The sequence below is a fragment of the Bacillus sp. JAS24-2 genome (assembly GCF_008274905.1).
Lineage (GTDB): Bacteria > Bacillota > Bacilli > Bacillales > Bacillaceae_G > Bacillus_A > Bacillus_A cereus.
Genome location: NZ_CP031069.1, coordinates 173,014 through 230,684, shown reverse-complemented (window position 1 = coordinate 230,684; position 57,671 = coordinate 173,014). Strand labels below are relative to the sequence as shown.

Genomic DNA, 57,671 nt, shown 5'->3' with positions numbered 1-57,671 from the left:
GCTTACAGTAGGATTTGGATAACCTTGAGCATAATCCCATATTTCAATGAGGTGAATACCCGCACCATTTGCAGTATCTGTTGTATTCCATCCCGGCACTTCATCTTGGTAGAACATAAAAGGCCCATTGACTGGATCAAATGATCCTTTTGCAGGTCCTTCTTCAAAACTACCATTGATAAGTGCTACACGTCCCAGTTGCCCACATGAGTTTGCTGGTGGAGTTGGTGTTTCTGGTTCTGGTTCAACTTCATTCACAACTTCATTTGTATCAACGGATTGATCTTTGTTTACCAACAAATTCTTATAAGCAACGTTTGCTTTGTTCTTGATTTGTTGCTTCACGTCACTAGATAGTGCTTTTACTTTAAACTGCACAGTAACTCCATCAGGTAGAATATCCGTATTCGGTAAATCCCCTAAATCAACTGTTACTTTTCCATCTTGGTAATACCCTGAATCTGTATCTTTTCCATCAGTGATAGAATCTGTCTTTGCATTTTTTGTTACTTGTATAGATCCAGGTACGTATTCAGTTCCCACAGGAATTGCATCTGTGAAAATAGACTTAGCAGCAATGTCACCGCCATCATTTTTCACTTTTACTTTGTACGTTAACTCATCTCCTGCTTTCACTTGACCTTCTTTATCTACAGATTTTGTTGCTGATACACAAGGCTCTGTACCAAGGAAAATGTCGTCTAGTAAATTCCCATAACGTTGATTTCCACCTGCAGCGTTTACAGAGTTAAAAGCAAATCTTGTTGTTGTTTGATCTGCTGGTACCGTATAGGTTCCGGAATAATATTTCCATTCAGTATTTCCAGTACTTACTTCTTGGATTACTGGTAAATCTTTTATTGGAATATTCGTTGAGCCTATTTGTACAGACATTGTATCTACACCCAAAAGCCCCTTATGAGCCAATCGCCAATAGATTGTTTGTCCAGGAATCGTTTTAACATCCTGATATAACGCAGATACTTGTTCAGCATTCAATTCAGCATATTGATTTCCATTCGGAGGATTAATCTGCATCCCATTATAGATAAATTCATTTTTCATAATTTGAATAAATTTATCTGATGCTGATGTTTTCCAACCAGGAACCTCACTTTCAAGAAAATACTGCCAAGCATGCTCAGATCCAGGTGAACCTTTATCACCTGGCATTCTTGCAGTCGGCTCTTCAAAGCTACCATTAATTAAAGCCACACGCCCTAATGGTCCACATGAGTTGGTAGGTAGAGTTGATTTAACATGTATAACGATTGTCGCTTCTGTCGTTCCACCATGCCCGTCATCTACCATAACAGTAAAGGAATCATCACCAACATAGTCTTTACCAGGCGTATAGGTCCATGTTCCGTCTTCATTTACTACAACTGTTCCATTACTTGGCTGTTTACCTGCATGATAAGTTAAACTGTCACCATCTGGATCTGTTCCTTTTACCTGCCCTGAGACTTTTGTATTTACCGCAATAGTCTTTTCATCATCCGGCGCGGTTGGTGGTTGGTTGGCAGCTGATATCATTTTAGAATCCGTGGCGCAACCAACAGTTGCTGATACAGTATTATCTTTAGAATGATCGAAATTTTTCAATACTGCATGGATTTTTCCGTCTGCATCTGATACTAAATCTGTTACAGACTCTCCATTCGGTCCAGTTACCTGCCCATCGGTTGAGGTAAGATTATCTAGTGATGCACCAGCAACAGGATTTCCTAATGGATCTTGTAGGATTGCCGTAACATCATATACTCCTGGTTTATCCGACGGCCCTGTCGTTACTTTCACACTGCTCGGTGCTTGCTTATAATCATTATTCGGATTAAGTGTTTCAATAGGTACATAGTCATTGACAAAATACCAACTATTGATATCATGCGTTTCAGCATTTGGACTTCCTGTTGATGCGGTAAAACCAGCATGATAGGGTTGTCCATTAAATATCGTACCAAGATCGATGTTACCTACATCTAACACTTTTTTCGCGCTTGCTCGATCTGGAGAAGTACCTAGCAGAACTTGTATATTTTGACTTAAACCATCGTAGTCAATCCATGTATAATACTGGGTTCCATTTGATAAAGCATAGTTGGTACCATTATTTGTATTATATTGATTTAAATCGGTATACCAACCAGGTTGATTTACCGGATTCCCATTTTTCGCAAGTCCAATATAGTTTGCAGAAGGATCTCTATAATCCGTATTTAAAAACGTATCATATTTAACCGTAAAACTAGGTTTAATACCATAAAAGTTTAGGCTACCTCCATTTGTATGCGAACTAGATGTCCCCCCTTGAATCGTGAAGGTTAAACCGTCACTTGCGCCTGAGGGACTTGGATTACTCATTTTAAATGAGAAGGCTGTGCTGAATGAATAATTGTTTTTAGAACAAATTTCATTTTTGGTAAAAGCTGCCCCACATTTCAATGTAGATGCCGGTGTCAATCGTAAAAAGTTTGCCCCTCCAGGAACTTCAGCGGCATCATTCAAAGTAAACAATTGACTTACAGCATCATTAGAGAAATTGTCGAACTTATACGTTAGCATTTTATTTTTCGCTTGTGCTTGTGTTACAGCAGTATTTGTAGATGATGCTGTCTCAGCATGAACTGTCTGTAAAACTGTACTAGGTGCTACCCCACTAAAAACTAATAAAAAAGCTAACAATGATACGATGATCTGTCTGAAGCGCTTACCATACTTTTTAAAACCAAAATACTTTTGCAATATCTTCTCCCCTCCTTGATGTATATGCAAATAAGTTCACTTCCCTTTTGATCGAAACTCTACTGTTTCTATATTGGGAGAATTCAGCAATTAATATCTAAAAACATTCAAATTTATGGAATGAATTAGTATAATGAAGCTATATTTTGATAAAAATTGTAATTTTCAAACGTTTTCACGTATTATTTGAAAATTAACATGTATGTATCAGAACAAATAGCTACTTCCCATTCATCAAAAAGCCTGAATCCCCTTTCCTAGATATTCAGATAGACATTAATTACTAAAAACATAATATAAGATTGTCGAAAAAAAGTATGGTAAAATCTTTCCTTTGGTAGCACTATTTTGCACTTTTTTTGATATTTATAGTATTTTATTCAGAAAAATGGTATTTTACTTGGTATATTTTTTATTTTTATTACTATATTCATTTAAAAGGAGAATACAATGAAAGGTTTAGTTGATACACAATATATATGTAATCTCATTCATAAAACATTTTTTGTACCCGTTTATTTTTTATCTGAGGAAGGAGAAATTTTAGAGTATGCTACTTGCTATGATATAAGTAGCCCTTTTTATGCATCTAAAGAAGAGCATTTTCAGAAACTATGCCAAGAAATTGATCTATTTAATTTTCCGCTTTTTAGAGGGAATAATTATCTTGAAAACTTTATCTTCATACGGATTAAAAATCAGGAAGGGATTAGGGGAACAATTGTTATTGGGCCAACTACCTATCCAAAAGTAACAGATGAAATAGCAACCAAATTAATGAAAACGTTTCAAATGGGTAACAAAATACAGGAGGGATTATCCTACTATCAATCCCTACCAGAAGTAAAGAAAATCAAGTTACTTCAGATAGGGATTTTCTTACATTATATGATTTTTCAAGAAAAATTAGATCTCGATACTGTTTGGAAAAAAAATAAATTGTTAGAAGAGACACCTTATAAAATGGTGAATCCAGATTTATATATTTCCAAACGTCGAAAAGATAATCCTGATAATTATAATATTGCTTTAGAACAGAAGTTTTTTTCACAAATAAAAGAAGGGAATAAAGAAAGCGTAATCAAATATGCGTATTCTTTTCCTCAAGAAGAGGCAGGAATTACATCTCAAGGAAACCAATTAAGAAATCAAAAGAATAACGGAATTATGGCCATTACCTTAGCTACAAGATATGCGATTGAGGGGCATTTACCAACAGATATTGCATTTGCACTGAATGATTTATATATACAAACTATTGAACAACTAGATAATATGTATTCTGTTAATCGTTTAATAGAAGATGCCTTATGTACGTTTGCTGACCGTGTAAAGGAATACAAAACAAAAAAGTATTCAAATACGATTACGACATGTTTGAATCATATTAATAGAAATATCTATCAAAAGATTTCTCTTAGTGAACTTGCTGAACTGTTACAGGTCAACCCGACTTATTTATCTGGTTTATTTAAAAAAGAAGTAGGAATCACTTTGGGTCAATACATTCAAAGGGAGAAAATAGAAGAAGCAAAAAAATTACTAACCTTAACTTCCTATTCCTTAACAGATATTTATCTGTGGCTCAAATTTAGCGATCAAAGTTATTTCATCCGGATTTTCAAAAAAATAACGGCGATGACACCAAAACAGTATCGTGAAAAATACAAATTAATTTGATAGTTGTATCTAAATATTTATCTTTTTTATTATATTTTTCTGATAAGTTGATTATTGTAAGAGTGCTTATAAAAGTGCTTATAAAAGTGCTCTTTTGATTCCATAGGTTCCCCTTTTAAAAAGTTACTTGCTTAATCCTAAATGAAATTATTTAATTTATTTATTAATATATAACAACAAATAATTGGCACTTTAATTTCCAGAGTATAAATAAAGTGTGAGCCTCTGATTATTCATAATATTAACTAATCTAGTTCAACAGTTTCTAAAAAACTTTTAGTTCGAAAAACCATACCTCGAAGCATATATATCGTTTGTCTTTCGATTTCTAAAATCTCTTTTTGCATAGTTAATTCATTATTACTGATAAAATGTATTAATTCACAAATAAACACTAACCACTCTTCTCTCAAAATGCAATCTATACAGGTTTGTAAACTAGCTATTTGCATTTCGGAAAGTGAATATTCTGTTTTTTCATACCCTATTTCTCTTTGGTCTCTCCATTTATCTTGAATTGGCCAACTAGCTGTGATTTGTTGCATCATAAACTGAATATCTTCCTTACAAGGTGTTCCTATACCTTGATAAAGTTTTAAAAAACTGATTAATATTTCTCTGTCCATTTTTAATTCCCCATTCTAGAATTTTTCTGTATATTACTTATGTTTACTATTAAATTTATTTACCAATTTATCGTGATTATATATAATATATCATCTTTTTTTCAATCACTTAAAGAAAATATCACTAATTTTTCTTCATAAAATAATAAAAAATATTCATAACTTTCATATCCCTAATTGCTTTTCTAAACTACTTAGTAAAAAATCCACAAGAATTTTTCACCTCTTCGTCCTAAATACCTTAAAGTATTTAAAAAGAGTATACGAAAAACAAAACTTTTTCATATACTCCTAGAATTAGTAAACCTAGATTATTTAACGTTAATATTTCCATTTAATTATGTAGAAATTACATAATTAAATGGAAATATTAAATTTATAAATCCACTCCGAATCCAATATATAATTTACAAATATAACACCATATTTTTTTTCATTTCATAAGTTTTTCTGAATTTTTTTATTTGAATGTTTTCGTGACCAAGAGCTTCTATAAAATGATATAGATCCGAATTTCCTTGTTCATGTAGCTTATATATTAAAAATATCACAAACACCCTCCAATCATTATCTGCCACGTTCTTACCAGAGTGAAGTGCGAGCGACACTCCTTTCATATATAGGTCTTCGATTACTATAACATCAAAATTCCTAACTAATTCTTTAGATTTATAATGAAGAAAATTCCTACGTTAATTTGCAACCTTTTCATACAACTTAGCGATTAAATGCTTTATTTATTCCAATACACTGAGCCTTTCACACGCTAGGAATAAGAGACTTCTTTTGGATAACATGTTAACTATCTACTAACCTAATGACTATTCTATTCTTTCCTATTAAATATGCAAAATGTTAATAATTTTCACGATATTAAACGACATTCAGGTCCTAAATTTCGACTGTTTAATAATTCTAAACGCAATTACTTATTTTAAAATTCACCTAAAAATTAAATTAAAATTATTATCAAAAAAGTACAAGACTTATAAAGATGTTACTATAAACAAATAAATTACTATAGTAGACTAAATATGTAATCAAATTACAACTATCAAATATTTTTTAAGCTTCTCCACCAAAGTTACACTTGATAGTGCTAAGTTTACAATAATATTTGTAAGAACAACTACTTTAACTACAAAGTCCCTTAACAACTTGTTGCCTTATAAAAATCAAATTACATATGACATCTTTTGTATAAAGGAAGTTACTCTTTACTGGATAGCAACATAAGAAAATCTAGCAAATAAAGATTTTAAAAGGATAAAAATTAGTTAATTGTTAAGAATGCTATACACTAAATGTGTTATCTAGAAATATGCTATTTTTCAATTTAATTTAATGAAGTTGATTTAATCTCTTTAGGATTGTGTATAGAAAAAGAGAAAATTGATTTTCTAAACGCCTAGATTAATATCCTTAAAACTATTAAAAATATAACTATTTAACGCATTCTGTATTATTTATATTTATAATTTTTTGTGATTAAATGTCATTATTTCTCCTTATTAAGCTATACTTTGTATGTTCTAACAAAGATGCTCCTTTTACCCATAAAAATATTTCAAGTTTAGAAGGTGATATTATGCATACCGATACTGATATAAAATATCTTTCTTATTTAATACATCAATTATTTTCAGTTCCCGTTCGTTTTATATCCGAGGATTTTAAAATTTCATTTGAATATTGTTCTATTGAAATACATAATCCATTTTATCCGTCTAAAGAAGCCTACTTAAGTGAACTTTATCAGCAAAATGATCCAGATAAATTCCCTATTATTCGTACTAGTCCTTTTCGAGAGCAATTTATCTTAATTCATATAATAGATCATATATATGGAAAAGGAACTCTCATTATTGGTCCTACTACACATACAAGTTTATCTAGGGATGTAATAATTAAATTAACAAAAGAATTTCATCCAAGCATTACAATAGAAGATAGGATAGCGTTTTTTCAGTCTATACCAATAATAAATAAACTCACTTTGGTTGATATAGGAATTTTATTTTATTACTTAATGTTTAAACAAAAATTAGACATAGGACATGTATGGGAACATAATAAATTATTAAATGAAACGGATAATCCGTCTCCTAATCTTGATTTGTATATTTCATCAAGAAGACAAAATAATTTACACCTGTACGATATAACATTAGAAAAACAATTTTTCACAGCAATTAAAGAAGGAAGTAAAGAAAAAGTACTAGAACATATATATGCTTCTTCTTTTGATAAGACTATTACTCTTTCAAAAGTAAGTAAGCTAAGAGACCAAAAAAATCATGGCATTGTTCTGATGACTTTAGCTGCCCAATATGCAATTGAAGGAAATCTTCCATCAGAGATTGCTTTTTCACTAAGTACTTTATATATACAAATTCTTGATCAATTAGATAGTATAGAATCCGTAAATCGATTAATAGAAGAGGCTTTATGTAAATTTGCCGATCGAGTAAAAGAATATAATAATCATAAGTATTCCAAAACTATAGTTACCTGCTTAGATTATATTTCTAAAAATATTTACAATAAAATCAACTTAAGTATTGTTGCAAAAAGTATACAATTAAATGCCAGTTACCTATCTAATTTATTCAAAAAAGAGGTGGGTGTTTCCTTAAGTGAATATATACAAAAAGAACGTGTAGAAGAAGCAAAGAAATTATTGACTTTAACCACATACTCTTTAGTAGATATTTGTACATGGTTAAATTTTAATGATCAGAGCTACTTTACAAAAGTATTTAAAAAGTTTACAAGTATGACACCGAAACAATATCGTGAAGAATATACAGTATTATAGTGAAAACTGTAGGGGCTCTTTTCTTAGTTAATTATAGCGTCATAACTAAGAAAAGAGTTTTTTGTTATAAATGATGCTTCTCTACTTTCTGCTAATTTACTAAAAAGAGACAAATAAATTAGCTGATATTTAAATAAAAAAGTGCTCCATTATTGGAGCACTCAAAATGATATAAATAATGAATTAAAACAAATAACAGACAGTTAAAAGTATACAAATAAAATTTTTAAAAATCTAGATTTGCATAATATTGCACTTTAACAATATGAGAACCTTTTATCTAGTCTACTTTCATTCATTTAAATAATAGTTTCGAATTTTATTTAAATGCGTTTATTTTCCCTTGTAGTTCAACTATAGAAAAAATTATCCTCCAAACTCCTTTGTACTTCCTGAAAATAAATTCTCATAAATTTATATGTATATTCACTTGACAATACGGATATTAGAGGTAATTATTTACTTATAATAAAAATTATTACAGGGGGATTGTTATGGTCACATCCATTGATTTAAAATACGTCTGCCATCTTATACATCAATCATTTTCGATACCAATTCATTTTTTAAATACAAATAATCATATTTTATTTGAATATAATGATTATAAAGAATGCAACCCGCTTTACTCTTGCAAAGAGGATTATCTAGATATATCCTATGAGAAAAATACACTAGATAATTTTCCTATTCTCAAGACCAATCGTTGTCTAGAAAATTTTATTTTCTTTCGTATAAATAATCAAGAATTTATAAAAGGAACTTTAATTATAGGCCCTTCTATAGAAAAAAAAATATCTCAAGATATGGTTATGCAGCTTGTTCACATATTTAATTCCAATATTACAATAAGAGATATCACTACTTACTTTGATTCTGTACCTGTATATAATAAACTTCTTTTCATTCATATAGGTCTTTTGCTTCATTACATAATTTTTAATGAAAAATTAGATATGCATACCTTTTGGGAAAAAAATAAAATACTAAATGAATCATCTTATCCACTTTTAGACCCTGACATATATATTTCAACAAAAAGGCAAAATCATTCTAATGACTACAATATAGCATTAGAAGAACAGTTTTTCTCAGCTATTACAGAAGGAAATAAAGAAAAGCTTATAAAATACGCCTACTCCTTTCCACAAGAAAATGCGGGTATATCATCCAAAACAAGTCAACTTAGAAACCAGAAAAATAATGGAATTATTGCTATTACGCTGGCTACTCGATATGCAATAAAGGGGAATCTCCCTTCTGAAATTGCCTTTTCACTTAGTGATCTTTATATACAAAAGATTGAACAAATAGATAACGTATATGCTGTAAACCGACTAATTGAGGAGGCTTTATGTACATTTGCAGATTCTGTGAAAGAATATAATGAAAAACAGTATTCTAAGAAGATAAATATGTGTTTAGATTATATTGCTAAAAATATTTATAATGATATCACTGTTAATGCTCTTGCAAATTATATACAAACAAATCCGAGTTACCTATCAGATATCTTTAAAAAAGAAGTTGGAATTCCATTAAAACAGTATATCCAAAGAGAGCGGATAGAAGAGGCAAAAAGAATATTAACCCTGACCCAATATCCTGTCTCTACAATTTGTCATATGTTAAATTTCCATGATCAAAGTTATTTTATAAAAGTTTTCAAAAGATTTACAAGTACGACACCGAAACAATACCGTGAAAAACATACTGTACTTTGATGAGCTTCCCTCACTTCACAGCCTTGTGTTCTGTTTGAAGGGGGAGTTTCCTGTGAAAATGGATATAATACGTTTATATTACAATTTCCCTCCCAGGAAACTGAGAGGGTTAATTTTACATTAATAAATTTATTAAAATCCGTTTACTCTCTCCTATCACTCCATATTAAAGTTAAAAATCCTCTTCAACTAGCTGTTTTCATTTTTTTTTGCCTAACCTTATGTTACTGTTATGGAGCTTCTTTTATTGTTTTCTCCTTCTTTCTTTTCATTAAGATTAAGATGAGACCAATAAGCAGGATACCGATTGCCGTAATAATCTCCCAATTTTCTACAATAGGAGATTCTGAATGATTTTCACTTGGTTTCCCTTTTCCTGTTACTTCATATGGGACACGATGCCCTCTTACTAATAATCGATGCGTGTTTACCCCATACGGTGTACAAGTCAGCAATGTAGCATAATCCTGATTGTTTACAACCAGTAAATCCTCTGTTTCACTTGGTAATACCACTTTAATTTGATCTACTTGATACGCGAGAATCTTATCTAAAGAATGAATATAAAATATATCAAACTCCTTCATTTTATCTAAATCTGTAAATAATACTGCCGAAGGTAGGCCTCGATGTCCTGTTAATACTGTATGTGTTCCTTTTCCCCCTACAGGTAATGAGGATTTATCTAAATGCCCTACCCCACGACTTAATACTTCCTCAGAAGTTCCTTGATAGATAGGTAGTTTTACCTTAATTTTAGGAATTTCCACATATCCCATCACATCTCCTATGTTAAGTGCATCCGCATAGGATTTCCCGCCAGTCTTTTCTTTTTCTGCAAATGGATCTGCAAAGGTTTGAGCAGAATTTTGTACGTTCTTATTATACTCCTTTGCCTCCTTTTCTCTGCGTTCCAGCTCCCCCTTTTGAAGAGCTTTTACTTTGGCATCATAAGAACTAACCTGTGAGTAATGTGTTTGAGTTGCGAACCAGTTGCTTATTGTTGGATATAAGAAAATTCCTAGTCCTAATACAAAAATACATCCAAAGATAATATTTCGCTTCATAGTAACTCCTTCATCTATTAAAATATGAAAAAGAGGAAAGCATTTGCTTCTCCCCTTTTTACATCAGACATTATAATTTGTTAAAGACTTATTGATTTACAGTCTTTCTTCTCATAAAGATAAACACTGCTGCAGCCATTAATACAAGACCTACCACAGTAAAGAGAATTGTTCCCATACCACCTGTAGATGGTAAATTCCAACCACTCTTATTATTCTCTACAGTTAATTTGATTGTTTGATGATCTGCATCAATTTTGACATCAATCGGATCCTTTAATAATTGGTAAGACCCTGTTGTACCATCTTCTTTTGTATAAATAGGTGCTTTTGTCTCAACAACTTGATACTCTCCATAAGGAATGTTATTCCAGTGAATCACACCATTTGCATCTGATACACCTTTCACTTCTTTACCTTCTACTACAACTACTTTACCGCTTTTGTCACGTAATTCAAATTCCGCGCCTTGTAATGTCTTTGTATGATCTTCACCATCAACTTTTGTTAAAGCAATGTTACCTATTGTTGGAACTACAATAACTGGTTTTGTTTCTTTTTCTTTCGTTACATCATGGTTATTTGTAAAATCAATTTTTGCTGTATTTGGGATTTCTGTTCCAGCTGGGACCCCTTCTTTAATTTGTGATGTAATTTGTAAATGTAATTGTTTTTTACCATCTAATTTTGAGAAATCTTTTACTGTAGCTGTTACTTTTTGCCCATCTACAATTACTTCTACTATACTTGCATCTACTTCTACACCATCAATTTTCACAACTGGTTTACCTTGAATCACCAATCGGTTATCTAATGTGTCTGTTACAACATATTTTTTATACTCTTTAATATCCTCTGGAATTAATGTTTTAATATCATATGTGTAATCTTTTTTTGGATTAATCGGTAACGTTTCTAAATCGCCATTGATTTTTTTATCAATTTCTGGTTCTTCATAGTTCTTCACTTTAACCTCTACAACAACCCCAGATTTAATTGCTCCATCAGGGCTAATCGTACCTGATTCTTTAATGAAAAATTCATATTTTGTTGGATCTAAAACATATCCAGTTGGTGCTTTTGTTTCTTGAAAGTAGTACTTACCATATGCTAATCCTTGTACACGAATTTTACCATCCGCACCCGTTACTAGATTTTTTTGAATTTCTGTACCATCTTCTTTAAATAATGAGAATTCCGCCCCTGCTAGTGTTTTATCCTTTGCACCTGTTTTTGTTAATTCTACAGCACCGCGCTTAATTTCATTTTTTGGATAAATATGAACATCATAGTTTAATACATCACCATTTGCACTTGTCATTGGAATATCCACTGTATACGTATTTGGATTTAAGTTGACATGTGGTGGCCCTGCAATTTCCTTTACTTCATAACGACCTAACGGTAAATCTTTGAATACTGCTTCACCCTTTTCGTTTGTTGTTAACTGAATTGGTTTTGCATTATTTACAGGTTTTACATTTTCTTTTACAATCTTTCCGTCACTTGTAATTTTCTCAAAGGCAGCAATTTGTTTAATCTCAAATGTTACGCCCGCTAATGGCTTTGCATCCGCAGGTACTTCCTGATCTGTCGAACCATTACTATTTAAACCTACATCTGGGGCTTTTTCTTGTTCATACTTATGAATTGTTAAAGAACCCTTATCTTTTGATGCTGCATGTACTAAAAAATTTGGTAATGTAGAAAACATTAATACAAATGCTAATAATATACTTAATAGTTTTTTCATAGCTTTTTCTCCTTTGTAAATTTATTAATAACTCTTTCTTTTACGGAAAAATACAATAGTTGCAATTATCATTAGTGTTACGCCAATTACATAAAAGATTGTTGTCCCAATTCCGCCAGTCTCAGGTATATTCCAATCACTTTTTTCATTTGCTACTTGTATCTTTTGGATTGGAGTTTTGGATGTTATTTCTACTTCAATTGGATCTCTTAGTAACATATATCCATTCGGCGCTTTTATCTCTTTAATTTTGTAGGTTCCAAATAATAATGGTCCAGAAACTGCTTTTCCATTTTTGTCAGTTGTTAAAATCCCAACTTCTTTACCATCTTTATCTAAAATTTGAAACACTGCATTTTCCAATTTTACATCTGAATTTTTCGCATCAACTTTTTCAAGCTCAATCTTCCCAATTGGTGGTACAACTTTTGCTTCATTAGAAGTTGTTGGAGTATTATCAAACAATAACTTTGCTTTGTTTGGAATTCCACCTTTTGCTACATACTTTGTAATTTCTTCAATAGATGCTGTATCTGTAATTTTCGATTTGATATACATTGTATATGTTTGTCCCGCTAAATACGCATAACTGTCATCTTTCTTTGGAAGCTCAATCACTATCTGCTTAGTTTTTTCATCAATTTTAGGTGTAACTTCAATCGCCTTTCCTTGTGCATCGACCAGTTTCACTTCTAAAATATCAAGAATGTCTTCTAAATCATCTTGTAATACAACTTTCTTTAGGTTCGCTGTATCATTTCCAAACTTGTAGTCTACATTCCAAGTAAACTCTTCATCTTTTCCTTGTAAAACTGCCTTTTCTACTTCTTTTTCATCTTGATCGGAAACCGTTTTGTTTACCTTTGGTTTTTCTGTTGGTGGTACGACTTTAGCTTCATTAGAGGCCGTGGGATTATTATCAAGGAATAACTCTGCCTTGTTTGGTATCCCACCATTGGCGATATACTTTGCAATTTCTTCATTTGATGCCGCATCCGTAATTTTTGATTTGATGTACATTGTATAGGTTTCTCCCGCTAAATACGCATAACTATCATCTTTCTTTGGAAGTTCAATCATTACACGTTTAGTTTTCTCATCAATTTTAGGTGTAACTTCGATTGTCTTTCCTTGTGCATTGACCAGTTTCACTTCTAAAATATCGAGAATGTCTTCTAAATCATCTTGTAATACAACCTTTTCTAGTTTCGCTGTATCATTTCCAAACTTGTAATCTACATTCCAGGTAAACTCTTCATTTTTTCCTTGTAAAACTGCTTTTTCTACTTCTTTTTCATCTTGATCAGAAACCGTTTTGTTTACCTTTGGTTTTTCTGTTGGTGGTTTTACATATACTTCATTTGAAACCTTCGGTTTGTGATCTAACAAAAGTTCTGCTTTATTTGGAATTCCATCCTTAGCAATGTATTTTGCGATTTCTCCATCTGACGCACTTTCTGCAATTTTTGAAGTAATATGCATTGTATAGGTTTCATCTGTTAAATAGGAGTAACTTCCATCCTTTTTGGGAAGTTCTATTATCACCTTTTTAGAAGTTTGATCAATCTTCGGTTCAACTTTTATTGTTTCCCCCTTTTTATTAACAACTTTTACATCAACAATATCTAAAATATCTTCTAAATCATCTTGTAATATAATGGAGTCATAACTACTTGGGCTATTCCCAAATTCATATTTTACATTCCAAGTAAATTTTTCTTTTCTATCTAATAGAGTAGCTTTCTCCACATTAGTTTCATCACTATCTGAAACTGTTTTTTGAACTTTTGGTTCTTCAATTGGTGGAGTTACTGTAACTTTGTTAGATTCTAACGGTTTGTCATCTAACACCATCTGCGCTGTGTTTGGAATACCACCTTTTGAAATAAACTGTTTTAATACTTCGATGTTTGTTCCTGATTTAATCTTTGCTGTAATAGTTAATTTATATTGTTGTCCTGCCAAATAATCATAGGATCCATCTTTTTGTGGGATTTTGTAAACAATACTAGATTTTTCTTTATCTATCACAGGTTTTACTGCAACTTCATCGCCATTTTTATTTACTAATTTTGTATCCAGAATATCTAAAATATCTTCTAAATCATCCTGTAAAACAATTTCGTGATTTTTGGCGACATCGTATCCAAAATTGAAATTCACATCATATGTAAATTTTTCATCCAATGCCTTTAACGATGCTGCCTCCACTAATTTTTCATCAGAATCTGAAACTTTTTTCGTTATATCTGTTGAACAGTTAGATGCATTGGGATTACCTTGAGCCTTTACAACAGGAATTTCAAACTTCTCATCATATGAGATAAAATAACCGCCAGCAACATTAAACTCATTTAACTGAGGCGTTGTTTCTTTCACCTTATAAGTAATTGTGTAATTCCCTTCTGGCTGTCCCTCTAAGTCCCAAGTAACTTGATTATTATTGATCACAGGTTTTGTAGTCATACCATTTGGACCAGATACTTTTACATCATCTACTTGCAGATTTTTATAAATATCTAAAATCATTTTATCTTTTTCTTTTTTTGTAACTTGAGTTACTGTTTCAATTAACTTTTTAGAGAACTCTTCAATATTATTTGATAACACAAACCATTCTGGTTTCGTTGCCATACTTTCAAGTATATTTCTTGAGTAGGGACCAACCTCACGGTCATATTTATCATAATACTGATCTGCTGCTGCTAAAGTTTCTTTATTTTCCCAAAAAGCAGTGACTAATTTATATCCTTTGTTTTTTATACTTAGGCCTTTTTCCTTAACCTCTCCTAAAGCTCCCTTGTAATCTTGCGCATACTCAGAAGACCAAGCTCGTCCTGACCAATCACTTACTTGATTTGACAGCTTATGAATATATCCATCTGTTTGAACATTTGCAACCCCATCTGTGACAAGTAAGAAGATTGTTTCACGATTTGGATCATCTGCTCCTTTTTGTTTTTCATATTGCTCCAAAGCAAATTGTAAACCACTGGCAGTTGGGGTACCGCTATTAGGGGTAATTCTATCAATGCCTTGCTTTGCAGTCCCTAAATTATGGGTTAATCCAGATTGTAAAATTGTTTTAATTCCTGGCCCACTATTGTTTAATAACTGACCGTATATCCCTTTAAACCCCTTATAATCTTGATAACTTGTCACCATAACACGGTCATTTTGTGGATCCAGTTGATCCACAATTTTTTTCAATGCGCTTTTTACACTTCCAATGGAATCTTTAAAACTACCACTAGCATCTTGCACAATAACAAAATCTACTTTCTTTTTATTAAGTGGCCACTGGAAATTTATTTGTCCTTCATGTTCTCTCAAACATATACTAGCTGTATCTTTTGTTTGTAATTTATGTTCTATGTTTTTGACAGGTGATGCAGCCAAAGCGATTAATCCTGGTGAAAATAACTGTAAAAATAAGAGAATTGTTAAAAATATTGATATATTTTTTTTCATCACTTTTCCTCCTTTGCCCTCCTTTTCATTGGAATACGTTCTGTATAGAAATGTTCTGTAAGTAACAAAGAAAAATTGAAATATCTCCTTTCTCCCAAGTGCTAAATTTAGACAAATGTTACTTACTTCATAAAATATTAAGAATTTAACTAGATAATTTATGGTAAATTTTATGGATTTATGGTATTAAAAAAATTTTTAAGTCGGTAAATGTAATATTTTATATAAATAGGAGTTTTTATAAGATTTAAAGGGATTTCATGTAATAAGATGGAGTATTGGGGTACAAACCAGTTATGAAGGAACTATAATGAGGATTGTATTAACATGAAAAATTTTATCATTTTAGCCAAGAAGACTCCTTCCTCAAGGAACGCGAAGTGAGTAGGTGGGAGATGAATTGGCTTCGAACAAGGGATGGCAGAAAGCCATCTTAATTGTTCGACATACATAAAGTGTTACTTCACTATCCACCGAATATACGTTTGGTATATAATAGTCATATACCGAAATGGAGGTGAATCAAATGATAATGAATAAAGCCTATAAGTTTCGTATCTATCCAAATCAAGCACAAACAATTCTAATTAACAAAACAATAGGTTGTTCTCGCTTTGTATTCAATCATTTCCTATCCCTATGGGATCACGCATACAAAGAGACTGGAAAAGGTTTAACATATGGTACATGCTCTGCCAAACTTCCTGCCATGAAGAAAGAGTTTGTTTGGCTCAAAGAAGTGGATAGTATTGCGATTCAGTCGTCTGTTCGCAACCTTGCGGATGCATATACACGATTTTTCAAAAAACAAAATAGTGCCCCACGTTTCAAATCCAAAAAGAATAACGTACAATCTTATACCACAAAACAAACAAATGAAAATATTGCCGTTGTAGGGAACAAAATAAAGTTGCCGAAACTAGGCCTTGTTCGATTTGCCAAAAGTCGCGAAGTAGAGGGACGTATTGTAAATGCGACTGTTAGACGAAACCCTTCTGGCAGATATTTTGTGTCACTATTAGTTGAAACAGAAGTACAAGAACTTCCGAAAACACATTCTTACATTGGAATAGATGTAGGACTAAAAAATTTCGCTATTTTGTCAGATGGAAAACCCTATAAAAATCCGAAGTTTTTCCGATCATTGGAAGATAAGTTGGCGAAAGCACAGCGTGTTCTTTCTAGAAGAATGAAAGGATCTTCTCGCTGGAATAAACAACGAGTCAAGGTAGCTAGAATTCATGAATACATATCAAATGCTAGAAAAGATTACTTGGATAAAATCTCAACTGACATCATCAAAAACCACGATGTGATCGGTATAGAGGATTTGCAAGTATCGAATATGTTAAAGAATCATAAGTTAGCAAAAGCAATTAGTGAGGTATCTTGGTCGCAATTTCGATCTATGTTAGAATACAAAGCAAAATGGTATGGCAAACAAGTCATTGTCGTATCGAAAACATTTGCTTCCAGCCAATTATGTTCGTGTTGTGGATATCAAAATAAAGACGTTAAAAATCTAAACCTACGTGAATGGGACTGTCCTTCTTGTCGTACACACCACGATAGGGATATTAACGCAAGTATCAATCTAAAGAATGAAGCGATAAGGCTTCTAACCGCAAGGACTGCGGGGTTAGCCTAATCAACTAGAGTTCGATAGAACTCTTTACTTAGGAATCCCTCACTTCTAAACGAAGTGAAAGTGGGGGTAGTTCAATTTCACTTCATATACTGTTTTTTAAATTAAACAGTATGATATGTCCATTTTCACAAAAATATTTTAGTAAATTCATATTAATGTACAAAAAACAGCAGCCCTTAATTGAAATACACCTCCAATTGTTAGACATGTTCTAACAATTGGAGGTGCATTTTTTATGACTAAATTTTCTTCAAAAGAAAAAATCTAAGTAGTGAAACGATATGTAGATGGTTCACAAAGTAGAAAATCAATTGCTATATCTACAGGAAATACTCCTGGCGTACTTCGTGAATGGATTAGACAATTCAAGAGGATTGGATACCCTACCTACAATCAAAGAAAAAGTGGCATCCAAATATGAATGATAAACAAATAAAACCAGTATTAGAAGGTTCAATCGAAACCTTGCAAGCGGAAAATGTCCGTTTACCTATAGAAAATACCTATTAAAAAAGTTCAATGCCTTAGTTTAAAACAAAGAAAAATTACCAAACTAGACAAACGCAAGTAATCTATGAGTTAAGGAATGAATTTTCTGTCAAGGAGTTCCTTCACCTTGCACATATTCCACGTAGTACGTACTATTATTGGATGAAATAGTTCAATCATCCTGATCCAAATGCGAGGTAAAAGAATTGATTCAGGCTCTTGATGATGAACACGCTTACGGGACTGACGGATGGTCTTCTTCTTTTTGTTTTTAAAAGTAATAGGTAGTGAAGTAACGGTTTATGTATGTCAATTGGTATAGGCCAACATGTTTACTATCATTTACTTGTACAGATTGCTATTCGAAAACTGAAGATATGAGGTTGCCAAAACCAAGCTAAAGTAGGTAGTGTGTTAAGTCGTTTAATAGAATTGTCCCCTTGGCTTAACAAATGATTTTTTGTAAATAATATGTTTGTTAAAAACTTAATTAAGGGGGGCTTTTATGCCACAGGATCGAAAAGCAGAAGTTCAAAACGATACATACGAAAGAAAAGTTATTATGCCAGATAATTCACAATCTCTACCACTTCACATGCAAAAAGAGCTACCTCACGAATTTTCTGTAAATCCTCTGTTTGCCCGCGAAGGAGAATCCGTCGTTCCACGCTTTCATATGTCTGATGAAGGCATGTTACCAGAAACAGCGTATCAAATCGTCCATGATGAAATTGCTCTTGATGGCAACGCCCGCCTGAATCTTGCAACATTTGTTAGTACATGGATGGAGCCTGCCGCAGAGCAATTATATGCAAAATCATTCGACAAGAACATGATTGATAAGGACGAATATCCACAGACAGCTGAAATTGAGGAGCAGTGTGTCCGTATCTTAGCCAACCTCTGGCATTCGCCAAGCCCCCTTACGACTATGGGCGTTTCAACAACTGGATCGTCAGAAGCATGTATGCTCGGTGGGCTTGCTTTAAAGCGATGCTGGCAAAATGCACGTAAAAGCGAAGGGAAGTCGGTGGATCGTCCCAATATTGTGTTTAGTTCTGCTGTTCAGGTCGTTTGGGAAAAATTCGCGAATTATTGGGAGGTTGAACCACGCTATGTGAAGATTAGCCCTGAACATCCTCAATTGGATCCTCAGGGGGTCCTCGCAGCCGTGGATGAAAATACGATTGGTGTAGTACCAATTCTCGGTGAAACTTATACCGGTCTTTACGAACCGGTTGCCGCAATTGCGAAAGCGTTGGATGATTTACAGGCGAAGACTGGTCTTGACATTCCCATGCATGTGGATGCAGCTTCGGGAGGATTTATAGCACCATTTCTCCAACCAGATTTAGTCTGGGATTTTCAATTACCAAGGGTGAAGTCCATCAATGTATCCGGACATAAATATGGATTAGTCTATCCTGGATTGGGTTGGATAATTTGGCGGGAAGCTGAAGATCTCCCTGAGGATCTAATCTTTCGCGTTTCCTATTTGGGCGGGAATATGCCGACCTTTGCCCTGAATTTCTCTCGTCCCGGTGCACAAGTGCTCCTGCAATATTACAATTACTTGCGTTTAGGGAAAAGTGGGTACTATGATGTCCAAAAGGCTTCTCAGAAAGTCGCTCTTTTTCTAAGCAAGGCCATTCAGAATTACTCCATAACGAAAATTATTTCCATGACGTTATATCTAGAGTAATTATGTTGATTATTTTTAACATCCCCTTAATTCTTAAACTGATGTATTGGGAGACCAATCCATATACATCAGTTTTTAAAAATTAAATACTTTATTTACCAAGTTAATATAAATTGCCTCCGCATAAGAGACAGTAGAATTTCTAAATCTTTATTTTAATATTAATCAATTAAAGCGTATTCCTTCGAATGCATTTATTACCAAGTCATGCACATAGGAATCATCCAACTTTTCACCGGTTACTAGCAACCGATAAAAAATTGGTCCGTAAATGAGATCGATACTTAAGTCAACATCGAGATTTTCTTTTAATTCGCCTCTTTTAATTCCCTTCTCCAGGAGTTGCTTTGCTTGCAGGCGACGTGGCTGGAAATATCGAGTACGATATTCCTCTGCCAGCTTTGAATCAAATTGTCCTTCCCCAACTAACTCAGTAATAATAGTCCCTTCCCGACTTATCAAAAATTTGGTTAAACTTGTAGCATGAATTAAAATATCATTCAATGCTGAACCTGTATCAGGTATAGGCAATCTAGCTGCGGCAGCAAAAAGAAAACCATCCATTACTACAGCAGCCTTATTAGGCCACCATTTATAAATCGTAGCTTTACTAACTTTAGCACGGTCTGCAATTTTATCGACTGTGACTGCTTTAAAGCCACTTTCCAGTAATAACTCATAAGATGCAGAAAGGATAGCTTTTTGGGTTTCGACATTACGTGGTCTACCTCTTTTACCTTGCACATTAATCATTCCTTTCAAAAACATAAACTATACGTTTAGTATACTTAATATGAACAAATAATAAAATAGCCCATTTACAAAACTGAACGTTTAGTATATATTTTAGTTAATTAATAAACTGAACGTTTAGTTTATTAATTATTAAGGAATCTTGTAATGGCCATGGCTTTATCTAAGTTCCAAAATACACCAAGGTAATTCTGAAATAAAATTATGGGGGGAAATTGTTATGTCTAATGTTAAAAATAAAGCAAGTGATAAGGAAATTTCATCGGGTTTAATCATTCTTCTAGCAACCGCATGTGGTATCATCGTGGCTAATCTTTATTATGCGCAGCCTTTAATTGGGTTAATTAGTAATGTAATTGGTCTTTCTAATAGTAGTGCCGGATTAATTGTAACGCTAACCCAGATTGGATATGTTGCTGGCTTACTATTTCTTGTACCATTGGGGGATATTGTTGAGAATAAAAAATTGATAATTATATTGTTATTACTAAGTGCAGTTGCTCTAACTGCCACAGTTTTTGTAAAGAGCGCAATCATGTTATTAGTAGCTTCATTCTTTATCGGACTGGGTTCGGTCGCAGCGCAAGTGCTGGTACCTTTTGTATCATACCTTTCATCGGAAGATGCACGAGGTCATGTAGTTGGTAATGTTATGAGTGGCCTGTTATTAGGTATTATGCTTGCGCGTCCGATATCTAGTCTAGTAGCTGATATCTGGGGATGGAATGCAATATTTGCTTTATCTGCTACTGTAATCATTGTCTTGGCGTTTGTATTATCGAAGGTACTCCCTACTAGGAAACCAACGGCAAAAACAAATTATACCGCTTTACTTAGTTCAATGTGGAAACTACTACGAACTACTCCAATTTTACGCCGTCGTGCCATTTATCATGCTTGTGTATTTGGGGCTTTCAGCTTATTCTGGACCACTGTTCCACTATTATTGTCTAGTCCTGCTTTTCATTTTTCCCAGACTGTCATAGCATTATATGCACTTGTCGGAATTACAGGTGCAATAGCCGCTCCAATAGGTGGTCGTCTGGCTGATCTTGGCTGGACACGACCCGCCACTGGGATAGCTCTCACTGTTGTTATTATTTCTTTATTACTTCCACTTATTATTCAAAGTAGTTCGCCCATAGGAATAGCTGTTTTAGTAATTGCTGCAATTCTGTTGGATATGGGAGTATCTGCAAACCTTGTGCTTAGCCAACGTTTAATTTTCTCGTTGAGTCCAGAAATTCGTAGTCGATTAAACGGGCTATTTATGGCTATTTTCTTTTTAGGAGGTGCTGTTGGATCCTTTATTGGAGGATGGGCATATGCCTTAGGAGGATGGAATCTAACATTATGGATAGGAATCGCTTTTCCGACCATAGCCTTGCTTTATTTTGCCACAGAAAAATAGTTCTATAATCAAATTTTAGCAGTCAGTATCCTGACTGCTAAAATTTGATTATCTGAGATTTAAAAATTATTCACGAATTGTATTGAGCTTTTAGTGCAGATTTCAAGTTTTTAAAGACTTCTAAATTCTAGTTAGAGAATTATGAAATAGAAGTGATGGGACAGGAAATCAAGAGCCAATTATCCAAAGTTGGATGCCGGTTGCAAATGTATACTTTTTGGATCATCATGTAACATAAAAAGCCTCTTTTTAGTCTATAAATATTTTATAACGTATATTTTTAACTATAAAAAAATTCACTTGACTTTCCTTTTTGACTACTTGTTAAATTCGGAAAGTAAAATGTTTTTAAAAGGATTAGAACGGCTAGTTTTATGGCCATTCAAATTGATAGCCAATGTGTGCTTGCCTCCAAGTGTACCTCCAGCAAAAGTAGAAAACCCTGGAGAGGCACCTGCGTGTCCCCATATCGAGACACCGTTTGGAAGTTTAGTTTCATAGATTCCAAGACCATATCCATCCATTACTTCTGTTCCTGTAGGAACTGTAGTAAGCATTTGTTTTAGTTGCTGTTCCTTCAGTAATTTGCCACTGAGTAAGTAAGAGAAGAATTTGTTTAAATCGTCAGCAGTAGAAATCATATCTCCATCCGAGCTACCTGGGTATGAATAAGTAACGTCTTTTAGCTCACTTTCTCCGTCATATCTTTCATATCCACGGGCATGATTGGTACCTGGAATAACAGTTGAATTACCAGGTAGGAATGTATTCGACAATTCGAGCGGTTCAACAATCCGATTTTCAACCTCTTCCGCATAGCTGTTTCCAGTTACTTTTTCAATAAGGATACCCAGTATTACGTATCCTGTGTTTGAATAAGACCAGCCCTTACCTGGAGCAAAGTCTGGTGGAAGAGAAATTCCCATCTTTACTAATTCTTCAGGCGTATACAATTTTTTTGTATCCATAATATCATAGTCTTTTGACTTTAAGTATTCAGCAATCCCACTTGTATGATTCAATATCTGCCGAATCGTAATCTGGTTAGCATCATATCCGTTTCCTTGAATAACGCCAGGCAACCATTTTTCGATGGAGTCATCTAGATTCAAGCGGTTCTCTCCAGCCAATTGAAGTAGAACTGTTGCAATGAATGTCTTCGTCGTACTGCCAATGCGAAAGCGAAAATCTGTTTTCATCGGCTTCTTGGTTCTCAGATCCGCTATCCCGGCGGCATAGCTCCAATTTTTACCACCCTTAGAAATTTGAGCGAGTATTCCAGGGTATCCAAGTTGGAGTGAATCCCGCATTGCTTTCTTAACGGAAGTACGATCGCTTTGATTACTTGTTTGTAACGAACTAGATACATTTTGCGTGGGTTCTGCTTTTACAATTGATGTTGGTGTTATGTATAACAGGGAACTTCCAGCTATTAAAAGTGATAGACTTGCACATGTAATTTTACTGCATGTTTTCATAAAGCATCCTCTCCTTTATTTAAATTGTAAAGTTAGTTGCTTGCTGTTTCGTATTAATCACACAGCTATCATCTCCAACAATGACAAAAAAGTCAGAATTAAATTCGTAATCATATTCATAATTATTATTTTTACAAAGGCTATTCTGTCTTAACAAACAGTAAATCCCTTTTCTTCCACATGTATGTTAACCCCAGAAATTACTTCTTTTCCTTGAAACACTCTTGTTACTGGTTTGTTTTTCATAAATAGGTCATACCTGTTTCCCCTTTCATGCCTCTTTATATTTTTATCATACAAAATGAAAATTTCTTTTTTCTTACTCATTTCTTACAAATTACTTACTTTCAAAATCGCTTTTACAATAGGATAGAAGAAGCATCTGTGCCGGAAAGTTCAGTAAATATATTAATCAAAAAAGAAACACAGAGATTTTTTACTTCTGTGTTTCTTTTTCCATCCTTTTAAATATTAAGAGTCCATTTATCCTTAACTGGATAAATTCTGGCTCTTTTCTAATGTAATTTTTCTTCTTGCAATACAACACAAATGACATTGTGCTGCATGAAATACTCCTAACGTTGTTAAAACCACTTGTTTTTAAGTCAAAATTCATTTAACTTAGGGCGGATACTCCATATCCATCAGCTTAAGAAAAATAAATGACCTCAAAACCTTAGCTTGATGGTTATGGGGTACCGCCACATCACTATCAAGCTAACTAGATAAATTACATAGAAGAAATACGAAATATTTTAAAGTGACCGCCACCAGGGAGTATAATTAATATCCGAAGAGATTTGAACTATTTCTACTTTCACTTCGTTTTACAAAAAAGAAGGACAAAGGTTAAAAATAGGTAAATCATAATAAAAACTACAGGTCTGTAATTGATTAAGAACCTGTAGTTTTTTATAATATTCAACCTATTTTATTTTCCAGCTTTTTTAGTTTCAATAATAAATTTTGAAACTAATTCTGATAATGCTTCTACTTTTTCTTTTATTTTGTTAGATTGACTCGATACTTCCTCAATTGATGCTGCTTGTGATTGGATTGACTGTACAGTTTGAGTGGTTTCTTTAGCTATTTGTGTTGCAGTTTCAGAAACACTTGATATAGAAGCATTAACTTCTTCTGTACCGGCAGACATTTCTTCTGTCGCTGCAGATACCTCTTGAATTTGGCTAGTGATTTTATTAACAGCCACCATAATAGATGAGAATGCTTGATCTGCTTGATAAGCAGCTTCTTTTCCTTCTGTAGCCTTTTGTTGGCCTTTTTGCATGACATCCACCGTATCTTTTGTATCTGTTTGAATCAATTGTATTAAATGATTAATTTCATTTGCCGATTCTTTTGATTTCTCTGCTAAATCCCTTACTTCGGCTGCAACTACTGCAAATCCTTTTCCATTTTCTCCGGCACGCGCTGCTTCAATCGCAGCGTTTAAGGCGAGAAGATTAGTTTGTTCAGCAATGTTAGTGATAGCGTCCAGAGCGCTATCAATTTGCTGTGTACGTGTAACAAGTCTATCAATTACTGTGGATGTTTCTTCAACAACTTCATGAACACTATTCATTTGAAGTATAGATTGCTTGATCACTTTACTACCAGAATTGACTTGTTCAGTTGTTGTAACAGCCAATTCTGTAACCGTTGCCGAAGACTCAGCTACTGTTTGAACTCCGGTCGCTATTTCTTCCATTGATAATGAACTTTCTTGAATACTAGTAACTTGTCCTTCTATTTTTTTATCGACCTCAGAGATAGTTTGGACAACCTCTCTTGATACATGAGATGCTCGTTTAGTATCTTGCAACATCCCATTGGTAGAAGAAATAACCTCTTGAGTTGTGATTTTCACTTCACCAATTAATTGTTGCAAGTTATCCAACATACTATTAAAAGACTTTACAATGCTTCCCAATTCATTATTTGATTTATAAGAAGTGCGTATTGTTAGATCACCTTTAGATACTTGTTCCATATCTCTTTGTAATAATACAATTGGTTGTCTAATTGCACTTTTAATGAAATAGCCAATAAAAATAACGATTGCAATTGCTACAATGGAGATACTAACAAACATCATTATTGTGCTTGTTGCACTGTCGGTATTATTTTTTTGTAGTTGCTCTGCATTATGATTATTATATAAGATAAGTTCACGAATCGCTTGAGTTGTTTTTTTAATATTAGGTTCAACCTCTTTCAGATAATAAGCATATGCTTCTTCATTGTTAGTTTGTCCTAAAGCTTCTACTTTCTTCATTTGAGTTCTTAATTCATTAAAACTTTCAAGAAATGTTTTATACAATTCTTTTTCATTATTAGCACTAACTCTAGTTTCAAACTGCTTTAATAAATGATCAGTATCTGTACGCAATGTATCACTTTCTGTCATAAGCTCTTTTATTCTTTTTTCATCTTTTGATACCATAATTTCATTTACATTCATATTAATATGATAAAAATTAGACTCTATAGTTCCTATCCACTGAATTGGTAATAAACTATCTTCATACATAGTAGAAGAAGCATACTCACCTTTTTTAAGGCCCCAAAATCCTAGTATAGATAATAATACGCAAGCAACACTTGATATAATTATTAATACGTTTAATATTTTGCCAATTTTGCTGTTTTTAAAAAACGACAATTAAATCCACCTCATTATATATATTGATTAGATAATTAATATATAACAATAGCTGATAAAAATCGATATTTAAGATTTATATGCACTATTCGAAATAACAGAATATATTGTGGTATCGGGTTATACGTTAATTATGACTAGTAGGGACCTCGCCACATGCCCATCAACTTAAGAAAACAAGTTACCCCAAAAATGATAAAAACAAACTTCAGTGCTATAAAAACACAAAATTTCCATTTAGGGGGTACTTTAAAATCTTAGCTTGATAGCGATGGGGTACCGCCACATCACCATCCACTTAAGAAATTGATTGTTGTCCAAAACGAAAGAATTGAGCCAAATTCTCATGAATAATTATAAAAAGTTGAAATTTTCGTTATGGGGATAATTAAAAACCTTAGCTTGATGGGCATGTGGCGAGACCCCATGTAACATAAACGTTCATTTTTGTTACGTTTCGTATTTAAAAATATGAAATATCCTAACCGTTGAACTAGCTGTAACAAAATACTGTATCAAATCTAAGATATATAGATTTTAAAAAAAAATGTTATTATTTATATAAAAGAAAGTGAGAGTGAAAATATGAATATTAGAGTAGCAAGTGAATTAGACTACCCTGATTTAAGACTTATATACCTAGAATCTCGTCGTAAAAGTTTTCATTGGGCAGATATAGAAGAAATGATTTTAGAAGACTTTGATAAGCATACTGAAGGAGAGTATATAATTTTAGCAGAGGAAGATAACCATATCCTTGGATTTGCTTCTTTGTACTTGCCAGATAATTTTATACATAATTTATTTGTTCACCCTGATTTCTCAGGTAAGGGTGTTGGTGGTCAATTGGTTAATGCCTCCATAGAAAAAATGAATAAACCAATAAGATTGAAATGTGTATCTGAAAATCAACAAGCGATAAAGTTTTATGAGAATAATGGTTGGAAGAAAGTTGTTGAAGAAGGTAAACCAGAAGAAAAATATTGGGTTATGGTATTTGATTGAACTACTCACCACTTAACGTCCTAACGGACTGTTTGAAGTGGGAGATTCCTGCGAACACCGATGTATCCATCAGTTATCTTAGCAGGCTCTACCCGTAGTCCCTACGGTGAGAACATAAGTATCTTGTACGCTGACTCACCACACTATCTACTTTAGCTTGGTTTTCGCAATTTTGAGAAGCGTGGGGCGATAGAACGTTGAAGATTTTACGGTTGCAACGTTTTTCTACAACCAACCTCATATCTTCAGTTTTCGAAGAGCAATCTGTACAAGTAAATGATAGCAAATATGTTGGCTTATGCCAACCGACATTCATCTCCCACCTAAAATTGGTGTTTCACACCTTCATATTTTTGAAGAAGGAGTCTTCTGTCGGAAAACGATAAAATAAATACTTGAGGACTGTTTTATTTTTTTGATGTATTTGATGATGCTGTAGTGTGCTGTTCTTAGGTGAGCATAAAACCGTAGAAATGGTTAATTTCTACGGTTTTTACTGCATTAATGTAGTAGCCCATCATACCTCGAATCGTTTCCGTACCCCTGCAACAGAAAATAACAAAATATAAACAATAAAAAGAATTATATTTACATAAGTCCAGTATGTATTAAATAGCAAGTGTAGAGATTGCTTGTTTGTAGATTAGTTGTTGTTTACCATGGACCATCATTAGGACGGTAAATTTATCTGTTGCAAGGATCTTCCCACGTACTGGAACGCCATTCTTTAAAAATACTGTAACTGCCCCTTTTTTCTCTTTCAATTGTTCATACATATCTTTTTGTAAATTAAACATGAAATGCGCCCCCTGGTTTGTTTGTATTTACTTTTCTTCTAATACCTGCTGCTTTTCACTGTTGAATATTTGTGATTCCCATTCACTTTCTATTTTTCTAAACTATTTTCCTATTTTGCTTAGATAACATCTTTTTATTTCACCATTAGGAATCCAAATTTCACGTTCCTGTATTTGATTCATCACTCCATGAAGAATCTCATCATGTTCATACTTTCTAAGCTTTCTATAATGTGTTTTTACAAACTGTGTATATTCTCTACGTAACCAATTAGAAATATGTTGCCTTTGTCTTTGCTTGAGATGTGACCATTTTTTATTTGTTTGAAGGATTTTTCCATTTACTTTTATGTGGTTTTTCATCGACACTCATCCCTTGTTACTAGCAAAACGAATATATCACTATCGTATCACATTTAAATCGTAATACTGCTCTAGGTACATATTTCGCAAGAAATCCATCCAAAATATACAATATATTCTCCATTTAGCTGATTAAGTCTACACAAGATTAAATATAGACTATTATTGCATTGTCTTTGTTTTTTAAAATATTACGGTACGTGAAATTATTATTTTAACTATAAAAAAAGCCCCTTGAAAGGAGCACTTATTTTACAAGATACTGTTCTATTTCTTTTAGTAATAGTTCAGCACCTTCTGGACTTAATGTTATCTTACCATTTGCTAATGCTATGTTGCGATTTGATACTTCTCCTGTTAATGCACAAACATGACCCGGCTGATACTTCTGTAAAATGATGTCTTCCCCTTCTACAAAAATCTCTAATGGTGATTTTTCTTTAATCCCAAGCGTATTTCTAAGTTCCTTTGGAATTACTATACGCCCTAATTCATCCACTTTTCTAGTTACTCCGGTTGCTTTCATCCAGCATATTTCCCCATTTCATTATCAATTTGTACCCAAGTTATTCTTTACTATTGTAACAGGCTTTCACCATACATGGGAAACATAATGAACCAAAAACAGACCATCATAATAGGGATAGCACCACATTGCTATCCCTATTATGATTTTGCGGTACCCCAATAAAGGTGCAGATTCAATCATATTTAGTGCATCTGCACCTTCAATTTTTTAGTTATCTTTTTTATGAATTTATTTTTGTACATATGCGTTTTATATAGTAATTTCTAATAATAAGGAAGTAAATAAATTGAATACAAAAAAAACTTACTAATACAACAATTGAGCTTTGAATAACGGACATTTCCCTACTTATGGTTTGTCCTAATTGATGCAAAGTTAGAAATGCAAAACTGCTGTGAATCATAGCTACTACAATGGGTAAGAAAAATAATATCATCATTTGTGTTGTTATAATTTTCTTTAACTCTTTTTGACTTAAACCTAATTTTGAAATCATTTGATACTGCTCTTGATCACGTTTTAAATCAGTAAATAGACGGAAATATAAAAAACTTATTGCAAATGCGAAGAATACAACTCCCACCAATATACTTGTAATAGAAAGCAATCCATTTTGTTGTTTTAGTTCAAGCCATTTCAAACTCAAAGATGAAAAAGTATAAGAATCGCCTAATTTCGTACCAACAGATTTCATAAGATTTTTCGAAACTGCAGTTGTTTCAGGCCAATTTTTTATAATAAAACCGTATATAGTGTAATCTTGCGAGATACCAACATCTACAGTTTTATTATTTAGGACTTCATTGTAAACAGCATCAGAGATAATAACAGTTTTAGCAAGCATCTCTTTTAATTCTGGGATAGTTAATGTTTTTTGAACAGTAACTGGTACTTCTAGTTCACCATGCCTTAACACAAAAGGTTTTAGATCCTCTACACTTTTGTGTTTTTTCATTGGTAGTATAACGATACTTTCATTTTCATTTGTTAATTTTTCTATTTCATATCCTAGTGTTTTAGCGTATTCATTATACGTAGAAAGATTAATTAATCTAATGTCATTCTGTGTTATTTTAAATTTTGCTGTTGCAAGTTTATAAGAAAATCCAGATTCTTCTAATCGTGTTTTTATCTCTTCAATATGAGATTTTTCTAGTGGATTTCCCCAATCCGATCTATAGGTAAATGCAAATGGGGTCTCATTTTTTGCTAATTCAGGATTTCCGATAGCTGTACAAGCTCCAATTGCTGTAAAAGATACCGCAGATATAATTGTAACCATAAAGAACGTTCTCGCATTATCTTTCATTCGGAACGCTAATTCTGAAATAACAAGGAGATTGGTTCTTTTAAAGAATGTAGTTTCTCTATTTTTTAAATTGTATATCACATATATACAAAATTGATGAAAGAAAATATAAGTTCCGAATATAACAAGTGTTACCCCTGATCCAACGATCAGTAATACTTCATTCCTACTCATATAATTAATTACGATTGCTTCGATACTGTGGTGGACAGAAGTGTAGCCTGCTCCAATTAGGATTATAGCCAACAAAGATAGCCAAGCAGACACTTCAGGTTCAGGTTTTGGTTTTTCTTCTGATTTTATGAGTTCTACAAGCTCATTCATTTTCAACATTTTTGATGTAAACAAAGAAATAAGTAGAAATAAGATAAAAAAGGATAGAGCTGTTACTCCAATAGCCTTTAATGGAAAATAAAATGGTAACCTATGCTCTACTGCCAATAAAGACCCACTAACTAGTAAAAATAATTTAGAAAAAACCATCCCAAGTCCAATACCCACTAGTATAGAAGGGATTCCAATCAACATGTTTTCGAAAAAAATTAATCGATAAAACTGTTTATGAGACATTCCATGTAATATTAATAATCCAAACTCTTTTGTTCTATTTTTTAAAAATGCGCTAACAGAATAAAAAATAAATAAGAAAGAGAAAACAAAAATTAAGAAATACGATAGTTGAAATCCTATTTTCCCAAATGTGCTCATTATAGTACTTACATGAGTCAGTTCGCCTTTTAGATTTGGATGAAAGAAAAGTAGACCATAAGTAAAGAAAATCATTACCGCAAATATGCTACTAAAAAAATACCCAAGATATATTCGTTTATTCCGTATAATATTATTAAATGCTAGCTGTCGGAAAGTCATTTTTATTCCCTCCTAACATAGAAAGACTGTCCATCATTGTTGCCTTTTCTTCTATATTTAATTGTATTAATATCTCCATTACATCTTAAGAGAGTTTAGTATCCAAATTCCCTGTTAGCTCATCGGTAAGAATCAATTTAGGAGAATGTATGAGTGCACAGACAATCGCTGTTCGCTGTGCTTGTCCTCCTAATATTTCATATGCTCGTTTATTTATTCTTTTCACATTCAGATCATCTAATACGAGCGGAAGAACCATCTTCTCTTTTTACTGTTAATGTATGCATGAGATTGGCATATAAATGCAGTTTCGTCTATTATGGGTACACCCTAATCATCCATCCATTAGCTACTGAAAACACTTTGTTCCAACTGTATGATTAGGATGTATGATAATAAGTTGAAAAGTGGTAAAGAAATCCGTAATCACGAGTGCGTTTTTAAAAAAAATGTATGAATAATATTCAAAATTACATGTATCTTGGCCGTACCCGTGTCTGCGAAATAAAGCTAAATTATTGGTAGAAAGTTAATACGGATTTTACTATTAATTAATATACTCCCTGATGTTGGCAAATCAATAGTAGAAATCATATTCAATAACGTTGTTTTTCCACTACAAGAAAGGCCCATAATCCCAACAAATTCTCTTCTATGATTGTTAAATTCACATTTAAAAGTGCTGTTTGCGAAACTTTACCTGTGTATTCTTTACTAAGATCTTTTACTTTTACTATATTCATAGGATAAATCCCCTCCAAAATTACAAATTAAAAATAAGGGTTGATAGATGATGTCCCCTTCTCTTTGAATCGTTTCCGTACCCTTGCATGCACTATACAAACAAAGGCGAAGCCTTCAAAACAGACTCCGCCTTTCCCATGTATCATGGATTACAGCCAGTACTAGTAGTCTCATATTATTTCCTTGCGGAAATAGGTTGAGACCATAGATCTTCGTCATTGTCATTTACATATACCTCAAAGACATATATAGGTTGAGAGAAACCTTTTGTATCAGTGTAGTAATCTATATTATATTTTGTAATGAATAATGTATCGCCTGTATTGAAAGATCCTATAGGTTCGAATTCTCCTTGTTTCAGTTTTTGAAATGCTTCCTTTGGAGAAAGAATTTCGACATCTCGAACAGGTGATTTTTTAGTAACGGAATCTTTGTAAACAGGTTTTTTTTCCCCTTCTTCTTTTAACTCTATTGATGTTTTTATCGTAATGTGAGACATATCAGTTTTTGTATTGGGATCAATAGGCATATTTCCAAATTCTTTCATATGGTACGAAATAATTATTCCGAATGCGATGAGAATTACTGTAATGGGAAGGAATAAATATTTCATCATCTGTGCATGTGTTTCTTTTTTCTTCAACAATATAAGAACTATGTTTAACACAGAATACCCTAGCATCATTCCTAAAATATTATGAAGTAAATCAACCAGTTCCATACTTCCACGTTGCATTGTAAATTCAATTATTTCAATTAATAAACTTGCTATAATTGCGCTTGTTAACATCCATTTTATTTTTTGAAAAACATTACTAAATAAAGGTAATAAAACTCCTAATGGAAAAAGCATACCAATATTCACAATGATATGGAAAAAAGAAGAAAATGAAAAGGTATTCCATGCTTTTTTATAAACACTAAGTACATCAAAGTCAATTGTTCTTGCATAAGCTATATCATCTGAACGACCAAATGAAGTAGCTGATAATGCAAGAGAATAATATCCTATTATTAATATCAATAATATAATTTGTTGTACGATAAACTTTTTTTCACCTTTACATACCTTTTTGTATACTACAAAATAGCTAAAAATAAGTATGAGAAGGAACAAAAATGTGAGTTGTATCATAGGAATTGCAAAACTAACGAATAGTTCGGAAATAATGTTCATTTTACACCTCTGTTTTTATGAATAAAATATTTAATAGTTTTTATATACTATTCTAGATAGATTGTTACTCTTAATAAAAATTAACATAGGATTTTATACTGGTATCCTCATTCTACTGATTGCATATGCCCTTTCCTTTTAGAGTTATCTTTTTTATGAATGTAACTTTGTACATATGCGTTTTATATAGTGATTTCTAATAATAAGGAAGTAAATAATTTGCATGCAAATTAATCTTACTAATATAACAATTATGCTTTGAATAGCGGACATTTTCCGATTTGTTTTTTGCCCTAATTGATGCAAAGTTAGAAATGCAAAAGCGTTGTGAATCATAATAACTACAATCTGTAAGAAAAATAGAATCATCATTTGTCTTGTCATTATTGATGGTCTAGTTTTGTATTTCTTCATTTAAACTGTAATACTTGGTCAAATATTTTAAGAACTAAAATAACTTGATATCCCAAAACAGATTTTTTCCTGAATGTATCTGTTATTCATTGTAGTAGTGAGATTATTTTTCTCATATTGAATTACCTTACATTTTTCTTACACGATTGTAATATTTCTGAAAATACAGTTTATAACCCTCTTACTAATGACTCTTTTGGGGAGATATAGCAAAGAGAGGTTTTTTATATGTACATCACTATACCGAACTAGATTTCGGTATTTTTTTGCAATTTATTATGTTTTCTTTACCAAACACGTATAAAAATCAATATCATGAACGTAAACTGCTGGGCAAAAATTTACTTTTGTTTTTATTTAAACATCAAGTTCTTCCTCATATTAAAGTGGAACAATTTTATTACTTAGATTGTCTATTAAATGTGTTCCTAAAATTAGATGTTCAATTTAGATATAATAAATCCCGTTTGAAATCTAATCTTATGTATTACAAAAATATGAAAGGACTTTTTATTTTGAAAAGGAAAAGGATGCAAAAGAAGGGTGAGTATTTAAGAGGTACAAGCTTAATGCTTTTACAGGTAAAGCATTGCAAGTGAGATTGAAGAAGGAATAACTCAAACACTAGCTTATCAATCATATAAACATCTTACATGTGCTTCAACCTATAAAATTTTAGCTGCAGGAGTATTGTTACCCCATATTCTCTTTACTTACATCAGTATGAAAAACCTAGGAAAAACCATATATTCTTGAAAGAGGTTGAAAATTTATGTTCATATTAAGCAAGTTCTTTAACATTACACATTACAAAAAGGTTGTACCTGTCGTATTACTTTCATGTGTAACACTAATAGGCTGTTCCAATAGTAATACTCCATCTGAATCACCTAAACAAACGAAACAAACAAATCCAATTAAACAAGAAAATACTGGTGATGATTCTTTTGCTAAACTTGAAAAAGAATATGATGCCAAGCTTGGTATTTATGCACTGGATACTGGTACAAATCAAACTGTTTCTTATCGATCAGATGATCGTTTTGCATTTGCCTCTACATCTAAATCATTAGCAGCGGGCGCTCTTTTACGTCAGAACTCAATAGAAGCTCTTGATGAAAGGATTACGTATACGCGTGAAGACCTTTCTAATTATAATCCAATTACTGAAAAGCATGTGGATACAGGAATGACTTTAAAAGAACTTGCAGATGCTTCTGTTCGATATAGTGACAGTACAGCACATAATTTAATTCTTAAAAAGTTAGGTGGTCCATCCGCATTTGAAAAAATCTTGAGGTAGACTGGTGATACTGTTACTAATTCCGAGCGATTTGAACCTGAATTAAACGAAGTAAATCCAGGAGAAACACATGATACGAGTACACCAAAAGCAATCGCTAAGACACTTCAGTCTTTTACATTAGGAACTGTACTACCATCTGAGAAACGTGAACTATTAGTAGATTGGATGAAAAGAAACACGACTGGGGATAAATTAATTCGCGCGGGTGTACCAAAAGGATGGGAAGTAGCTGATAAAACAGGTGCAGGTTCTTATGGAACAAGGAATGATATTGCAATTGTTTGGTCACCAAATAAAAAACCAATTGTTCTTGCCATCCTTTCTAATCATGACAAAGAAGATGCTGAATACGATGATAAACTTATTGCAGATGCAACCAAAATCGTTTTAAATACTTTAAAAGCTACAAATAAATAATAATAGTAATACATTAATACTTTTCCATGTTTCCGTCACATTACTGTGACATTTTTTTTAGATATGTTACAAAAAATTGACCATTTAATGTTACGGAAACAATTCAAAAAATTAACCGTTACAACTAAAAAACTTTTCAATTTAGACAGATATTTTTCTTATAGGGGGCACCTCATGTCCATCAAGCTAATAAAAAACTGTGTTCCAAAAGGAAAATTAAAGAAAAGAATTTCATTGATTTACCGATGCCAGCATCATAATGAATCCCTCCTTCTCCTCTTTTTATCAGTATTGATAGGTAAAGGGGGGCAGGCACAAAAACAGGTTGTGGAGAAAGTCTTCTTCACAACCTGAAAGTAAGTTATATATCCAAATATGACCTGTTCTTTTAACTATTAAGTCTTTTATAATCTGTTATAGTCGATATAACTAGAGTCATAATAAATCCACTGCCCTGTCCCAATTCTTAGCCAGCCGTTCTTTTCTTCATATACTGTAACTTTTTCGCCTTTACTTGTCTTTCTAACAATAGAATAGTTTGTACCTGATTCGCGAGGGCATCAGTTGCACCATAAATTGCAGCAACAATAGTGCCAAGCTTTAAAGCTTGGCCAATTCTTTCCAAGATAGGTTGATGCATTTCTTTACTCCAAGTATACACTCCTTAAATCTTCAGTCCTTAGATTATGTTTGATTCTTGAATATATCGTATCTTGAATACTAGGCATAACTAATCCCCCTAGAATCTATATATGTTTCAATATTTAACCATCTTAATTGTAAAATAAAAACCTATCCGCAGATAGGTTTCTTGTTTATATTTATCATATCAATTTGAATATTTCTCCAGAGTGGCCCCTCATACCTTGAATCGTTGCCGTACCCCTTTAAGGGGAAATGAAAGTAAACTAATGAATAATAATTTACATTAGATATCTTTAAAAAGTGTAAAAAAACGACCTTTAATCAATCGTTTTTTTACATTTCTTTGTTCTAACACTACAGAAAAGATAAGTACTATAGTTAACACGATTATAAACCTTACTTCACTTCCATCACTTACAAAAAATGAATACAAAGTATAAATTAAAATTAATATTCCATAAATAATTTTGTACAATGAACCCCCCCTTTTTTTCGTAAATTTTTTAATATAAAAATTTAATTCAAGTCCTATATTGATTACACTATTAAATTCATAATTGTTTACCAGAAAAATATTATGTAAACTTTCGATTTGCCAATTAGACAAAATAGTTTATTTGATGGTGTCATTTCTTCAAAAGAAAGTGCACAATTCATACATTAAAAATATATGGGATCTATTTTCAAATCCATTACACTTATTCCCTTTCTTAATTAACTCTTTTTAAAGTTAATTTCGGATCATGCTTTTGAGTTCTAAATCCTAATGCGATAGTCGCTCCAATACAACTTGAAAAACATCCAACAAACAAATACAGGGATGGATCTGACTCACCGATTAAAACGGAAGCTATCCCTCCAATTATAGGGAATAGCGCAACCATATATCCACTTCGAGCTCCTCCGATTTTTTCTACAAGCTTCAAATAGAATAACCATGCTACAAAAGAAGCAAACAGAGTTAAATATAGCAACATAAATACATATGAAAAAGATGTGGGAAATGTAAATTCTTGTCCTTGAAATAATACAATTACTCCCATCAATAAACTACCTACTGTAAATCCAATAGCATTTGCATAGATAGGGTTCACCTTGTGGCTTGCATTTCGTGCCGAGCTCGCATCACCAATTGCTGTAAGAAGCGTACCTAAAATTGCAACCATAATTCCTTTTATATCATTGAACCCTTGAAAATCATTCAATTTCGGATAGATAAGAATACATACTCCTAATACCCCTAAAATCCCTCCAAGCAAAACGCGTGAATGTAACTTTTCTTTTAAAAAAATTCGAAGTGCGATCGGAGTCAAAATTACCTTTAATGAAAAAATCAATGTTACAATTGCCGCAGAACTCAAAATTGTAGCGTAATAAAGGCATAAATAGCTTATTGCAAAGTTACATATACCAAAAACTATTACAAATGGGATATCTTTTTTTGTTGGCATCCCACTTGGTCGAAGAAAACAAACAAGCATCAAAAATAAAAAAGCTGTCATAACCAGACGGTAAGTTAAAGATAACTCTAAGCTGACAGGAGTTCCTTGAATTTTCACTGCAATAAAGTTGAGTCCCCATACAATCAAACAAAATATGTACATAAATATTGTCATAACTCTCCTCCTAGATTAATTTTTTTTATAAATTCATTATTTATTTATACTGTCATTTCTAAAAGGTACAGTTTACAATAAATACAAATGACAGATGGGGTATTAAAATAATGAAGGAACTAATATTTAATATAAATCGAAAAAGTAAAAATCCTATGTATCAACAAGTTTATCAATATATACGAACTCAGATTTTATCTGGCAAATTAGAACACGGTAAAAAGTTGCCATCAATTAGACAACTTGCTAACCAATTAGAGGTCAGCAGAAACACAACTCAGGTAGCCTATGAACAACTGCAATCAGAGGGGTATATTCGAAGTGAAAACAAAAAAGGTTTTTTTGTAGAGGCTATTACATCGGATGAAACACTTAATTTTGAACTTATTAAAGAACAGCATCATGAAACAAATCATACTATCATCAAAACTATTGATTTTAAGATTGGGACAGTGGATCAAGAAAACTTCCCTTTAAAAAAGTGGAGAATGATTACAAACAAAATTCTTAAAGACTCTAGCATGTTTTCATACGGAGAAAAACAAGGCGATATTAAATTAAGGAAAGCACTAGCAGATTACTTATTTCAATCAAGAGGAGTTACTACTTCTGCAGAACAAATTATTATTGGCAGTAGCACACAACATTTGTTATTAATTTTGTCACTAATGTTAAAGCAAGACTATCATTATATAGCAGTAGAAGATCCTGGATATAACGTGGCAAGGGAGCTTTTTGTTCTTCAATCATTTATTATTGATCCAATTCCTGTAAAAGAACGAGGCATTCAAGTCGATTTTCTTTTAAAATCGGCTTCTAGACTTTTATATGTCACTCCTACTCACCACTTTCCGTATGGAGTGACCATCCCTGTCAATGAAAGACTAAAGTTAATTGGATGGGCAAAAAAAGTGGAAGGCTATATTATTGAGGATGATTATGATAGTGAATTTCGATATATCCATCAACCTATACCGTCTCTTCAAAGTTTAGATTCAAATGATAGAGTGGTTTATTTAGGAACTTTTTCAAAGGCACTCCTCCCCTCTATCCGTGTCAGTTATATGGTTTTGCCTAGGCGGCTAATAAATGAATATAAAAAAATACTCCCTTTACTTGAACAAACATCCTCATCTATTCATCAGCGAACATTGGCAACTTTTATGAATGAAGGATATTGGTACTCGCACTTAAGGAAGATGAAAACTTTGTATAAACGTAAAATGAATCTATTAAATAAGGAATTATCAAAGCATTTTAAGAAATATGTCAAGATTAAAGGTGGTAGCTCCGGTATTTTCGTTATTATTGAAGTGAAAACAAAAATGAGTGAAAAAATGCTAATTGAAAGAGCACATGATCACGGCATTATAGTTTATCCTTGCTCAAAATATTTCTCGGAATATTTACCAGAATATCCTCATATTCAACTTGGATTTGGTGATTTATGCGAAGAAGAGATAATAAAAGGAGTCTCTCAATTAGCAAAAATTTGGTTCTAATAGGAAAAGAGATAGAATAATTAATCAATGAATGATTTAATTTAATTATTAATAGAAATCCCTTTAGTACTTTGAATCTTTTTACACTAAGTGATATTTTATTTTTTTATACATAAAAAAAAGACACCTTTAAGGTGTCTTCCTCCAAATTAATAACTGCATGTTAAATCATAAATTTTCTCAATAATTATTAATTTAATCTTTACTTTTAAATATATCCTTTTAACATATTTTTTGAGAAACGATTTGGATATAGAGCAATAAGCATTTCATATGGACTTCCTTTCCAATAGCATTTTAACGGCGTCCATAATTTTTGTTTTATTAGCCATTTTTGATTAAATACTTTTAATAGCTGTTTTTCATCCAATTTTTCTTTCTCTTCAATAGTCCACCTTAACGCCTCTAATGCTTTACGTTTAGACCAATATCCAACAGGAGTAACTCTAAATTCCCATTCTTTAAAACGGTCTCTATATAAATCATTAATCATTCTAAACGGACTATTCCCCCAAATCATTTGACATGCTGATGCTAATCCATGGGTCTTTAACCATTTTATATTGTATATATCAAGCAATTGTTTAGGAGTTAATCTCTCTTTTTCTTCAATGGTCCATTTCAATGCTTCTAATGCTTTTTCTTTAGTCCAGAAGTTATTAGGGGTCATGCCAAATTCCCATTCTTTAAAACGGCCTGGATAAAGATCATTAATCATTGCATACGGGCTACTATTCCAATACATAGCCAGAGGTGCACTAAGCTTATTTTGTTTCAACCATTTTTTCCCGTATAATTCTAAGAGCTTTTCTTGTGAAAGACCCTCTTTTTCCTCAATAATCCATTTCAAAATTGTTAATGCTTTTTCTTTAGTCCAAAAATTTAAAGGAGTCATACCAAATTCCCATTCTTTGAACTGATTTGGATACAAATCATTAATTGCTTTAAAAGGGCTATTTTCATACCTATGTTTGAGTAATCCTCGTAGCCTATACTTTACAAGTAATTTTGTGTTCCACTTTTTTCTTATGTCTTCCTTATTCCATTTTAAAATACTGTTAAGCAAATATGTTAATACCCTCCGCGCCATTTTATTATCTATATCTTCTTTCCATGTATTTGGAGGAAATCTAATTCTTTTTCCATCTAATATTTCCTGATAAATATCTTCTATAGAAACTTCTTTTTTTAACAATATATAAATCCTCCTACAGTTTGTATTAATATTTATACACTATCATCAGCTTCAATCAATATATCTATATTAAAAAATATAATTAAAATACCCATTAAAATCAACAAGAAAATTATTTTTTAAAAAATTTCTAATAATTAACCAAGTAAATATTTATTTTAATTTTCTAATTATTAGTTTATACTAAGTTAGTATTATTATATTTATATATAAGGAGTGTATTCGTATGGAGAAGATTAGTAAAAGCGATATTATTCGTACTGTTCCCCAAAGCGGTTTTTTCGGACACCCTAAGGGACTGTTTACCCTATTCTTTACAGAGTTTTGGGAGCGATTCTCTTACTATGGGATGAGAGCAATATTACTTTACTATATGTATTATTCAATCTCACAAGGTGGTTTAGGGATGGATCATGCGACCGCAGCGTCAATTATGGCCATCTATGGATCTCTCGTTTACATGTCTGGCATTATTGGTGGCTGGATTGCAGATCGTCTACTAGGTTCAAGTAGAACAATTTTTTGGGGTGGAGTTTTAATTATGATAGGTCACTTGATTTTAGCACTACCAGGAACTATAAGTACTTTATTCATATCTATGGTGTTTTTAGTACTTGGTACAGGTTTATTAAAACCTAATGTATCTAGCATTGTTGGTGATTTATATAGTGAAACAGATACTCGACGTGACTCAGGTTTCAGTATTTTCTATATGGGTATTAATTTAGGTGCGCTTTTATCTCCTTTTGTTATAGGAACACTTGGTCAAAAGTATAACTTCCACCTAGGCTTTGGTGTCGCTGCAATTGGTATGCTATTAGGTTTAATTATTTTCGTTCTTACAAAAAAGAAAAGTCTTGGTTTAGCAGGAACACAAGTACCAAATCCTTTAACAGACATCGAAAGAAAAAAAGTTATTATACAGTTTAGTATTGGCACAATAGCTATAGTATTATTTTGTATTTTAACGATACCAACAGGTATTTTAACTATTAATCGATTCACTTTATTAGTAAGTATCTTAGGTATTCTCATTCCAACTGGTTACTTTATTTTTATGTATCGTAGTCCGAAAACTACAAAAATTGAAAAGTCTCGTTTAATTGCTTACATACCATTATTTATCGCTGCTACAATGTTTTGGGCCATTCAAGAACAAGGAGCTATCATTTTAGCTTCATATGCTGATCAGCGTACTCAATTAAAGTTGGCCGGGTTTGAACTTCAATCTTCATGGTTTCAATCATTAAACCCTATTTATATTGTTTTGTTAGCACCAGTATTTGCTTGGTTATGGGTAAAGCTTAATTCACGTCAACCAAGTACGGCTAATAAATTTGCTATTGGTTTATTATTTGCTGGTTTATCCTTCTTAGTTATGATTATCCCTGCATATATACATGGTACAGAATCCCTTGTAAGCCCTATGTGGTTAGCGATTAGCTTCCTGTTAGTAGTAATCGGGGAACTTTGTTTATCACCTGTAGGTTTATCAATTACAACCAAATTAGCACCAGCTGCCTTCTCTGCTCAAACAATGAGTCTGTGGTTCTTAACTAGTGCAGCTGCACAAGCTATAAATGCTCAAATAGTTCGATTATATAATCCTGAAACAGAAATTATTTATTTCGGTGTAATTGGTGGCCTTTCAATCATTTTAAGTGTAATTTTATATTTTATGGCCCCAAAGATTCAAGTTTTAATGAAAGGCATAAAATAAAAAAACTGTGCTAAAAACTTGTTATAATGCAAGTTTTTATGCACAGTTTTTTTAATAACCATTTAGTTTTATATATTTTTTGTATGCTAGTTCATCATATTAATTATGTAAATAGCTTTTCTAATAACTTTGAACGTCCCCTACTGTATATTCTATCCTTTTATTTACTTTTGAGAGAGAAAAAATTAACCGAGAACTCATTATAAAATCAACCAAGAAACATCCAACATATTTTGATTAATCACTTTTTCTTTCATTTTCATAGTATGTCAACGTATAAAAGACACTTTATAAAGTGTCTTTTATACGTTATAAGGTTAATACATTAATTTCATACTTCTTCTTTTGTTTCTCCAACATGAGTGGTCTTTAGAACTCAAAGTACTGCTATTGAATTTTTTTGAAATAATACCTCATACCCATCAAGCTAAGAATTTAAGTGCAATATCATTCGTGGAATTTCTCTTTATAAAGGGAGTACTTAAGATTCAAATAACACATCTTTTCCATGTCGTACCGTTTTATTGAAGTCTATCTGAGTTGTAGCTAGTTCACCGAGATTGCAAATTCTGAGTTCGGTGCCCCAGCGAATACTATTGTTCCATTCTTCGGCAGTTTCACCTTGTTATTGCCACTCACAATGGTGAAGTTGACGCAAACTCCCTTCTCATCATACACCGCAAATGAACCATTTGATGGCAGCGTCACGGTCATCCTTTTGTCTGTTGCTGCTTGCGGGATTGTAAACCATTTCGCATGCCCATTTGTTCCCAACGTAACTTTGGATGATTGATCTACATCAATCGGTTTTACGTTAGATTCACTCACGTATAACAACCCAGCCATCTCCATATATTCATTACCGCCTTCTGTATAGAAATGTGTTTCCGTCGTATCACGACCATTCATCACAGGTACTTGGATTTGATGCACCGCGGTGTTCGGACCTGTAATTTTTCTGCCATCCCAATAGCCTGCTGGGCCTTCCTTGCGAGTAATTTCTGTAGTAAGAAGTTTCGGTTGAACGAGATATTGAATAGAACTAAATTTCTCGTTCACAAGATAGAACTTGACACCTTCCCTCTTTGCCCATGCAGCAGCGGTTTTCTTCGATAGTACATTATCTTCTAGTTTCTCAGCTAAATAGTGAGTCATCAAACTTTGCCCTAAACCTGGATGCGATTTATATGCGCTCTCCTTCAAATAAGTTCTTCCATTCTTCTCAGTTACGAAGTTAAGCTTGGAAGTACCCTTCTCATTAATAAAGCTTCCATCAGCAGTATATATATATTTTTCTTCTCGATTAGATGGTAAGAACAGTTCCCCGTTGTTCGTAATTTCAATTTTGAAATGAGTTTCGCTATTGCCATAGACCCCTGCTTTCTTTGCTACACCTTGAGGCATTTTGACTTTGACCGGCTTGCCAAAGGATTTATTCGGCTTGATGTCCTTAATAGTACCTTTTTCTTTAAGCGTGGCGAGCAACAATTCAGTTGCCATTAGTTGATTTGTAGAGCTCCGGCCACCAGATGACAATACAGCCGCTGCTATTTTCTGTTCCGGAAGCACGACTAGTATAGCATGTTGCAGTGCCGTATCGCCGCCCTTAGCCAAAGCTTTGATCCCATATTCACTGAATGGGTATAGTTTCACACTATCCCAGCCAAGACCATAGTTAAAAATATTCTCTCCAGCCCCCGGCCACATTCCTTTTTTATATTCCTCTTGCTCCATTGCCTTGACTACCTTATCAGAGAGGATCCCTTTTCCCTGTCCCATAAATAATTGTGAGAATCGCACCATATCTTCTGCCGTGGAAGATATGCCCCCCGTACCAATTACATTCACCGATTCAATTGGAAGTTGTCCTTGATACGCTGGGAAATATAGTCCCGCCCGATTTTCGTCTCTCCATTTGTCCTGCGGCGTTTTCGTATGATTGATCTTTAAAGGTCCTGTAAAGCTTTGATGTAGAAATTCGGTAAAGCCCATACCACTAACTCTTTCCACCAAAATTTCAGCTAACGTAAAGCCATCGTTACAGTATACCGAGAAAGCACCAGGGTTCGCCTTCAAGTTCTGATTAGATAATTGCTGCAACAAGGCATCATGGGCATAGGTATCATTATCGTTAAATAAAAATGCATTACCTAACGTAGAACCTTGCAATCCAGAGGAGTGATTCAATAACATACGCGGTGTAATACGTTTGTATCGACCGTCTTTCATCTTAAAATCAGGAACATAGTGGACCACAGGAGCATCCAAATCGACTTTTCCTTCGTCGACCAATTTCATTACAGCCGCTGTTGCATACATTTTACTCACTGAACCAATCCCATATAGAGTATCTTTGGTTAGCGGCTTTTCCCCTTCCATATCGTTCTTGCCAACCTGATCCGACAAGATAAGTTTTCCATTATCAATTAGCGCATACTGCACGCTAGTCGCCCCATGAGACTTTGTAAGTAGCTCCGCCTTCTCTGCTGCAATCTTCTTCAGTTCCTGACTAGCTACTTCTTCACCAGTTAAAACTGTAGTCTCACTTTCAGAAAATGCTTTCGCTCCTGTTGGTAGAATCATAGTTACCGCTAATGCAGTGGCTAACACACCAGTTAGCTTATTTTTCATCACGGAATTACCTCCTTAGATAAGTGACCGTTTTCATCATTTGTTTGTTCCACTATGAAAATATGATAAAATTTATCCGTTCTCCCTTTTGACCTACTTGCTAAATTCAGCAAGTAAAATATTTTTAAAAGGATCAGGACTATCAGCTTTAATACTGTTTAAATTAACGGCCAATGTATGCTTACCTCCAAGTGTGCCCCCAGCAAAAGTTAAAAAACCAGGAATGGTTCCTCCATGCCCCCATATCGATACACCGTTTGAAAGCTTTATTTTGGAAATTCCAAGCCCGTAATCGCCAAGTTCATCTGTTCCTGTAGGGACTGTTGTAAGCATTTGCTTTAGTTGCTGTTCTTTCAGTAATTTGCCCCCAAGTAAATAAGAAAAGAATTTGTTTAAATCATCAGCTGTAGAAATCATATCTCCGGCCGAGCTCCCCATACTTGGATTATAATAAGTAACATCTTTTGGCTCACTTACTCCGTCTAATTGGATATATCCACGGGCATGTTTGGTTCCTGGAATGACGCTTGAATTTCCGGGTAAGAATGTATTCGATAATTCAAGTGGTTCAATAATTCGATTTTCAATTTCTTCCGCATAGCTGTTCCCAGTTACTTTTTCAATAAGAATTCCTAGTAATACGTATCCTGTATTTGAATACGAACAGCTCTTTCCTGGAGCAAAATCTGGAGGCATGGATATTCCCATCTTTACTAATTCTTCAGCAGTATAGGATTTTTTTGTATCCATCATATTAAAATCCTTTGACCTTGTGTAATTAGCGATACCACTTGTGTGATTCAATAATTGCCGGATAGTAATCTGTTTATCATCATATCCATTTCCTTGAATGACACCAGGCAACCACTTTTCAATAGAATCGTCTAGATTTAAGCGGTTTTCTCCTGCTAATTGAAGTACAACTGTTGCAGTGAACGTCTTTGTCACGCTGCCAATCCGAAAACGAAAATCTGTTTTCATTGGTTTCTTGGTACTCAGATCAGCTACACCAGCCGCATAACTCCATGTTTTTCCACCCTCAGAAGTTTTAGCAAGTATCCCTGGATATCCAAGTTTTAATGTATCCCGCATTGCCTCTTTGACGGAATTACGATCTCTTTGGTTGCTTGTTTGTAACGAACTAGATACATTTTGAATGGACTCCGCTTTTACACTTACGGTTGGCGTTGTATATAGCAGGGAACCTCCAGTTATTAAAAGAGCTAAACCTGTACATGTAATTTGACAGTGCTTTTTCATCAAAATATTTCTCTCCCCTATTCATATTGTATAGATGGTTTTTTACTGTTTTTAAACTAATCACACAGCTTTCATCTTACCTATAGACAAAAGGACGATATTGAATTTGTACTCATTCTTATACCCACTATTTCACAACCAACTTTTTGACTTGAAAAATAGCCTATCCTTTTTTCTGATGTATGTTAACTTTTATAATGTCTCTTTTCCTTCACGCAAGTCTTTTTAATTGATTTGTTTTTTCATATAAATTTATAGTATTTGTTCCTCCTCTCACTCTTCTATACATTTTAATCATACACAATGAAAATCTCTTTTTTCTTACCTCTTCCTTACAAATTCCTTACGTTCAAAATCACTTTTATAAAAACAAAGAAAATGGTATTTTTGGAAATGGAATGAAATTCAAATGCATCTAAAAAACACTAAAATTATATATATTTATAAAAAAATTTACATTCTTCTATGATAGTGTTATCATATTATTAACCAAGAAGTATCCAACAAATTATTATTAATCAATACATTTTCTTTCAGAATAAGTCAACATATAAAAAGACACTTAAAAAAGTGTCTTTTTATATGTATTAAAGCAAATTACATACACGTAATTGAAAAAGTTCTATGAATTTCTTCTGTGAGCTGATACCATTGTTACTCTACTCATTTCTTCTTTAAACAAATTGTCTCGAAAAATAAATGGTACTTTTGAGGGATTGTTATACTTTTTCAATTACAAATAATTTAGTTTCATTTCTGTATTTTTCACCTATGAACTAACTTAATTCCCACATTTTACAGAATACAAAGCCCCCATCCTTGTTTTACAATTAACACTCCTTAGTAACTTTTTACTAAAAGAGTATATTGCAACAATTTTTCATTTGGAAATTCATTTATCATTGACTAGGTAAAGATAATTTCTCTATAATTTCTCTCCACTCAAACTCATAAGCCTCTGGACTTCTTATAACATAAATTGGAATGTTTATACCATTCATATTTTTAATATTAAAAGTAAATCTTATAACGTTTAATGGTAACAATTTATTATCAATACTTTTCATTATTTCTTGTATAGAAAAATTCGGAAACTCAATTGTAATATACTCTAAGCTCGGATTATATTCTTCTTTTGTTATCTTTGTATATCCATACTTGCTATCATACACATTAATAATTGAATGTAAAAATGAGATAGCTTCTTCCTTTTTCTTAGAATCCATATCATATAAATAATAGACTTGATTATCTATATAAACCCTTGCAAGATACTTCTGTTCTAATAAATTTTCTCCAGTAAAATAAAAATTCGGGTTATTTTTTAAATCACTTATTAACTCCTCACATTTAGGAATCTGATGAAGCCAAGAACTACATACTACAATACTTTCATCGATTATTTGCGCAGTAATATTCATACAGCGTAATTTATTTAATGCCAAGATACGATGTGTTCCATCTAAGACAAGATATTTGTTGGATTTAGTTCTCATAACAATTGGTAGGTTACTCAAGGCTTTTTGAGCATCAATATTATTTTTAATTTTAATTAATTGTTCTTCATTATATTCTTCAAAAAAAATCAATTCTTCATATGGAATAAATTTGATTTCATAAAACATGATTTTAGCACCTCTCTTAGTTTCCTAAACTTCAATGTTTATTATCAACGATAAAAATCTTATTTTAAGGGGATATAATATTAAAGTGAAACTTCTAAGCAACTTTTAATCAAATAAAGGAACTGTAATTAAACACGATTACAGTTCCTTTTGATAAAAAAGCTTAATATAAGCTTAGCACTTTTCCTAATCCATCTTGTTTCGCCTTCTCATAAATGGCATGAGCACATGCAATATCTTCAATAGCCATTCCCATAGGATTTAATATAATAATTTCTTCATCTGTCACTCTTCCTAATTTTTTACCAGTTATAATATCACCAAGTTCTGCATGGAGCATTTCTTTTGAAAATTTCCCTTCTACAACGAGCTGATTAATTACCTTCTTTTCTCTATTTGCTTGATCCCAATCATCTACAATTACCTTATCAGCCTTTAAAAAAGCTTCTTTTTCTATATCCATTATAGAGATATTACTGACAAAAGTTCCTTTTTGTATCCAATCTGCTTCAATATATGGAGTGTCTGTTACCGTGCATGTTACAAGTACCTCAGCTTGTTCTACCGCATTTTTTGCTGATTCTTTTACCTGAAAATCGACATGACTAAAACGTTCTTTCATTTCTTGAGCAAAAGCTTTTGCTTTTACATTATCCAAATCAAATAGATTAATTTGTCTAATATGATTAAACTGTTCTAGTAAAGAATTTATGTGCATTTTAGAAATTAATCCACAACCGATAATTGATACATTTTGAAATCCTTTTTTCGCCAAATATTTTGCTGCAACTACAGTAACAGCTGCTGTTCTCATAGAACTAATAACACTACCTTCTAAAATGGCAATTGGAAAATTTGTTTCTGGATCATTTAAAATAATAAGTGCACTAGCTCTTTCCATATTTTTTTTGGTTGGATTATCAAACTTACTTCCGATCCATTTAATCCCTGAAATAGAAGGTTCGCCAAGATACGCTGGCATAGCAATAATTCTATCTGCGATATGCTCTCCTTCTTTATTAGTCTTTAAATAAGGCTTTAAAGGTTGACTAAAGTTCCTTTCTGAATGTAATGTTAGTGCTTGTGTAATAGCTTGCACATAAATGTTGGCCTTATAACCACCTAAATCAATAATATCCTGTTTACTAAGATAAATTAATTCTGGTTTTGTTTCTAATAACATAATTAACACTCCCTTAAAATAATATCTATTTTTTTAAACTAAAATGGAATCATTAATTGATTGTGGTAATTCAATATCATGTTCATCTAACCATTCATCTGAAAATATAGTATTATAATATCGATCACCTCTATCTGGTAATATCGCTAATACTTTTTTAGACTTTGGTAGTTTATCTATTAGTCTTAGAGCAGCACATACAACTGCACCAGAAGATCCACCAACTAATATCCCTTCTTTTGATACAAGCTCTCGTGTTATAAAAAAGGCATCTGCATCATTAACGTAACTTAGATCATCATAAAGACTTCGATTCACATTTCCAGGTACAATCGCATTTCCTATCCCCAAAAGCCTTCTTATCCCAGGTTTTCCTCCAAATATAACTGATCCCACAGCATCGACAGCCAGAACTTTTACAGATGAATTTAATCTTTTCATTCCTTTTGCAACACCTGTAATTAATCCAGCAGTACCTACAGGACATACAATCCAATCTAAAGTATCATTAAAATCATCATAAATTTCTTGAACTAAAGTATGCACGTAGGCCTCCGGATTTTCAGGATTGTTATATTGATTAGGCCAATAAGCTCCATCAATAGAATTCGCTAAATCTTGTGCTATTACGAGTCTTGCTTTTAAGTAGTTTCCGTGCTCATCTGATACATCAACCATATGGACTTGAGCACCATATGATTTAATAAGATTCAGATTCACTTTACTTATTTTAGGGTCAACTACACAAATCATTTTATATCCTTTCATCTTTGCTACTAACGCTAAACCAATTGCAAGATTCCCAGAAGAGGATTCAACAATTGTTCCTCCTGGCTTTAACTGTCCACTATTTTCAGCATATTCAATTACTCGCTTTGCAACTCTATCTTTCGAACTTCCTCCAGGATTAAATCCTTCTAATTTTACATATAGTTGAGCACTCTCAGGTGGGACCAGCTTATTAATTTTTACAATAGGTGTATCTCCTATTAATGAAAGAACGTCATCATGAATCATGTTTTTGCCCCTTTTCACATTAATTAGCTCATTTAATTTTTATAAAAAACCAATACCCTCATTCCAATCTTTTTTAACTTAAACTTCACATAATAAGACTGGATCAGTATACAACCTGATTGATTTTCCCCATAATTCCAACAGTTCATTCCAATCCTCCTCTACAAAATCTTCTCGGATTAGAAAACTTAACGGAATGTTTAAATTCAAAATACGTCCACAATTTAATTTAAATTTAGTTACACCTGCAGGTAGTAGCAAATTCGACTCTACTAATTGTTTGATTTGATACAGCTCTAGCAAAGTATATCTAAACACTATGCCGTCTGAAGGAATTAATTCGTCATTTGTTATTCTAGTAAACGGATATTTATTTGTATAAGCATTAACAATTTCTTTCCAAATTCTAATTTTTATTTCCATATCTTTTTCCATTTCTGGATTAATTGCTAGATCATACTTTATTCCATTAACAAACACTGTTGCAATTAAATTTTCACTTTCAATATTTTCACTTAAGAAAATATTAGAATTACTTTTTAATACCTCTAATACTCCCTCACTATCTGATATATGATGTGACCATGCTCCAATTGATAAATAATCTGCTTTAACGACCTGAACAACCATCCTTTTACAATTTAATTGCTTCAAAGATAACGTCCTATGTGCTCCATCAAGGATTAGATATTTATCTTCAGCTAATTGTAAAGCGATTGGAGGATTCTTTAAAACCTGTTCATTTTTAATCTTATGACTTAACTTTTTTAACCTTTCATGTTCATATTCTTCATGTAAATATATTTGCTCCGTTGGAATAACTTTTAAGTCATTTAGCATACCATTTCCTCCTGGAAACTATTATCATTATTTAAGATAAAGTTTTATATAAATCTATTAATTCTTTAAGAAGAATTTCTTTAATACTAAATGTATATTTCTTATTTTTTGAATATTTTAAAGCAACTGAGACAATATAATCAGGATCTAATAAAAAGGAATTATATAAAAAATCACCTCCTTTAATAATCCCGCTATTTTCTGGCACAGGAATAGATACAGGATTTGTGTAAAACCCTGTTCCTTTGGCTTTTAACACAGCTTCCTTCCTTGTCCAAATTCTAAAAAACATCTCTTTCTTATCTGTAGACTTTATCTGATCTAATACCAATTTAATTTCTCTTTCACAAAAAACTATATCCATAACATCTAAATAATTTCTATTGGTCTTTTCAACATCTATCCCAATATATTTTTCTTTAGCAATTCCACAAACAATCATCTGACTTGTATGTGATAAATTAAAATACATAGGATTTTGTTGTTTATTGAACTCCCAATTTACATATGGCTTTCCAAAACTATTTTTTTTCAACAAAATATCATTTACTAACAAATCTAATTTTTGTGCAAATAGAGATTTCACCAGCAACCTTCCAAGTAAGAACTCAAGTTTTTTATGCTCTACTAGGTAACTATAAAATTCTACCTGTTCTTCTTCATCTAAAACATTCAAACACCAATTGAAATCTGATATTTTTATATTTTCAGGTATTTTTAAATATAAAACGGCTACTCTTTCTTGCATTATTCTTCCTCACAATAATATTTCATTTATCATCCATATTTTTAAATAAATTCATTTAATTGTTTTCTAATAATTCTTTAGAAATTAAATATAGTAACTCTTTTTCTACGTCTTTTAAATAGAAATGATTTCCTGGTAACATCTGAACTTTAAACGCTTTACTAGTGTGTTTCTCCCACTGTTTTAGATGCTCTAAACGAACTCTACTATCCTCTGTTCCACCATACGCCACAATAGGACAATTTAATTTATTTCTTTCTTTATATACATATTTTTCACACACTTCAAAGTCCGCACGTATAGTAGGTATAATTAATTCCATTAACTCTTGATTACTTAATATTTCTTCAGATGTTCCTCCCATTTCTTTTAATTTCTCAATAAATATAGGTACAGATAAATCATGTATATTATTTGTTATTGGCGATAGATGCGGTGCCCTAAAACTCGAAATAATTAACTTTTCTGGAGATGTTGAAAAATTTTCTTTTAGATACCATGACATTTCATAACTTAATAATGCCCCCATACTATGTCCAAAAAATACATAAGGCTTATCTAATAAAGGAAGAATCTCTACTGCTAATTCACATATAATAGATTGGATATTATTGAATGGTTTCTCCATAATTCTATTTTCTCTACCAGGTAATTGAACAGCAATTACCTCAACCTGTTCCGGTAATTTATTTGCCCATTTTTTGAAATTACTGGCACTTCCTCCTGCATAATGAAAACAAAATAATCTCATACTAGTTGGAAAAGAATTTACCTTACTATATTTTTTGAAATATAGCGATGGTGAATAAATATTATTCATATCAAACACACCTTTAAAAATTAATTTAAATTAGAACTAAGATTGTATAATTTTTTACTTATCTCTTCTAAGAATATATCAATATGGTATGCAATATCTTCAGCATGTGCAGACTGCATCATACTATAATGAGTTGCGTTTAGTTCTATGACTTTTAATTCTTTTTGCACATATTTCCCCCAAAATAAGGTATCATCTTCTGCATGATTATTTTCTTTATGTGGATGATTTGCAGTAAAAAGTAATATATCTTGATCCAATTTTTCCGGTTGATAACTCCGATAAGCATTAAGATTTGTTTGAAATACCTGAATCATCTTTTCTAGATCTTCAACTTGTATATCTTGCTTAAACTTTGAATGATTTTTCAAATAACTTATTACATAGCGAATACGTTCATCTTGCATACTTAAATTTTTGTATCCTAATATTAATTCTTCGGATACTTCTAGGTTATATTGCTTCATTAAATCATTCATAAATACGGCTAAGTCATCCCATTCTGATGAATCATTATATATATCTGGTGCCCATGTATCTAGCAATATAATGGCTTCAACCTTTATTCCTTTCTCAACTAATTGTCTCGCCATTTCAAAAGCTACAACCCCACCAAAAGACCATCCACCAATAATATAAGGACCCTCTTCCTGAACATTCTGCATTTCCTTAATATAAAAATTAGCCATTTCTTCTATATTTGTTAATATTGTTTCTTCACTCTCTAATCCTAGCGACTGAAAAGCGTAAAATGGACGCTTAACCCCTAAATATTTAGCTAATTCAAAATAACTTATAATATGTCCACCAATAGGATGAACAAAGAAAATAGGTCTCTTATTCCCCTTTGGTTGAAGAGGTACTATTGAATTATTAACTTTATAAATTTTATTTCTATCTATTTGTTTCGCTAATGCAGCAATTGTTCCACTTTGAAAAATAACAGTTAACGGAATTTTCACATTAAAAGTCTTTTTAATTTTTGACATTAATTGAACAGCCAATAGAGAGTGCCCACCAATTCCGAAAAAATTGTCATATACAGAAATCCCAGAATAACCTAGTAGCTCTTCCCAGATTTCAACTAATTTTTTTTCAATATCTGTTTTGGGTTCGATATATTCTGTTCGTTTAATTAAGGACATATCTGGAGCAGGCAATGCTTCCTTGTCTACTTTTCCATTAATTGTTAAAGGTATTTTTTCTAACAACACAAAAGCACTCGGTACCATGTAATCAGGCAACTGCTCTGACATATAATTGCTAAGTTTCTCAACCTCATCAGCTGTAAGGTCATCTCCAATAATGTACCCAACTAGTCTTTTGTCACCTGGAATGTCTTCTCGAACTAAAACAATACCCTCACGTATTTTAGAATATTGATTAAGTATAGTTTCAATCTCTCCTAATTCAATTCTAAATCCTCTCAATTTAACTTGTTGATCTATGCGCTCAATATACTCAAGATTTCCATTTGGTAAATAACGCACTATATCTCCAGTTTTATACAATTTTCGTTCCTCATTACTATTGAATGGAGAAGTAATAAATCTTTCCGCAGTTAATTCTGGTCGTTTATAATACCCTTTTGCTAATCCCACTCCTCCAATATATAGTTCCCCATGAACACCAATAGGTACGGGTTGTAAAGAGGTATCTAATACATACATTTCAGTATTAAAAATAGGCTTTCCTATAGGTATGGATTTACTATAATTCTCTCCTGGTTTTACTATATAATTAGTGCATCCAACTACTGCTTCAGTCGGTCCATATTCATTTATTATGACTGTATTTGGAGCATGCTTTACCCAAAAATCAACATGTTTTGCGAGTAGAGCCTCTCCTCCTACTACAAAAGTATCTGTACAAAAAGCAGCATCTTCTTCAGAAACTTGATGAGATAATAACTCTAAATGGGCTGGTGTTAGCTTTATAACACTATATTTTCTTTTCCGAACCCATCTTCCTAGTTCTTCTAAATCTAATCCCTCAGGAAATAAAACTACTGTTTCTCCTATACATAATGGTGAAAGCATCCCTGTAATTGTTAAGTCAAAAGATATTGATGATAGAACTAATGAACCTTGTCCACCATTCCCTTTATAATAATTTTGAGTGCACCAATTTAAATAATTTGTTAATCCTCGATGTGGAACCATAACTCCTTTTGGTTTTCCAGTAGATCCTGAAGTATAAATTACATAAGCTAGATTATGCACTTGAACTTCCCCTATTAAATCCGAAGTCCTCATTTTTTCAATTTCATTCCAATCCGTATCTAAACAAATAACCTTCACTTTTTCTTTATGAATTCTATTAGATAAGCCCTGATGGGAAAGCACAATTGGTACCATAGAGTCTTCTAACATATAATGAATTCTTGCTGATGGAGCATTTGGATCAATTGGTACATATGCTCCACCTGCCTTTAAAACCCCGAAAATTCCTATAATTAGATCTAAAGAACGTTCCATGGAAATACCTACCATAACTTCTGGGCCTACCCCTTGACCTTTTAAATAATGAGCTAACTGATTAGATTTTTTATTTAATTCATCATAAGTTAATGAAGCATCCCCGTATTGTACTGCTATATTGTTCGGTACTTTTTTGACCTGTTCTTCAAATAGTTCAGGTAGAGTGGTATCTATCTGTAAATTATTTATTACATTATGTTTTCTTTTAATTATTTGATTCAATTCTTCTTTGTTTATTAATGATAATTGATTTAATTTTATGTTGGGATTTTCAATTACCTGTTCTAATATAGACAGATAATGTTTAGAAATACGTTGAATGGTACTTTTTCTAAATAAACCAGTGTTGTAGTTAAAAGTTCCAGATACCTTATCTTCCTCCTCAATCATAGATAAGGTCAAATCAAACTTTGCAACATTAATATTTAATTTCTCAGGCCTAACTTTTACACCTGACATTTCAATTATATTTTGTGTTTGTTTCTCTAAAGCAAAAACAGTTTGAAAAAGTACAGAGCTATTACTCTGACGTTCTGGTACAATTTCTGCAACAATATTTTCAAATGGGATATCTTGATTCGAATATGCTCCTAGGCATGTTTGTTTTACTTCTTGTAATAGTTCCCTAAAACACATATCTTTTCTCACTCTAGTACGCAATGCTAACGTATTTACAAAAAAACCTATTAATGGTTCAATTTCTAAATGATTTCGATTTGCAATTGGTGTACCCACAATAATATCTTCTTGTTTACTATATTTATATAACAAAATATTATACGCCGCTAATAACAGCATATACAATGTACCACCCTCCTGTTGGGATAAGGTTCTTAATTTCTCTACTAACCCTTTAGGAATTGTGATATATTCTTCGTCTCCATTATATGTTGCTTTATTGGGTCTTGAAAAATCTCTTGGTAAATCAAGAACAGGTAGATTGCCACTCAATTGTTTTTTCCAATAATTCAATTGTTCTTGTTGCTTGGAACCTTTTAGCCATCCCTTTTGCCAAATAGAAAAATCAGCATATTGCATTGTTAATGGTAATAAAGGGGAATTGTCTCCTTTTATAAATGCATTATAAACTTTCGAAATTTCTTGGATTAAAATTCCAACAGACCATCCATCTCCAACAATATGATGCATATTTAGCAACATCCAATATTCTTTTTCTTCTACTTGCCAAATATTTGCACGTACAAGGGGACCTATCTCAAGATTAAAAGGTTTTTTTGCAACCTTTTTTATCTGTTCATCAGACATTTTTTGTCTTTCCTCTTTAGAATACGCCCGAAGATCAATATATTTAACTTTTATTGATAAATTCGGATTTACAATTTGGATTGGCTGCTCGTCCATTAATAAAAAAGTAGTGCGTAAAATTTCATGTCTTTGTATAATTTCATTTAAACTTTTTTCAAAAATATCAATATCAAAGTCTCCTACTATCTTCAGAAGAAACGGCATATTATATGTTGAAGAACCGGGTTCTAATTGATCAAAAAACCAAAGTCTTTGCTGAGCAAAAGATAGAACAGGAAGGTCACTTTCCCTCCTCTTTTTCATAATATTTTTAGGGCTATTCCGTTTTAATCGATCCATTAAAATTTTTTTCTTCTCTGGGGATAATGATTCTAATTTTGCAAGTAAATCTTCCTTTCTTCCCATAAACGCACCTCCATTATTAAAAAGTATATTTCGTAATGTAAAACTCTTCTGAAATTAATAAATTATCTACTCTTGATGATTTATTAATATTGATAATACTTTATCTGACATCATTTCATCTGTATCCTCTAAATCTTTTAGTAAATCTATCAACTCTTTATCTTGCTCCAGCTCTAGTTCTTGTTTCACAATCAAAACAAATTCCTCTAAGGTAGTAACTTCAAATATTATCTTTAATGGTAATTCTATTTTCAATTTGTTTCTTACTAGCGAAATAAATTTTGTTGCTAGTAAAGATTCCCCACCACTTTTAAAGAAATTATCTTTCATGCTAACCTTCTTATATCCCAATACTTCGCCCCAAATCATTGCAATTTCTTTCTCCAAATCAGTTATTGGTTCTACAAATTTCTGGTCATCCCCACTAAATATCGGTTTTGGTAATCGTCTTCTATCAATTTTCCCATTTGGAGTTAATGGAAGTTCTTCTAATACTACAAACTTTGCTGGTATCATATAATCTGGTACATGTTTTTTCATATATTCATAAAGAAAATCCCATTGCATCATGTGTTTATATTTTGGTACAACATATGCTATTAATTTTTTATTCTCATTTTCCTCATAAACATTAACAACTACACTTGAAATTGCATCGTGATTACTTAAAATACTTTCAATTTCTCCTAATTCAATTCTAAATCCTCTCAATTTAACTTGTTGATCTATGCGATCAATATACTCAAGATTTCCATTTGGTAAATAACGTACTATATCTCCAGTTTTATACAATTTTCGTTCCTCATTACTATTGAATGGAGAAGTAATAAATCTTTCCGCAGTTAATTCTGGTCGTTTATAATACCCTTTTGCTAATCCCACTCCCCCAATATATAGTTCCCCATGAACACCAATAGGTACGGGTTGTAAAGAGGTATCTAATACATACATTTCAGTATTAAAAATAGGCTTTCCTATAGGTATGGATTTACTATAATTCTCTCCTGGTTTTACTATATAATTAGTGCATCCAACTACTGCTTCAGTCGGTCCATATTCATTTATTATGACTGTATTTGGAGCATGCTTTACCCAAAAATCAACATGTTTTGCGAGTAGAGGCTCTCCTCCTACTACAAAAGTATCTGTACAAAAAGCAGCATCTTCTTCAGAAACTTGATGAGATAATAACTCTAAATGGGCTGGTGTTAGCTTTATAACACTATATTTTCTTTTCCGAACCCATCTTCCTAGTTCTTCTAAATCTAATCCCTCAGGAAATAAAACTACTGTTTCTCCTATACATAATGGTGAAAGCATCCCTGTAATTGTTAAGTCAAAAGATATTGATGACAGAACTAATGAACCTTGTCCACCATTCCCTTTATAATAATTTTGAGTGCACCAATTTAAATAATTTGTTAATCCGCGATGTGGAACCATGACTCCTTTTGGCTTTCCGGTAGAACCAGAAGTATAAATCATATATGCTAAATCATCTAAATCTACAAAATGGTCAAGATTTATAGTATCTTCCTCATTAAACTCTTGATTTCCATCCATTTGCACTACATTATCAACTCTAAATTCATTAAACTTAGACATAAAACTTTTCTGAGTAAGTAATATATCAAGTTGAGATTCTTCTAATATGTAAGACAGCCTTTCCATTGGATAAGAAGGGTCTAACGGGATATAAGCTCCCCCAGCTTTAAGTATTCCCAATATTGAAATCATTAACTCCGAACAACGCTCTAAGC

At 32.5% G+C, this 57,671-nt stretch carries 34 protein-coding genes and 11 pseudogenes (2 of these 45 only partly in view); 12 read left to right on the top strand and 33 right to left on the bottom strand.

Annotated elements, in window-relative coordinates; translation table 11 throughout:
• Positions 1-2,745: the 5' portion of an isopeptide-forming domain-containing fimbrial protein gene (locus DN407_RS28160; protein WP_149216889.1), read on the bottom strand. It extends 2,007 nt beyond the left edge of the window; only the first 2,745 of its 4,752 coding nucleotides appear in the window; it begins with the start codon at positions 2,743-2,745; the stop codon falls past the left edge of the window.
• Between the two features lie 450 nt (positions 2,746-3,195).
• On the opposite strand from DN407_RS28160, the gene DN407_RS28155 reads away from it, so the two are divergent.
• Positions 3,196-4,425 (top strand): helix-turn-helix domain-containing protein, encoded by a 1,230-nt coding sequence (locus DN407_RS28155; protein WP_149216888.1) that lies wholly within the window; start codon positions 3,196-3,198, stop codon positions 4,423-4,425.
• Between the two features lie 245 nt (positions 4,426-4,670).
• Here DN407_RS28155 and DN407_RS28150 read toward each other — a convergent pair whose 3' ends face one another.
• Both DN407_RS28150 and DN407_RS32375 read right to left on the bottom strand, forming a co-directional pair.
• A complete protein-coding gene (locus tag DN407_RS28150) occupies positions 4,671-5,051 on the bottom strand; it encodes a hypothetical protein (protein WP_149216887.1) in 381 nt (126 codons plus the stop codon).
• Positions 5,052-5,566: 515 nt separating this feature from the next.
• Positions 5,567-5,817: pseudogene (locus DN407_RS32375) on the bottom strand (transposase); the annotation flags it as partial.
• Positions 5,818-6,639: 822 nt separating this feature from the next.
• Here DN407_RS32375 and DN407_RS28140 point away from each other — a divergent pair.
• Together DN407_RS28140 and DN407_RS28135 are read left to right on the top strand one after the other, a co-directional pair.
• The gene (locus DN407_RS28140; RefSeq protein WP_149216886.1) at positions 6,640-7,869 is read left to right on the top strand and encodes a helix-turn-helix domain-containing protein; all 1,230 of its coding nucleotides are present in this window, start codon (positions 6,640-6,642) and stop codon (positions 7,867-7,869) included.
• A 494-nt stretch (positions 7,870-8,363) separates the two neighbouring features.
• Positions 8,364-9,593, top strand: coding sequence for a helix-turn-helix domain-containing protein (locus DN407_RS28135; RefSeq protein ID WP_149216885.1), 1,230 nt, complete (start codon positions 8,364-8,366; stop codon positions 9,591-9,593).
• A gap of 230 nt (positions 9,594-9,823) precedes the next feature.
• Here DN407_RS28135 and DN407_RS28130 read toward each other — a convergent pair whose 3' ends face one another.
• The 3 genes from DN407_RS28130 to DN407_RS28120 form a co-directional block, all read right to left on the bottom strand.
• Positions 9,824-10,660 carry a class C sortase gene (locus DN407_RS28130; RefSeq protein WP_149216884.1) on the bottom strand — a complete coding sequence of 279 codons (837 nt, stop codon included), beginning with the start codon at positions 10,658-10,660 and terminating at the stop codon, positions 9,824-9,826.
• 88 nt (positions 10,661-10,748) lie between these two features.
• Entirely contained in the window at positions 10,749-12,413 is a 1,665-nt protein-coding gene (locus DN407_RS28125; RefSeq protein WP_149216883.1) for a SpaH/EbpB family LPXTG-anchored major pilin, read from the bottom strand.
• A 24-nt stretch (positions 12,414-12,437) separates the two neighbouring features.
• Positions 12,438-15,884 carry an isopeptide-forming domain-containing fimbrial protein gene (locus tag DN407_RS28120; protein ID WP_254915679.1) on the bottom strand — a complete coding sequence of 1,149 codons (3,447 nt, stop codon included), beginning with the start codon at positions 15,882-15,884 and terminating at the stop codon, positions 12,438-12,440.
• A gap of 526 nt (positions 15,885-16,410) precedes the next feature.
• Here DN407_RS28120 and tnpB point away from each other — a divergent pair.
• From tnpB to gad, 3 genes and pseudogenes are all read left to right on the top strand, one after another.
• Positions 16,411-17,532 (top strand): IS200/IS605 family element RNA-guided endonuclease TnpB, encoded by a 1,122-nt coding sequence (gene tnpB / locus DN407_RS28115; RefSeq protein WP_149216882.1) that lies wholly within the window; start codon positions 16,411-16,413, stop codon positions 17,530-17,532.
• Positions 17,533-17,803: 271 nt separating this feature from the next.
• Positions 17,804-18,254, top strand: a pseudogene (locus DN407_RS28110) (transposase family protein); the annotation flags it as partial.
• Positions 18,255-18,526: 272 nt separating this feature from the next.
• Positions 18,527-19,702, top strand: a pseudogene (gene gad, locus DN407_RS28105) (glutamate decarboxylase); the annotation flags it as partial.
• 186 nt (positions 19,703-19,888) lie between these two features.
• Here gad and DN407_RS28100 read toward each other — a convergent pair.
• On the bottom strand, positions 19,889-20,476 hold the full coding sequence (locus DN407_RS28100; protein WP_149216881.1) for a TetR/AcrR family transcriptional regulator: 588 nt from the start codon (positions 20,474-20,476) through the stop codon (positions 19,889-19,891).
• 220 nt (positions 20,477-20,696) lie between these two features.
• Here DN407_RS28100 and DN407_RS28095 point away from each other — a divergent pair, with 220 nt between their 5' ends.
• Positions 20,697-21,887 carry an MFS transporter gene (locus tag DN407_RS28095; protein ID WP_086388126.1) on the top strand — a complete coding sequence of 397 codons (1,191 nt, stop codon included), beginning with the start codon at positions 20,697-20,699 and terminating at the stop codon, positions 21,885-21,887.
• A 317-nt stretch (positions 21,888-22,204) separates the two neighbouring features.
• Here DN407_RS28095 and DN407_RS28085 read toward each other — a convergent pair whose 3' ends face one another.
• Positions 22,205-23,365 (bottom strand): serine hydrolase domain-containing protein, encoded by a 1,161-nt coding sequence (locus tag DN407_RS28085; protein ID WP_149216880.1) that lies wholly within the window; start codon positions 23,363-23,365, stop codon positions 22,205-22,207.
• A 931-nt stretch (positions 23,366-24,296) separates the two neighbouring features.
• Positions 24,297-26,027 (bottom strand): methyl-accepting chemotaxis protein, encoded by a 1,731-nt coding sequence (locus tag DN407_RS28075; protein ID WP_149216878.1) that lies wholly within the window; start codon positions 26,025-26,027, stop codon positions 24,297-24,299.
• Positions 26,028-26,612: 585 nt separating this feature from the next.
• On the opposite strand from DN407_RS28075, the gene DN407_RS28070 reads away from it, so the two are divergent.
• Positions 26,613-27,032: a GNAT family N-acetyltransferase gene (locus DN407_RS28070; protein ID WP_149216877.1), complete on the top strand. Its 420-nt coding sequence runs from the start codon at positions 26,613-26,615 to the stop codon at positions 27,030-27,032.
• A 608-nt stretch (positions 27,033-27,640) separates the two neighbouring features.
• Here the strand turns inward: DN407_RS28070 and hfq are convergent.
• The 8 genes and pseudogenes from hfq to DN407_RS32355 form a co-directional block, all read right to left on the bottom strand.
• Positions 27,641-27,829, bottom strand: coding sequence for an RNA chaperone Hfq (gene hfq, locus DN407_RS28060; protein ID WP_086388366.1), 189 nt, complete (start codon positions 27,827-27,829; stop codon positions 27,641-27,643).
• A gap of 27 nt (positions 27,830-27,856) precedes the next feature.
• Positions 27,857-28,192, bottom strand: a pseudogene (locus tag DN407_RS28055) (transposase).
• Positions 28,193-28,439: 247 nt separating this feature from the next.
• The gene (locus DN407_RS28050; protein WP_016513366.1) at positions 28,440-28,718 is read right to left on the bottom strand and encodes an AbrB/MazE/SpoVT family DNA-binding domain-containing protein; all 279 of its coding nucleotides are present in this window, start codon (positions 28,716-28,718) and stop codon (positions 28,440-28,442) included.
• A gap of 223 nt (positions 28,719-28,941) precedes the next feature.
• Positions 28,942-30,900, bottom strand: a complete 1,959-nt coding sequence (locus DN407_RS28045; RefSeq protein ID WP_149216876.1) for an FtsX-like permease family protein — start codon at positions 30,898-30,900, stop codon at positions 28,942-28,944.
• Positions 30,875-31,193, bottom strand: a pseudogene (locus tag DN407_RS32365) (bacitracin ABC transporter ATP-binding protein); the annotation flags it as partial. The gene DN407_RS28045 and the pseudogene DN407_RS32365, both read right to left, overlap by 26 nt.
• A 158-nt stretch (positions 31,194-31,351) precedes the next feature.
• Positions 31,352-31,643, bottom strand: a pseudogene (locus DN407_RS28035) (ATP-binding cassette domain-containing protein); the annotation flags it as partial.
• Between the two features lie 176 nt (positions 31,644-31,819).
• Positions 31,820-32,821: a VanZ family protein gene (locus DN407_RS28030; protein WP_149216874.1), complete on the bottom strand. Its 1,002-nt coding sequence runs from the start codon at positions 32,819-32,821 to the stop codon at positions 31,820-31,822.
• 153 nt (positions 32,822-32,974) lie between these two features.
• Positions 32,975-33,208: pseudogene (locus tag DN407_RS32355) on the bottom strand (ABC transporter permease); the annotation flags it as partial.
• A 799-nt stretch (positions 33,209-34,007) separates the two neighbouring features.
• Here DN407_RS32355 and blaIII point away from each other — a divergent pair.
• Together blaIII and DN407_RS28010 are read left to right on the top strand one after the other, a co-directional pair.
• Positions 34,008-34,958, top strand: a pseudogene (blaIII, locus tag DN407_RS28015) (class A beta-lactamase BlaIII).
• Between the two features lie 174 nt (positions 34,959-35,132).
• Positions 35,133-35,312 (top strand): hypothetical protein, encoded by a 180-nt coding sequence (locus DN407_RS28010; protein ID WP_086388362.1) that lies wholly within the window; start codon positions 35,133-35,135, stop codon positions 35,310-35,312.
• A gap of 50 nt (positions 35,313-35,362) precedes the next feature.
• On the opposite strand, the pseudogene DN407_RS28005 reads toward DN407_RS28010, so the two are convergent.
• From DN407_RS28005 to DN407_RS27990, 4 genes and pseudogenes are all read right to left on the bottom strand, one after another.
• Positions 35,363-35,506: pseudogene (locus DN407_RS28005) on the bottom strand (SH3 domain-containing protein); the annotation flags it as partial.
• Positions 35,443-35,622 (bottom strand): annotated as a pseudogene (locus tag DN407_RS32995) (glutamine amidotransferase); the annotation flags it as partial. The pseudogenes DN407_RS32995 and DN407_RS28005, both read right to left, overlap by 64 nt.
• Before the next feature lie 264 nt (positions 35,623-35,886).
• Positions 35,887-36,078, bottom strand: coding sequence for a hypothetical protein (locus DN407_RS27995; protein ID WP_086388361.1), 192 nt, complete (start codon positions 36,076-36,078; stop codon positions 35,887-35,889).
• 235 nt (positions 36,079-36,313) lie between these two features.
• Positions 36,314-37,219, bottom strand: coding sequence for a DMT family transporter (locus DN407_RS27990; RefSeq protein WP_149216873.1), 906 nt, complete (start codon positions 37,217-37,219; stop codon positions 36,314-36,316).
• A 110-nt stretch (positions 37,220-37,329) separates the two neighbouring features.
• Here DN407_RS27990 and pdxR point away from each other — a divergent pair, with 110 nt between their 5' ends.
• On the top strand, positions 37,330-38,721 hold the full coding sequence (gene pdxR / locus DN407_RS27985; protein WP_149216872.1) for a MocR-like pyridoxine biosynthesis transcription factor PdxR: 1,392 nt from the start codon (positions 37,330-37,332) through the stop codon (positions 38,719-38,721).
• Positions 38,722-38,929: 208 nt separating this feature from the next.
• On the opposite strand, the gene DN407_RS27980 is transcribed toward pdxR, so the two are convergent.
• Positions 38,930-39,916, bottom strand: coding sequence for a DUF4046 domain-containing protein (locus DN407_RS27980; RefSeq protein WP_149216871.1), 987 nt, complete (start codon positions 39,914-39,916; stop codon positions 38,930-38,932).
• A 226-nt stretch (positions 39,917-40,142) separates the two neighbouring features.
• Here DN407_RS27980 and DN407_RS27975 point away from each other — a divergent pair, with 226 nt between their 5' ends.
• A complete protein-coding gene (locus tag DN407_RS27975) occupies positions 40,143-41,636 on the top strand; it encodes a peptide MFS transporter (protein ID WP_149216870.1) in 1,494 nt (497 codons plus the stop codon).
• A gap of 123 nt (positions 41,637-41,759) precedes the next feature.
• Here DN407_RS27975 and DN407_RS27970 read toward each other — a convergent pair.
• The 11 genes and pseudogenes from DN407_RS27970 to DN407_RS27920 form a co-directional block, all read right to left on the bottom strand.
• Positions 41,760-41,843: pseudogene (locus DN407_RS27970) on the bottom strand (GNAT family N-acetyltransferase); the annotation flags it as partial.
• 339 nt (positions 41,844-42,182) lie between these two features.
• Positions 42,183-44,267 (bottom strand): serine hydrolase domain-containing protein, encoded by a 2,085-nt coding sequence (locus DN407_RS27965; protein ID WP_149217097.1) that lies wholly within the window; start codon positions 44,265-44,267, stop codon positions 42,183-42,185.
• 93 nt (positions 44,268-44,360) lie between these two features.
• Positions 44,361-45,527: a serine hydrolase domain-containing protein gene (locus DN407_RS27960; protein WP_149217096.1), complete on the bottom strand. Its 1,167-nt coding sequence runs from the start codon at positions 45,525-45,527 to the stop codon at positions 44,361-44,363.
• Positions 45,528-46,426: 899 nt separating this feature from the next.
• Positions 46,427-47,152 carry a ParB N-terminal domain-containing protein gene (locus DN407_RS27955; RefSeq protein ID WP_149216869.1) on the bottom strand — a complete coding sequence of 242 codons (726 nt, stop codon included), beginning with the start codon at positions 47,150-47,152 and terminating at the stop codon, positions 46,427-46,429.
• Positions 47,153-47,315: 163 nt separating this feature from the next.
• On the bottom strand, positions 47,316-48,335 hold the full coding sequence (gene sbnB / locus DN407_RS27950) for a 2,3-diaminopropionate biosynthesis protein SbnB (RefSeq protein WP_149216868.1): 1,020 nt from the start codon (positions 48,333-48,335) through the stop codon (positions 47,316-47,318).
• 33 nt (positions 48,336-48,368) lie between these two features.
• Positions 48,369-49,352 (bottom strand): 2,3-diaminopropionate biosynthesis protein SbnA, encoded by a 984-nt coding sequence (gene sbnA, locus DN407_RS27945; RefSeq protein WP_149216867.1) that lies wholly within the window; start codon positions 49,350-49,352, stop codon positions 48,369-48,371.
• A 78-nt stretch (positions 49,353-49,430) separates the two neighbouring features.
• Positions 49,431-50,192, bottom strand: a complete 762-nt coding sequence (locus DN407_RS27940) for a ParB N-terminal domain-containing protein (protein WP_149216866.1) — start codon at positions 50,190-50,192, stop codon at positions 49,431-49,433.
• 31 nt (positions 50,193-50,223) lie between these two features.
• Positions 50,224-50,940, bottom strand: coding sequence for a 4'-phosphopantetheinyl transferase family protein (locus DN407_RS27935; RefSeq protein ID WP_149216865.1), 717 nt, complete (start codon positions 50,938-50,940; stop codon positions 50,224-50,226).
• Between the two features lie 55 nt (positions 50,941-50,995).
• Positions 50,996-51,760 (bottom strand): thioesterase II family protein, encoded by a 765-nt coding sequence (locus DN407_RS27930; protein ID WP_098451125.1) that lies wholly within the window; start codon positions 51,758-51,760, stop codon positions 50,996-50,998.
• A gap of 20 nt (positions 51,761-51,780) precedes the next feature.
• Complete coding sequence (locus DN407_RS27925; RefSeq protein ID WP_255446543.1) at positions 51,781-55,845, bottom strand: non-ribosomal peptide synthetase; 4,065 nt, start codon at positions 55,843-55,845, stop codon at positions 51,781-51,783.
• A 132-nt stretch (positions 55,846-55,977) separates the two neighbouring features.
• On the bottom strand, positions 55,978-57,671 hold the 3' portion of the coding sequence (locus tag DN407_RS27920; protein WP_149216863.1) for a non-ribosomal peptide synthetase. The gene runs 1,663 nt beyond the window's last position; 1,694 of the gene's 3,357 nt are visible here — the last part of the coding sequence; the start codon falls outside the window, past its right edge; the stop codon is at positions 55,978-55,980.

What these genes read in the sequence shown, in the direction of transcription:
- DN407_RS28155 (WP_149216888.1), top strand. Translation starts at nt 3,196, where the DNA reads ATGAAAGGTTTAGTTGATACACAATATATATGTAATCTCATTCATAAA.
- DN407_RS28150 (WP_149216887.1), bottom strand. Translation starts at nt 5,051, where the DNA reads ATGGACAGAGAAATATTAATCAGTTTTTTAAAACTTTATCAAGGTATA.
- DN407_RS28140 (WP_149216886.1), top strand. Translation starts at nt 6,640, where the DNA reads ATGCATACCGATACTGATATAAAATATCTTTCTTATTTAATACATCAA.
- DN407_RS28135 (WP_149216885.1), top strand. Translation starts at nt 8,364, where the DNA reads ATGGTCACATCCATTGATTTAAAATACGTCTGCCATCTTATACATCAA.
- DN407_RS28130 (WP_149216884.1), bottom strand. Translation starts at nt 10,660, where the DNA reads ATGAAGCGAAATATTATCTTTGGATGTATTTTTGTATTAGGACTAGGA.
- DN407_RS28125 (WP_149216883.1), bottom strand. Translation starts at nt 12,413, where the DNA reads ATGAAAAAACTATTAAGTATATTATTAGCATTTGTATTAATGTTTTCT.
- DN407_RS28120 (WP_254915679.1), bottom strand. Translation starts at nt 15,884, where the DNA reads ATGAAAAAAAATATATCAATATTTTTAACAATTCTCTTATTTTTACAG.
- tnpB (WP_149216882.1), top strand. Translation starts at nt 16,411, where the DNA reads ATGATAATGAATAAAGCCTATAAGTTTCGTATCTATCCAAATCAAGCA.
- DN407_RS28100 (WP_149216881.1), bottom strand. Translation starts at nt 20,476, where the DNA reads ATGATTAATGTGCAAGGTAAAAGAGGTAGACCACGTAATGTCGAAACC.
- DN407_RS28095 (WP_086388126.1), top strand. Translation starts at nt 20,697, where the DNA reads ATGTCTAATGTTAAAAATAAAGCAAGTGATAAGGAAATTTCATCGGGT.
- DN407_RS28085 (WP_149216880.1), bottom strand. Translation starts at nt 23,365, where the DNA reads ATGAAAACATGCAGTAAAATTACATGTGCAAGTCTATCACTTTTAATA.
- DN407_RS28070 (WP_149216877.1), top strand. Translation starts at nt 26,613, where the DNA reads ATGAATATTAGAGTAGCAAGTGAATTAGACTACCCTGATTTAAGACTT.
- hfq (WP_086388366.1), bottom strand. Translation starts at nt 27,829, where the DNA reads ATGTTTAATTTACAAAAAGATATGTATGAACAATTGAAAGAGAAAAAA.
- DN407_RS28050 (WP_016513366.1), bottom strand. Translation starts at nt 28,718, where the DNA reads ATGAAAGCAACCGGAGTAACTAGAAAAGTGGATGAATTAGGGCGTATA.
- DN407_RS28045 (WP_149216876.1), bottom strand. Translation starts at nt 30,900, where the DNA reads ATGACTTTCCGACAGCTAGCATTTAATAATATTATACGGAATAAACGA.
- DN407_RS28030 (WP_149216874.1), bottom strand. Translation starts at nt 32,821, where the DNA reads ATGAACATTATTTCCGAACTATTCGTTAGTTTTGCAATTCCTATGATA.
- DN407_RS28010 (WP_086388362.1), top strand. Translation starts at nt 35,133, where the DNA reads ATGTCCATCAAGCTAATAAAAAACTGTGTTCCAAAAGGAAAATTAAAG.
- DN407_RS27990 (WP_149216873.1), bottom strand. Translation starts at nt 37,219, where the DNA reads ATGACAATATTTATGTACATATTTTGTTTGATTGTATGGGGACTCAAC.
- pdxR (WP_149216872.1), top strand. Translation starts at nt 37,330, where the DNA reads ATGAAGGAACTAATATTTAATATAAATCGAAAAAGTAAAAATCCTATG.
- DN407_RS27975 (WP_149216870.1), top strand. Translation starts at nt 40,143, where the DNA reads ATGGAGAAGATTAGTAAAAGCGATATTATTCGTACTGTTCCCCAAAGC.
- DN407_RS27965 (WP_149217097.1), bottom strand. Translation starts at nt 44,267, where the DNA reads ATGAAAAATAAGCTAACTGGTGTGTTAGCCACTGCATTAGCGGTAACT.
- DN407_RS27960 (WP_149217096.1), bottom strand. Translation starts at nt 45,527, where the DNA reads ATGAAAAAGCACTGTCAAATTACATGTACAGGTTTAGCTCTTTTAATA.
- DN407_RS27955 (WP_149216869.1), bottom strand. Translation starts at nt 47,152, where the DNA reads ATGTTTTATGAAATCAAATTTATTCCATATGAAGAATTGATTTTTTTT.
- sbnB (WP_149216868.1), bottom strand. Translation starts at nt 48,335, where the DNA reads ATGTTATTAGAAACAAAACCAGAATTAATTTATCTTAGTAAACAGGAT.
- sbnA (WP_149216867.1), bottom strand. Translation starts at nt 49,352, where the DNA reads ATGATTCATGATGACGTTCTTTCATTAATAGGAGATACACCTATTGTA.
- DN407_RS27940 (WP_149216866.1), bottom strand. Translation starts at nt 50,192, where the DNA reads ATGCTAAATGACTTAAAAGTTATTCCAACGGAGCAAATATATTTACAT.
- DN407_RS27935 (WP_149216865.1), bottom strand. Translation starts at nt 50,940, where the DNA reads ATGCAAGAAAGAGTAGCCGTTTTATATTTAAAAATACCTGAAAATATA.
- DN407_RS27930 (WP_098451125.1), bottom strand. Translation starts at nt 51,760, where the DNA reads ATGAATAATATTTATTCACCATCGCTATATTTCAAAAAATATAGTAAG.
- DN407_RS27925 (WP_255446543.1), bottom strand. Translation starts at nt 55,845, where the DNA reads ATGGATCGATTAAAACGGAATAGCCCTAAAAATATTATGAAAAAGAGG.